This is a genomic window from Streptomyces sp. NPDC002324, assembly GCF_053593335.1.
Genome location: NZ_JBSFCF010000009.1, coordinates 8,659 through 66,329, shown reverse-complemented (window position 1 = coordinate 66,329; position 57,671 = coordinate 8,659). Strand labels below are relative to the sequence as shown.

The window sequence follows — 57,671 nt, the reverse complement described above, 5'->3', positions numbered from 1 at the left end:
ACCGGTCTGACCAAGGTGTTCCCGATTCACACCTCGGTCGACGAAGCGGTGGCGGCCACCGACTGATCGCGCCCGCCCGGGCCCAGTGCCCGGAACGGCAAGAGACAAGTGAGGGGGACCGGGCCCATGGGCCCGGCCCTCCGACCGCACGCCCGTAGTTCCGAGGGGGATGCATGGCCACCGTTGAACTCCGCTTCAGCGCGCTGCCCGAGCACGTCCGGACCGCCCGACTGGTGGCGGCAGCGGTGGCGCGCAGGGCCGGAGTGGACGAGGCCGTCCTCGACGAGGTCAGGCTGGCCGTCGGCGAGGCGTGCACCCGTGCCGTCGGACTGCATCAGAGCAGCGGTATCTCGGCGCCGGTGCAGGTGTCGCTGATCGAGGAGGAGAAGCAGTTCTCCATCGAGGTCGGCGACGAGGCGCCGCACGCCGTGCCCGGTGACAAGTCGTCGGGCGCCGGTGGTGACGTGGACGCCGACATCGAGGAGGACGACATGGGCCTCGCGGTGATCAGCGGCCTCGTCGACGACGTCGAGGTCTCGGCCGGGGAGCACGGCGGACTGATCCGCATGACCTGGCCGACGACACTGTCGGTCGCCGTCCTGCCCTGACAGTCCGGTCTTCTCAACTTCAAGTAGTACCGCGAAGGGCCCTGCTGAGCAGGGCCCTTCGCGTTTTTCCGGCATTTATTTCGATCACCTATTCCGATCAGCGCCCATCGGAACAGCGGAATTCGTGAAGGAATTCACGATCTATCACGTGATAATTGATCAAGTGTCAATGCCTTTGAGGCGTTACTTCTTTCGAGTAACGTGGTCGCGCGCGGATCATTTGCTGGTGGGCATGTGAAGGCCAATTCCGCTTGCCGCGCACTGTTTTGATCAGGATCTCCTCCCTACAATCCGTCCACATCTTGAGCTCAGCCCAAGCGTCAAGGAGGACGAATGGCGGGGCTTTCTACCCCTCAAAGGTTTGACCAGTCCACGGAGTTCGCAGCCGCGGTACTGACCGACGACAACCGGATCATCGTCATGGTGATCGGCTTCGTGGCGCTGGCCGCGCTCGCCGTCGCCGGGGTCCTGGTGCGCCAGGTGCTCGCGGCGGGCGAGGGCACCGACAGCATGAAGAAGATCGCGACGGCGATCCAGGAAGGCGCGAACGCCTATCTGGCGCGGCAGATGCGCACGCTCGGCGTATTCGCCGTCGTCGTGTTCTTCCTGCTCATGCTGCTGCCCGCGGACGACTGGAATCAGCGCGCCGGCCGATCGGTCTTCTTCTTGATCGGCGCGGCGTTCTCGGCGGCCACCGGCTATATCGGTATGTGGCTCGCCGTGCGCAGCAATGTGCGCGTCGCCGCGGCGGCCCGGGAAGCGACACCGGCGGAAGGTGAGCCGGAAAAGGATCTCACCGCCGTCTCGCACAAGGCGATGAAGATCGCATTTCGCACCGGCGGCGTCGTCGGCATGTTCACGGTGGGGCTCGGGCTCCTCGGTGCGTCCTGCGTGGTCCTCGTGTACGCGGCCGACGCGCCGAAGGTGCTGGAGGGCTTCGGCCTCGGGGCCGCGCTCATCGCCATGTTCATGCGGGTCGGCGGCGGCATCTTCACCAAGGCCGCCGACGTCGGCGCCGACCTGGTCGGCAAGGTCGAGCAGGGCATTCCGGAGGACGACCCGCGCAATGCCGCGACCATCGCCGACAACGTGGGCGACAACGTCGGCGACTGCGCGGGCATGGCGGCCGACCTCTTCGAGTCGTACGCCGTGACGCTCGTCGCCGCGCTGATCCTCGGCAAGGCCGCGTTCGGCGACTCCGGGCTCGCGTTCCCGCTGATCGTGCCCGCGATCGGCGTGCTCACCGCGATGATCGGCATCTTCGCGGTGGCACCCCGCCGCGCCGACCGCAGCGGAATGTCCGCCATCAACCGCGGCTTCTTCATCTCCGCGGTGATCTCGCTGGTGCTCGTCGCCGTGGCCGTCTACGCCTACCTGCCGTCGTCGTACGCCGACCTCGAAGGCGTCACGGACACGGCGATCGCGGGCCACGACGGCGACCCACGGGTCCTCGCGGTCCTCGCGGTGGCCATCGGCATCGTGCTGGCCGCGCTGATCCAGCAGCTGACCGGCTACTTCACCGAGACCACCCGGCGTCCCGTGAAGGACATCGGCAAGAGTTCGCTGACCGGCGCGGCCACCGTCGTCCTCGCCGGTATCTCCATCGGACTCGAATCGGCCGTCTACACCGCGCTGTTGATCGGACTCGGCGTCTACGGGGCGTTCCTGCTCGGCGGTACGTCGATCATGCTCGCGCTGTTCGCGGTGGCGCTGGCCGGCACCGGCCTGCTCACCACGGTCGGCGTCATCGTCGCCATGGACACCTTCGGGCCGGTCTCCGACAACGCGCAGGGCATCGCCGAGATGTCCGGCGACGTCGAGGGCGCGGGCGCGCAGGTGCTCACCGACCTGGACGCCGTCGGGAACACCACCAAGGCCATCACCAAGGGCATCGCCATCGCCACGGCCGTCCTCGCGGCCGCCGCGCTCTTCGGCTCGTACCGCGACGCGATCCTCACGGCCGCGAACGACGTCGGCGAGAAGGTCTCCGGCGAAGGCGCGCCCATGAACCTGATGATGGACATCTCGCAGCCCAACAACCTCGTCGGGCTCATCGCGGGCGCCGCGGTCGTCTTCCTCTTCTCGGGGCTGGCGATCAACGCGGTCTCGCGGTCGGCGGGCGCGGTGGTCTACGAGGTGCGGCGGCAGTTCCGCGAGCACCCCGGGATCATGGACTACAGCGAGAAGCCCGAGTACGGCCGGGTCGTCGACATCTGCACCAAGGACGCCCTGCGGGAGCTGGCCACGCCCGGTCTGCTCGCCGTGATGGCGCCGATCGCGATCGGGTTCACGCTCGGGGTCGGCGCGCTCGGCGCGTATCTCGCGGGCGCGATCGGTACGGGGACGCTGATGGCGGTGTTCCTCGCCAACTCCGGTGGCGCGTGGGACAACGCCAAGAAGCTCGTGGAGGACGGTCATCACGGCGGCAAGGGCAGCGAGGCCCATGCCGCGACCGTCATCGGTGACACGGTGGGCGACCCGTTCAAGGACACGGCGGGACCGGCCATCAACCCGCTGCTGAAGGTGATGAACCTCGTCGCGCTGCTCATCGCGCCCGCGGTCGTCCAGTTCAGCTATGGCGAGGACAAGAGCGTCGCGCTGCGCGTCGCCATCGCGGTGGCCTCGATCGCCGTGATCGTCGGGGCGGTGTACGTGTCCAAGCGGCGCGGCATCGCCGTGGGTGACGAAGGCAACGCCGATCGGGTGGCCAAGTCGGCGGATCCAGCGGTGGTTTCGTAGACGGCCTTAGACCGGGTTCGGGCCGGGTCCTGGACCGGGCCCGCGAGAGCCCAGCTCAAGGGGCGGGCGGACGGCGCGTGTTGACGCGCCGTCCGCCCGCTTCCGTGTGGGCCGGCCGTTCTCCGTGAGCCTTCTCTCTCTTGGTGCAAATGGTTGGAAAAGGGTGCACCGGGGGTGCTCGGCACACAGGTGCCGCCCATACGGCGTGTATGTTCCGGGGCCGAGAGCCATGGAAGGGACCAATCCGGTGAACAAGAAGCTCGCTGCCGCACTGTCCGGCGGTGCGGTACTGGTACTGGCGCTGTCCGGCTGCAGCAGCGACGACAAGACGAACGACAAGCTGAACTCCTGGGCCAAGCAGGTCTGTGACTCCGTGCAGCCGCAGATCAAGAAGATCGCGGCGGCCAACGCCTCGATCCAGAAGGAGACCTCGGACGACAGCGCTCCGGCGGACGTGCAGAAGGCCGACTCGCAGGGCTTCCAGGACATCTCCGACGCGTACAAGGCGATGGCCACGGCCATTCAGCGGGCCGGGGCGCCCGGTGTGGAGGAAGGCGAGAAGAAGCAGAAGGCCGCGGTCGCCGAGCTGAACCAGTTGTCGACGGCCTACGGCGAGCTGAAGAAGAAGTCGGACGCGCTGAACACGAAGGACCAGGCGAAGTTCGCGGACGGCCTCGAAGGTGTCGCCACCGAGCTGGAGAAGCTGAGCAAGACCGGGAGCGACGCCCTGAAGGAGCTGGAGAAGGGCGAGGTGGGTCAGGCGATGGCCGACCAGCAGAGCTGCAAGTCCGCCACCGCCTCCGGGGTGGTGTCCGCGCCCGCTTCCGGGAGCTGAGGCCGAGCGGGGTTCCGCACCGCCGCGGGTGGCCGGGCCCGGGCCGAAGGGACGCCCGGGGCGGCACGGTCGTCCGCGGCCGGGCGGGGGCGCGGTGCGCGACTACGCTGGGCGGTGTGAGTGACTCCAGGCTGTCTTCGCTGCCCTCCGCCGACCGGTCCGATGTCGCTGTGCGGCTTCGTCAGGCGCTGATCGGTGCCGACTTCACCGCCGACGGGCTTCTCGAACTGCTCGGTGCGTCCGCGTACGCGGCCCTGGCGCGCAGCGAGGTCGTGCCGGCGCTCAGGGCGACGCGGGGGGACACGGCGCTGGAGGCGCTCGTACGGCTGTTCCTGTTGCAACAGGCGGTCCCCCGCGCGCGCGTGGACGGTGTGCTGCCCGTCGACGCGTGCGTCGAGAGCGGCTGGCTCGTCCGCGCCGGCGAGGACGAGGACGAGATCGCGGCCGCCGTCGACGTACGGCCGTACGGCGGGCCCGACGGCGAGGACTGGTTCATCGTGTCCGACCTGGGGTGCGCGGTCGGCGGGGCCGGCGGGATCGGAAGCCGGGACGAGGGTGTGGTGCTGGGGGTCGGCGGTGCGTCCACGACCCTGGCCGGGATCACCGTGCGGACGGCCGTCGGCTCCGCGCTCGACCTCGGGACCGGCTCCGGCATCCAGGCACTGCATGCCGCGCGGCACGCCACGCGCGTGACCGCGACCGACCTCAACCCGCGCGCGCTGCACATCACGGCGCTCACGCTGGCGCTCTCCGGGGCCCCGGAAGCCGATCTGCGCCAGGGCTCGCTCTTCGAACCGGTCCGGGCCGACGAGACGTACGACCTCATCGTGTCCAATCCGCCGTTCGTGATCTCGCCCGGCGCCCGGCTGACCTACCGCGACGGCGGGATGGGCGGGGACGATCTGTGCCGCACGCTCGTTTCGCAGGCGGGGGAGCGGCTCAACGAGGGCGGGTACGCACAGTTCCTCGCCAACTGGCAGCACGTGGAGGGGGAGGACTGGCAGGAGCGGCTGAGGTCGTGGGTGCCGCGCGGGTGCGACGCGTGGATCGTGCAGCGGGAGGTCCAGGACGTCACGCAGTACGCGGAGCTGTGGCTGCGGGACGCGGGTGACCACCGCGCTGACGCGGCCGAGTACCGGGCGCGGTACGACGCCTGGCTCGACGAGTTCGAGTCGCGCAAGGTCAAGGGCGTCGGCTTCGGATGGATCTCTCTGCGGAAGACGGCGGCTGCGGACCCGGAGCCCTCGATCACCGTCGAGGAGTGGCCGCATCCGGTCGAACAGCCGCTCGGCGAGACCGTGCGGCAGCACTTCGCGCGCGTCGACTACCTGCGGTCCAACGACGACGCGGCACTCCTCGCCGCACACTTCCGGCTGACCGCCGAGATCGTCCAGGAGCAGGTCGGGCTGCCCGGCGCCGAGGATCCCGAGCATGTGGTGCTGCGTCAGAACCGGGGTATGCGCCGGGCCACGAAGGTGGACACGGTCGGCGCGGGATTCGCCGGTGTGTGCGACGGGACGCTCAGCGCGGGACGGATCCTGGACGCCATCGCCCAGCTCGTCGGCGAGGAGGCGGTGGCGCTGCGCGACCGGACGCCGGGCCAGATCCGGCTGCTCGTCGAACAGGGGTTCCTCGAACCGGTCCGGTGAGGGTCGAGGAGCCTTCACACGGCTGTCGCACCGCCCTCGCGCGCCCGGTGACCATTTCCGGACCGTCCGGTGACCGTACTGGCGCCCCGCGCGATGCCACTTCCCGTGACGCGTGAGGCGTATGGGAACGCCTGGGCCCCGTGTGCTGCTTGTGCCTGGATTGATACGTAAAAGGGCTCCTGTCAGTGGTGCGTGCGAAGCTATTTTCAAGAGACGGATTCGACGTGTCCTCGGGGGAGGCACGCACTGTCTCTGGGGGATCGGGGGGTCGCGATGGCGCGGGACACGCCGGAGCAGGGCCAGGGCAGGATCATCAACAACCGGTACCGGCTGCTGCGCACCCTGGGCGCGGGCGGCATGGGCCGGGTCTGGCTCGCGTACGACGAGGAGTTGGCCTGCGAGGTCTCCATGAAGGAGATCTCCCTGCCCGACGTCCCGCGCGACGCGACCGAGTCCGCCCAGCGCATCGCCCGGGCCCGCAGCGAGGCCCGGCACGCCGCGCGGCTGCGCGGACACCCGCATGTGGCGACGGTCCACGACGTGGTGCTGCACGAGGGCCTGCCGTGGATCGTCATGGAGTACGTGCCGGACGCGATCGACCTCCAGGCCGTCGTACGGCAGCGGGGGCCGCTCTCGCCCGCGCAGGTCGCCCGGATCGGGCTCGCCGTTCTCGACGCCCTCACGGCGGGGCACCGGATCGGCATCCTGCACCGCGATGTGAAACCGGCCAACATCCTGTTGGCCGCCGACGCCTCGGGCGACCTCTACGCACGCGTGCTGCTCACCGACTACGGCATCGCCCTCCAGCCGGAGTCCCACGAACCCCGGCTCACCGCGACCGCCGGCATCCTCGGCACCCCCGGCTACCTGGCGCCGGAGCGCGCGCGGGGCGAGCCGCCCACGCCGGCCGCCGACCTGTTCTCGCTCGGCGCCACGCTGTACGCGGCGGTCGAGGGCCGCGGCCCCTTCGACCGGCACGGCGAGTACGCGACGCTCACTGCCCTGCTCGGGGAGGAGCCGACGCCGCCCGTCCGCGCCGGTGAACTGGCCTCCGTCCTGCACGGACTGCTCATCAAGGACCCGGTGCGCCGGCTCTCGCCGGAGGCGGCGGCACGCGGACTGGAGCGGGTGACCTCCGGAGCGGGCGGCGGACCGACTCCGCCGGGCTGGGGAGCCGCCCCCGCGCCGGCGCCCGGTTCCTTCGGACCGGCTCCCGGCACTCCCGGCACACCGGGTACGCCCGGCGGTCCCGGAACCGCCGGAGCGCCCCCGGGGTACGTGGCGAGCGCGCCGCCCGGGTACGTGGCCGCCGGGCAGCACGGCCTCGGCGGCACCCCGAACACACCGGGCGCGCCTCACACGCCGTACACCCCGCACACGCCCGGCGCGCCTCACACGCCGTACGCACCGCACACCCCCGGCGCGTCACCCGCCGCGCCGAACACCCCGAACACCCCGGCGGGCGGCCCGGCACCGTACGACCCCTGGCAGCGGGGCCAGCAGCCGCGGAGTCCCTACGACAGCTACAACCCGTACGGGGGCGGCCGACCCGCCCCGTACGGCGGCGGGGCGCCGCCGCCGGGAAGCGCGGGATTCCCGACCATGACGGCCGGGGGGCCACCGCCCGGTGGGCCGCGACGGAAGACACCCGCGGCGGCGATCGTCGGGATCGTGGTCGCCGTGCTGCTGGTGGCGGGCGGCGGAACCTGGGCCGCGGTGACCTTCCAGGGCGACCCGGACCCCAAGCCGTCCGACACCTCGCAGGCGGGCGGGCCGCAGCCCGGCTCGGAGTACCCCTACGGGGAGCGGGCGGCCCTCAAGAAGCCGCTGGAGGTGGGGGACTGCGTCAAGGCGGTCTGGACGGGCGCGGCGTTCACGTCGGTGCCCGACCTCGGCGTGGTCGACTGCGGCGAGGACTGGCCGGACGGCCAGGTCGTGGCGGTGGAACGGGCGTCGGACCACGCCGACGCGAAGGCCGACGGCGCGCGGCGCTGCGCAGTCCAGGCGGACGCGATCGCCGAGGCGCTGCCTGACGCGGGGGTCTACGCGCTCGTCCCCACGAAGGAGGGCTTCACCACGGCCAAGGGCGGTACGGCATGCCTCGTCCTCGGCAAGCACGTCCCGATAGGCGGCGAAGTGGGCCGGCTTCGTGACGTGGGCATGAACCTGTGGCCCACGCAGATGGCCGTCGGGGACTGCTGGGACTACACCACCCGGGAGGACAAGGGCTACGACGCCCCGCTGACCGACTGTGCCGAAGCGCACACCGACCAGGTCGTCGGATCGGTCCAGGCGCCCGCCAACATGACCTTCGACGGCGCCCTCGCCGAGGGCGGAAAGCTCTGCACCAACAGGTTCGAGTCGAGTTGGGCGCCCGGCGCTGACCTGATCGTGTCGGGATGGGTCTCCGACAAGGACGAATGGAAGAAGGGCTTCAGCAAGGTGGTGTGCACGGTGCGCAACGCCGACGTGTCGAGGACGACCGGGAAGATACGCACGCCCGGCTCGGTCTGAGGGCACGGTACGCCTCGCGTTCACCTCGGGTTCGCGCGCCCGCCGCCCGTCCGTGCCAGCCTCCCCTCCCGGGGCGGTCGAGGGGTGGGAGGACGGGACATGGAGAGCGGACCGGCGATCTTCGTGGGGGTGGTGTTCGCCCTGTTCGGAGGCGGGCTGCTGGTGTGGACCGTGACGCGGCTGCGCCGGGGCGAGCCGGTCGCCCAAGGGGTGCGTCCCGCGCTGTCGGCGTCGCTCGCGAGCGTGGCGGCGGTCACCGCTCTCGCCCTCGGCGCGTGGTGCCTCACCCGCGTCTGAGCGGGCTCGGGGAGCCGGGGCCGACGGGTGTGCCGGGTAACCGCGATGTGACGCTCCGCATAGGCCCCGAACATGTCGCCGCACACACCGGGCGGCAGGAATGGCGGTAGTCGGGTTACCGTTCGAGTGGCCGTTGCGGGCTTTTCCCGTTTGACACGGGGGCGGGATGTACCGTCACACTCCGCAGCGTCAGCATGACCCGACCCCCGGGCCGCCCGCCGAGCCCCGTGCGAGGCAACGGCCTCCGGGGGCCCCGCCCCGGGACGCCAGCCTGGGGGGACCCAGCGTCGACCGGAGAGAAGAGCGAAGTTGTCCCCGACCAGCGAGACCGCGAAGGGCGGCCGCCGACTCGTCATCGTCGAGTCGCCTGCCAAGGCGAAGACGATCAAGGGCTATCTCGGCCCCGGCTACATCGTCGAGGCGAGCGTGGGGCACATCCGCGACCTTCCCAACGGCGCCGCGGAGGTGCCCGAGCAGTACACCGGCGAGGTGCGCCGCCTCGGCGTGGACGTCGAGCATGACTTCGCGCCGATCTACGTGGTCAACGCGGACAAGAAGGCACAGGTCAGGAAGCTCAAGGACCTCCTGAAGGAGTCCGACGAACTCTTCCTCGCCACCGATGAGGACCGCGAGGGCGAGGCCATCGCCTGGCACCTCCAGGAGGTCCTCAAGCCCAAGGTCCCGGTCAAGCGGATGGTCTTCCACGAGATCACCAAGGCCGCGATCCAGGCCGCCGTCGCCAACCCGCGCGAGCTGAACCAGCGCCTCGTCGACGCCCAGGAGACCCGCCGCATCCTCGACCGCCTCTACGGCTACGAGGTCTCGCCGGTCCTGTGGAAGAAGGTCATGCCGCGGCTTTCGGCGGGCCGGGTCCAGTCCGTCGCGACCCGGCTCGTCGTGGAGCGGGAGCGCGAGCGCATCGCGTTCCGCTCGGCCGAGTACTGGGACCTGACCGGCACCTTCGCGACCGGCCGCGCCGGTGACGCCTCCGACCCGTCGTCCCTGGTCGCCCGCCTGCAGTCCGTCGACGGCCGTCGTGTCGCGCAGGGCCGCGACTTCGACTCGGTCGGGCAGCTCAAGGGCGCGAACGTCCTCCACCTCGACGAGGGAGCCGCCCGCGCGCTGGCCGCCGCCCTGGAGAACACCCGGTTCGCGGTCCGGTCCGTCGAGTCCAAGCCGTACCGCCGCTCGCCGTACGCCCCCTTCCGTACGACGACGCTCCAGCAGGAGGCCTCGCGCAAGCTGGGCTTCGGGGCCAAGGCGACCATGCAGGTGGCGCAGAAGCTGTACGAGAACGGCTTCATCACCTATATGCGTACCGACTCCACGACGCTCAGCGACACCGCGATCAAGGCCGCCCGCGCCCAGGTCACGCAGCTGTACGGCGCCGACTACCTCCCGGCCCAGCCGCGCACGTACGCCGGGAAGGTCAAGAACGCGCAGGAGGCGCACGAGGCGATCCGGCCCTCGGGCGACCGTTTCCGCACGCCCGCCGAGACCGGTCTGACCGGCGACCAGTTCAAGCTCTACGAGCTGATCTGGAAGCGCACGGTCGCCTCCCAGATGAAGGACGCGACGGGCAACAGCGTCACCGTCAAGATCGGTGGCACCACCTCCGACGGCCGGGACGCCGAGTTCAGCGCCTCCGGCAAGACGATCACCTTCCACGGCTTCCTCAAGGCCTACGTCGAGGGCGCCGACGACCCGAACGCCGAGCTGGACGACCGCGAGCGCAGGCTGCCGCAGGTCAGCGAGGGTGACGCGCTCTCCGCAGAGGAGATCACGGTCGACGGGCACGCCACCAAGCCCCCGGCCCGCTACACCGAGGCGTCGCTGGTCAAGGAACTCGAGGAGCGCGAGATCGGCCGCCCGTCGACGTACGCGTCGATCATCGGCACGATCCTGGACCGCGGGTACGTGTTCAAGAAGGGCACGGCCCTCGTGCCGTCCTTCCTGAGCTTCGCCGTGGTCAACCTCCTGGAGAAGCACTTCGGCCGGCTCGTCGACTACGACTTCACCGCCAAGATGGAGGACGACCTCGACCGCATCGCACGCGGTGAGGCCCAGGCGGTGCCGTGGCTCAAGCGCTTCTACTTCGGCGAGGGCCCGGGCTCGAACGGCACGGCGGCGGCCGAGGCGGGCAACGGCGACGGCGACCACCTCGGCGGGCTGAAGGAACTCGTCACCGACCTGGGCGCGATCGACGCCCGCGAGGTGTCGTCGTTCCCCGTCGGCGAAGGCATCGTGCTGCGCGTCGGACGCTACGGCCCGTACATCGAGCGTGGCGAGAAGGACGCGGAAGGGCACCAGCGGGCGGACGTGCCCGAGGACATGGCCCCCGACGAGCTGAGCGTCGAACTCGCCGAGGAACTGCTCGCCAAGCCCAGCGGTGACTTCGAGCTGGGCGCCGACCCGGCGACGGGCCATCAGATCATCGCCCGCGACGGGCGCTACGGCCCGTACGTCACCGAGGTGCTCCCCGAGGGCACCCCGAAGACCGGCAAGAACGCGGTCAAGCCGCGCACGGCCTCGCTGTTCAAGTCGATGTCGCTGGACACGGTGACCCTGGCCGACGCGCTGAAGCTGATGTCGCTGCCGCGCGTGGTCGGCGCCGATGCCGAGGGCCAGGAGATCACCGCGCAGAACGGCCGGTACGGGCCCTATCTGAAGAAGGGCACGGACTCGCGCTCGCTGCAGACCGAGGACCAGCTCTTCACGATCACCCTCGACGAGGCGCTGGCGATCTACGCCCAGCCCAAGCAGCGTGGGCGGGCCGCCGCCAAGCCGCCGCTGAAGGAACTGGGCGAGGACCCGGTCAGCGCGAAGCCGGTCGTGGTGAAGGACGGCCGCTTCGGGCCGTACGTCACCGACGGCGAGACCAACGCGACGCTGCGGTCCGGGGACAGCGTGGAGACGATCACCCCCGAGCGCGGGTACGAACTGCTGGCGGAGAAGCGGGCCAAGGCTCCCGCCAAGAAGACGGCGAAGAAGGCGCCGGCGAAGAAGACGGCGACCAAGACCGCCGCGAAGAAGGCCGCGCCGGCGAAGAAGACCGCCACCGCGAAGAAGACGGCAGCTTCGAAGACGGCCGCGGCCAAGAAGGCGGCTCCGGCGAAGAAGGTGGCCGAGAAGAAGGCTGCGGCTTCCGGGGGCGGCGCCCAGTAGCTCGGGGGGTGCGGGTGGGTGCGGGTGCGTTCGCGGCTGCGGGCTGTTGGTGGCTTGTCGCGCAGTCCCCGCGCCCCTGACGGGGCGCCCGTGCTCGGCGGTGGCCGGAACTGCCCGCCTTCCCCTCGTCGGATGTGTGCGTTTCGTGTGACTTGGTCATGCGCCGTGCGTGCGTTCGGGCGCTGCTTCTGCGTGTCGGTGGGTGCCGATAGGCTGAAAGCATGATGCGAGCCGAGCAGCCTACGGCCCACGACCCGGCCTTCGATGACGCCCTGGCAGCCGACTCCCGGGAGCGCGCCGTGCGGGCGCTGCTGCGCCGGCCGCAGCTGAAACGGTTGTGGGGCGCACAGCTCGTGGGCGGCGTGGGCGATGTCCTCGCCCTGTTCGTGCTGGTGCTCCTCGCCTTCCAGGCGGCGATCGCCGAGGGCTCCTTCGGCGGTGGATACCGGGGCGTCGCGCTCACGGTGGCAGCCGTCTTCGGTACGCGCGCCCTCGCGACCCTGCTCTTCGGAGCCGTGCTCCTCGGCCCGCTCACCTCGCTGACCGCGCAGGAGGGGCCCCTCGACCGCCGCTGGACCATGGTCGGCGCGGACGGGGTACGGGTCCTGCTGCTGATCGTCGCGCCCCTGTGGATCGACTGGACGCCGGACAACGCGCTCGCGGTGCTGCTGGTCACCGCGTTCGTGGCCGGAGTCGCCGAGCGGTTCTGGACGGTCTGCAGGGAGAGCGCGGCGCCCGCGCTGCTGCCCGCGCCGCCGCCGGAGGGCGCGACCGTGCGGCCGCTGCCCGACCACATGGACGCGCTGCGGCGCCTGGCGCTGCGTACGACCTTCGTCGCGGTGCCTCTCGCGGCCGTCGTCCTCGTCGTCGCGGCGCTGCTCAACAACCTGCTGGGTGCGGGCCTCGACTGGTTCGGACAGCACCAGGCCGCGCTCGCCTCGTACGTCGCCGCCGGGCTGTTCGCCGCCTCGCTGTCCCTGGTGACCTTCCTCGAACTGCCCAGGACGCGCACCCCGCGCGCGCGGTCGCCGCTGGAGGGGCTGCGCCGGCCCAAGACGGGCACCGGTGTGGACAAGGGCCGTACGGGTGCGATCCCGCTGCTGGTGCCGGCGTGCGGTGCGGTCGCCGGTGCGGTCGCCGCCGTCGTCGCCGTCGCCGTGCTGCACGCCAAGGACCTGGGCGGCGGGCCGGTGCTGTACGGGCTGTTCGTCGCCGCGGTGACCGGCGGGGTGGGCGTCGGGATCCGGCGGGCACCGGCCGTGCTGCCCTCGTTGTCCCGGCGTCGGCTGCTCGCTCTCGCGATCGCCTTCACCGGTGTCGCCCTGCTCGCCGCCGGACTGACACCGGATGTCACGAGCGTGGTGCTGATCCTGGGGCTGGCCGGCGTCGGCGCGGGCATCGCCGCGAACACCGGGCACACGCTGCTGGACCAGGAGGCCGAGGACTTCCGGCGTGCGCGGACCACCGAGCATCTGCACGCTGTCGTACGGGTGTTTGTGGCGGTGGCGGCGCTCGTCGCTCCGCTGGTCGCCGCCGCCATCGGGCCGCACCGGCTGGAAAGCGGCAAGTTCGTGTTCGCGCACGGGGGCGCGGCGTTCACGCTGATGCTGGTGGGGGCGCTGCTGCTGCCGGTGGCCGCGCTGGTGCTGGCGAAGGTCGACGACCGGTCAGGGGTGCCGCTCCGGCAGGACCTGCGGGACGCGTTGCTCAAGGGCGACGATCCGGCGCAGGCGCCCGCGTCCTCGGGGTTCTTCATCGCCCTGGAGGGTGGCGACGGGGCCGGGAAGTCCACCCAGGTCGAGGCGCTCGCCGAGTGGGTCCGGGCCAAGGGTCACGAGGTCGTGGTGACGCGGGAGCCGGGGGCCACTCCGGTGGGCAAGCGGCTGCGGTCGATCCTGCTGGACGTGTCGAGTGCCGGGCTGTCGCACCGGGCCGAGGCGCTCCTCTACGCGGCCGATCGTGCCGAGCACGTGGACACCGTGGTGCGGCCCGCGCTGGAGCGGGGTGCCGTCGTCATCTCCGACCGCTACATCGACTCGTCCGTGGCGTACCAGGGGGCCGGGCGAGACCTCTCGCCGACCGAGATCGCCCGGATCTCGCGGTGGGCGACCGATGGGCTCGTGCCCCATCTGACCGTGCTGCTGGATGTGTCGCCCGAGGCGGCGCGCGAGCGGTTCACCGAGGCGCCGGACCGGCTGGAGTCGGAGCCGGCGGAGTTCCACGAGCGGGTGCGGGCGGGGTTCCTGACGCTGGCCGCCGCGGACGCCGGACGGTACCTGGTCGTGGATGCCGCGCAGGACCCGGAAGCTGTGACGACCGTGGTTCGGGCCCGGCTCGATGTGATGCTGCCGCTGTCCGAGGCCGAGGTGAAGGCGCAGGAGGAGGCCCGGCGCAAGGCCGAGGAGGAAGCGCGGCGCAAGGCCGAGGAGGAGGCCGCGCGCAAGGCCGAGGAGGAGCGGCTGGAGCGGGAGCGCCAGGAGGAGCTGGCGCGGCTGCGGGCCGAGGAGGAGGAGCGCAAGCGACGCGAGCTGGAGGAGGCTCAGCGGCGCGAGGCGGAGCGGCAGGCGGAGGAGGCCCGGCAGCGGGCCGAGGAAGCGCGTCGCCGTGCCGAGGAGGAGCAGGCGCGGCTCCTCGCGGAGGAGAAGGCCCGTGCCGCGGAGGAGGAGCGGCGTCGGGTCGAGGAGGAACGGCGCCGTAAGCAGGCCGCGGAGGAGCAGCGGTTGCGGGCGGAGGCGGAGGCGCTCCGCCTGGAGAAGCAGCGGAAGGCCGAGGAGGCGCTGCTCCGGGCCGAGGAGGCGCGACGGGTGGCCGCGGCGGCTGAGGCCGAGCGTGCGGCTCGCGCCGAGGCGGATCGGGTCGCGGCGGAGCGGGCCGAGGCGGAGCGTGCGGCTGAGGCCGAGCGGGGGGCTCGGGCGGAGGCGGAGAGGGCCGCGGCGGCTCGTCGGGCCGCGGAGGCTCACCGGAACGCGGAGGCTGAGCGGGGTGCTGGGCGTGGCGCCGGTGGTGGCGCCGGTGGGGCTTCCGGTGGCGACGACGCGATCACGGTGGCCACGCCGGTCGTGACGCCGACGAACGCGTCGGGTGGGCCGGTGGACGAGACGGCCGTGTTGCCTCCGGTGCGGGGGGACGGGCCGGCGGGTTCGGGGCGTTCGCCCGGTGGGGCGGACTCCGAGACGACGGCGAAGCTGCCCAAGCCGCCGGTGCCGGGTTCGGGGGCGGCGGAGGACGAGACCGCGGTGCTGCCGCCGGTGCCTTCGGGAGCCGCAGATGAGACGGCGGTGCTGCCGCCGGTGCGGGAGGACCGGGTGCCGCCGGGGTACTTCCGGGACGAGCGGCCCGGGCCTGACGGGGCGGAGGGACGCACGCGCGAGCTTCCGCAGGTCGACGAGGAGGGGACGCCGCGGCGGCGGCCCCGGTCGGACTGGGCCGAGGAGACTCCGCTGGACGACCTGCCCACGCTCGCGGACGAACTGCTGGGCTCGCAGGACGGGGACGACCCCGATGAGGGGCGGGGCTGGCGGCGGCGACGCCGGTGAGGTGACACGCGCCCGGACCCCGAGCCGGAGGTGAGGCGTGGTCGTCCGCGGGCCGGGTCGGATGCGGGCCGGCGGGGATCGGGCCGACCGGGCCCGGCTGTCAGTGGGGTCGCGCACAATGGGGCGCGGAGAGGTGTCGTGGACGGAGGGCGGTGGGTCATGGCCGTGTGGGACGACCTGGTGGGGCAGGAGCGACTGAGTGCGCAGCTCGATGCCGCCGCTCGGGACGCGGACGCGATCGTCACGGCGGCGACGACGGGGACCGCACCTCCGGAGGCGTCGAGGATGACGCACGCGTGGCTGTTCACGGGGCCGCCGGGTTCGGGACGGACGACCGCGGCGCGGGCGTTCGCGGCGGCACTGCAGTGTGTGAGTCCGGACCGGGCGCTCGGGGGGAGTCCCGGCTGCGGGTTCTGCGACGGATGCCATACGGCGCTGGTGGGGACGCACGCCGATGTCAGCACCGTGGCGGCGGTGGGTGCGCAGATCCTGGTCGACGACATGCGGGACACCGTGCGCAAGTCGTACACCTCACCGGCGAACGGGCGCTGGCAGGTGATCCTCGTCGAGGACGCCGAGCGGTTGAACGAGAAGTCGGCGAACGCGGTGCTCAAGGCCGTCGAGGAACCCGCCCCGCGGACGGTGTGGATGCTGTGCGCGCCGTCGCTGGAGGACGTGCTGCCGACCATTCGCTCGCGGTGCCGGCACGTCGGACTGCTCACACCGTCGGTGGACGCGGTGGCGGACATGCTCGTACGACGCGAGGGCATCGAGCCGGAGGCGGCCGCGGTGGCCGCTCGGGCCACCCAGGGACACATCGAGTGGGCCCGGCGGCTGGCCACGGACCCGCGGGCTCGCGAGCGGCGGGCAGCGGTGCTGAAGCTGCCGCTGCGGGTCGAGGACATCGGGGGGTGCCTCAAGGCCGCGCAGGAGCTGGTGGACGCCGCGTCGGAGGAGTCGAAGCAGCTGGCCGAAGAGGTCGACACCAAGGAGACCGAGGAGCTGAAGGCGGCGCTCGGCGCGGCGCAGGGCGGGCGCATGCCGCGCGGTACGGCGGGGGTGATGAAGGACCTGGAGGACAAGCAGAAGCGGCGGCGCACGCGGGCGCAGCGGGACAGCCTGGATCTCGCGCTGACGGAGCTGACCGGGTTCTACCGGGATGTGCTGGCCCTGCAGATGGGGGCGCGGGTCGCGCTCGCCAACGTCGAGGTGCGGGAGAGCCTGGAGCGGATGGCGCGGGGTGGCACGCCGGAGTCGACCCTGCGGCGGATCGACGCGATCGCGGGCTGCCGGGAGGCGCTGGAGAGGAATGTGTCGCCGCTGCTGGCCGTGGAGGCGATGACGATGGCGCTGCGGGCCGGGTGACGTCGGGGCGGCTGGGGACGTCGGACGTCACGGGGGCGGCAGGGGACGTCGGACGTCACGGGGGCGGCAGGGGACATCGGACGTCACGGGGACGGCGGGGGACATCGGACGTCACGGGGACGGCGGAGCTGCGGCGTCCTCCTCGACGTGGCGGGCGGCCGGTGTGGCGCGTTCGGTTGACTGCGTCACTCGTACGAGCAGCATTCGTTCCCATTCGTGATCATTTGAGTGGTTCTGGTTACGCTCGCGAGATGCACACCAGGCGTACTTCCCGGCCGAACCGGTCCCTGCGGGCCGGCGGCGCGTTGCTCGCTGCCGCCGCGCTGCTCGTCGCGGGCTGCTCCTCCGGCGGCTCCCGTACGGCGGCCACCGTGGCGGACGGGGGGCCCGGCCTGGGCGCGCTGCCCCGGGCGACACCGTCGGTGCCGGCCGCGTACTACGGGCAGAAGCTGCGCTGGCGCGACTGCCAGGTCGCCGGTTTCCAGTGCGCCACGATGAAGGCGCCCCTCGACTACGCGAAGCCGAGCGAAGGCGACATCAGGCTGGCCGTCTCGCGCCGCAAGGCCACGGGCCCAGGGAAACGGCTCGGCTCGCTGCTGGTCAATCCCGGCGGGCCGGGCGGGTCGGCGGTCGGGTACGTGCAGGGGTACGCGGGCATCGGCTACCCGGCCGAGGTACGGGCGCGGTACGACATGGTGGCGGTGGACCCGCGGGGCGTGGCCGGCAGCGAGCCGGTCGAATGCCTCACCGGGCGACAGATGGACACGTACACGCAGACGGACCTCACACCGGACGACACGGGGGAGACGGCGAAGCTGGTCGCCGCGTACAAGCGGTTCGCTGAGGGGTGCGGGCAGCGGGCACCGCGGCTGCTGCGGCACGTCTCCACCGTCGAGGCGGCCCGGGACATGGACATCCTGCGGGGCGCGCTGGGCGACGAGAAGCTGACCTATGTGGGTGCCTCGTACGGGACGTTCCTCGGGGCGACCTACGCCGAGCTGTTCCCGAAGCGCGTCGGCCGGCTGGTGCTGGACGGCGCGCTGGACCCCTCGCTGCCCGCCCGCCGACTCAACCAGGAGCAGACGGCCGGCTTCGAGACGGCCTTCCAGGCTTTCGCGAAGGACTGCGTGGGGCGGAAGGACTGTGTGCTGGGGCGCACGCCCGCGCAGGTCGGCGACCGTCTGCGCGCGTTCTTCCAGCGGCTGGACGCGCGGCCTCTCCGGACCGGTGACGCCGACGGACGGCGGCTCGGCGAGGCCCTGGCCACGACCGGGGTGATCGCGGCGATGTACGACGAGGGGGCGTGGCCGCGGCTGCGCCAGGCGCTGACCGAGGCGGTCGGGAAGGGCGACGGCGCCGGCCTGCTCGCCCTCTCGGACAGCTACTTCGAACGCGGCCCCGGCGGCACCTACTCCAACCTGATGTACGCCAACGCGGCCGTGAACTGCCTCGACCTCCCGGCCGCCTACGACAGCCCCGAGGAGGTCGAACGGGCCCTGCCCGAGTTCGAGAGGGCGTCCCCGGTGTTCGGCCGGGCCCTCGCGTGGGCCTCCCTGAACTGTGCGTACTGGCCGGTGCGGGCGACGGGCGGACCGCACCGCATCGAGGCGAAGGGTGCCGCCCCGATCGTCGTGGTCGGCACCACACGCGACCCCGCGACCCCCTACCGCTGGGCCCGGGCGCTCGCCTCCCAGCTCTCCTCCGCCCGCCTCCTCACCTACGACGGCGACGGCCACACCGCCTACGGCCGCGGCAGCGCCTGCATCGACTCCACGATCAACGCCTACCTGCTCCGCGGCACGCCCCCCACGGACGGAAAGCGCTGCTCAGCGCCCTGAACCTGGCCCTCCGCGACGGCCCGTCCGGGCCTGTACGGGGCCCGTCGCCGGGTGCTCCGATCCCTGGTTCGGAGCAGCCGGGAAACTGTGTAGACTTACCGACGTTGCTGATCGCACCATAGTGCGGACAGCGCGCCGCCTTAGCTCAGATGGCCAGAGCAACGCACTCGTAATGCGTAGGTCTCGGGTTCGAATCCCGAAGGCGGCTCCATTGAACCCCCAGGTCGAATCGGACCTGGGGGTTTTGTTGTCTGTGCTGGTCGGCGCCTGGACGTGTGCGACGTCGCGACGGGGCCCGGGAGGCGCATTTCTGGCTCGCTGTGGCGGCTCCGTTTTTTTGGACCCCTGGCAGTCATGTTGCTGCTCGTTCAGGAACAACTCATGCGCTTGTGGTGCGTCTTGCCCAGAGATGCGGGATAAGGCCGTGATCTTCCTGTCGCCGCCTCGGGTGATGGGCGTGACCATGCGGCCCGTTGGCGCCTTCACCGAGGTGGCGGCCGTGCTGTGCTCGAAGGTGTGTACGGGAGTTGACGTCAACGCAGGTCCGCCCGGACGAGTGCTCGTCGAGGCCTGGATTTGCTCCGCCACAGCTTCCGTCCGGCCGGTCGGTGGTGGTGCGTGGTGTCGTTCTCGTGGCTGTCTGTCCGTGTGTTCGCGCCGGGGGCGTGGGCGGTCGTGAATGTCAGGAATGTGGAGGCTTCGGTCAAGTGCGCGGACCGGGCTGGGGGTTCGGGTGGGTGGGGGGTTGGGGCGAGGGGGTGTTCGCCGTCGGTCGGTGGGCTCGGGCGGCGTGGTGTTGCCCAGTTGTCGTACGGGGCGCTGGTGTCTCAGGTGACGAACAGGTGAGGTGGGTGTGGCGTGTGTTCGCTGGAGCTATTATGGTGCGGGTGATGTGTGTCACATTCGCTTTGTTTGTGCGAAGGATTTCGGGGGCGGGAGGCACAGTGTCCTGACTAGGTCGGTTTCTGATCGGGGATGTCCTCAAGTGCTTTGCTGATGAAGAGACTTGGCGAGGCGTGAGGGCAGTCGGGCCGGCCTGGTGCGGGGGTAGGGCAGCGTGTGCTGTTCGCTGATGCGGATTCACTCTGTGGAGCTTTCGTGACTTCGACAGGTGAACTCTGTGTTTCTCGTGTGTCGAGAGGGGCCGATTCGGCCCTAGATTTCCCCGCGTAGACCGCGAACGTCGCACATTTCGTCCACGTGTTTGGGCAAGGCTCCGGCTGGGGGTTCTGGGTTCGTGTCGGATTTCTTCGACGATGTCTGGTCATGGATAGTCATGGCGACCGCCGAGACATCGTGGCGTGAGTTGATGCCGTTGGGCATCGCCGGCGCCTTCGTCTGGGGCCTGTGGCTCTATCGGGCCGTGCTCTCGCGGTTCGCCAAGCCGGTGGTGAACAACTACCGGACCACGGTCTCCGTGGTGGTGCCGGCCTACCGGGAGGACGCGAGCATCCTGCTGGACTGCCTCGACACCTGGCTGGAGCAGGGCCCCACCGAGGTCATCATCGTGCCGGACGTGGAGGACACCGAGGTCCTGCGCAGGCTGTCGCAGGTGAAGGACCCGCGGGTCCGGGTGCTGGCGTTCGAGCACCGCGGCAAGCGGTCGGCGCTCGGGGTGGGGATCCGGGCCGCGACGAGTGAGCTCGTCGTACTCGTGGACTCGGACACCCGTTGGGAGCCGGGGCTGCTGGCCGCCGTCCAGATGCCCTTCGTCGACCCCGAGGTCGGCGGTGTGGGCACCCAGCAGAACGTCTACCAGCGCCGGACCAGCGTCTGGCGGCGTATCGCCGACTGGCTGGTCAACCTCCGCTACTACGACTACGTGCCGGCCATGGGCCGCGCCGGCGCCGTGGCCTGCCTGTCCGGTCGTACGGCGGCCTATCGGCGAGCCGCGATCGAGCCCGTGCTGGAGAACCTGGAGAACGAGTTCTTCCTGGGCCGGCGCTGCGTCGCCGGTGACGACGGGCGGCTGACCTGGCTGGTGCTGGCCTCCGGCTACAAGACCGTGCACCAGTCCTCGGCGCGGGCGATATCGATGTTCCCCTCCTCGTTCCGCGCCTTCGTCAAGCAGCGCGTGCGCTGGAGCCGGAACTCCTACCGCTGCTATCTGACCGCTCTCTACAAGGGCTGGCTCTGGCGCGTCCCCCTGGTCACCAAGATCACCGTGCTGCAGATCCTGCTGACGCCGGTGACGATGGGCATGGCGCTCGGGTACCTGCTGTTCAGCCGTCTGGAGCTGACCGGCCGGGGCGTGTTCCTCGTCCTGGTCTGGCTGCTCGTCGGTCGGGGCATCCGCGGCTACTCGCATCTGCGCAAGCACCCGCAGGAGTTGCTCCTGCTGCCGCTGCTCGCCCTCGTGGTCATCATGATCTCGCTGCCGATCAAGCTGTACGCCTTCATCACCATGAACAAGCAGGGCTGGCTGACCCGTACCAGCGACCGTATCGGTGGAGAGGGACAGGACTCCGCCTCCCTGGGGAGCACGACGCGGGTCACCGCGTCCACGTGGCCGGAGGTTCAGCAGTCATGACGCGTCACCGACTTTCCACCGTCCGGCGGACACTCAGGGGCGCGGTCGTGCTGCCCCTGGCCGCCGGTCTGGTCCTCGCCTCCGCGGCTCTCTCGCCGGCCGCCGACGGGGACGACAAGCCACAGGTCAACGCCGCCGACGCGGAGAACGAGACCGCGCTCGTGGCCGCCGAGGACCACCGTCTCGACCAGGTCCGCGCGGTCGCCGCCGTCGCCCCCCTCAAGGGCGGTGAGTGGAAGGCGCCGTACCGGCTGGACACCGGCGACGGCTACACGCTGGTCCTCACCGAGCGCAGCAACGCCTACACCGTCTCGGACCTGCTGGAACTGGCCCCGCAGACTTTCGTCCGCCAGCCGGACGGCGCCTACCTGCTGACCGAGAACATCTATCTGAACGCCGGCGCCAAGCTGAAGCTGTCCAACCCGGGCGGACTGACGCTGCGGATGGCCAGCAGCAACAAGGGCTTCGTCAGCATCGTCTCCTTCGGCGGCCGGCTGACCCTGGAGGGCACCCCGCAGGCGCCCCTGCGGATCACGAGCTGGAACGACAAGAAGAACAAGCCGGACACCGACGTACGGGACGGCCGGGCCTACATCCGCGCCATCGGCGGCCAGTTCTCCATGAAGTACGCCAAGGTCGGCGATCTCGGCTTCTGGAGCGGGCGCACCGGCGGACTGAGCCTCACCGGGACCGACCGCCCCGACACCGGCAACATCGAGGATTCGACGGTGTCGCCGGGGACGAAGGCCGGCAGCGGCGGCGTCGTGGCGCAGCCCTCGGGCTCGCTGGCCACGCCGGACACCCGGTTCTCCGTGCCCAGCCTCTCCTACGTCTCCGCGGAGATCGGCCACTCCACCCTCACGGGCAACGCCTACGGGCTGTTCCTCTCCGGCGCCAACGGCGTCAGCATCAGCGACAGCACGGTGCAGAAGAGCCTGGAACACGGCGTGGTCCTGCACCGGTTCGTCACCAACGCCGTCGTCGAGCGGACCGTCTCCAAGGAGAACGGCGGCGACGGGTTCGTGCTGGCCCGTGCCACCGAGCAGGTCCGGGTCAGCGGTTCCACCGCCGAGGGCAACGGCGGGAACGGGTTCACCCTCAGCGGCCGGCCGCTCGCCAGCGGACCCTCGGCGTCCGGCGAGTCCATCAGCAGCTACGGCTCCAACTCCGTGTCCGACAGCATCGCCACGGACAACGGCCACTACGGCATCGAGATCTTCGGCGGCAAGGACGTCGGGGTGCAGAACAACCGGGTCGAGGGCGGCGACATGGGCATCGTGGCCCGCAAGGACGCCACCAAGGTCGCCATCACCGGCAACCGGCTGACCGGTCAGTCACGGCAGGGCATCTCGGTGCGCGACGGAGTGACCGCCGCGACGATCACCGGCAACATCGTCGAAGGCACCGAGACCGGTATCTACATACGGGACTCGGTCGGCGAGATCCGCGGCAACACGATCCAGGACGGCACCAACCACGGGATCACCATGGTCGGCGGTGTCTCGGAGTCGATCATCACGTACAACGTCATCTCCGGGGTCGGCCCGAGCGCCGTGGACACCACCCGGGCCCACGGTGACATCGCCGTCAAGCAGAACCAGACGTTCGCCTGGCACGACACCAGCTCCTTCTGGGTCAAGTTCCGGCACTACGCGAGCCCGATGACGCTGCTCTGGGCGTTCATCCTGCTGCTCATCCTGGTCTCGGCCGTGCTGGGCCGCCGCCAGAGCCGCAGAGGAAGCCGTCGCGGCGGCGGGCGCCTCGGTGTGCACCCGTACGAGGACAAGAAGTCGGTGAGCAACAGCGCGTCCGTCGTCGAGGTGCCCCTGCGGCAGAACCCCGACCGCAGCTGGTTCTCCAAGGACGAAGAGACCGCCGCCCTGCGGGTTCTGGCTCCCCAGTCCGTCCCAGCCGCCCGTCCGCCCCGCTGACGACGCGTTCCCGCCCACCGGAGTTGCCGTTCATGTCTTCCGAACCGCCCACGCCGAACGAACCGCCCACGCCGAACGAACCGAGTACGCCCGGCGAACCGAGGACGCCGAGCGAACCGCCCATGCCGGGCGAGTCCCCCAGCCCGGGTGAGGCGTCCGCGCCCGGTGAACCGCCCATGCCGAGCGAGCCGCCCAGGCCGAGCGAGGCGCCCGCGCCCACCGGGCCGCCCATGCCGGACGCGCCGCACACGTCCGTCCAGCCGCTCGCGGCGAGCCAACCGCCCGCGCCCGAGCGCGGTTCCGCCCGGCAGCCGGCTCTCTGGCTGGCGGGGGGCGCGTTCCTGCTCGCCCTGGCGGCGCTCGTCGTGGCGGTGACGCGGGACGGCGGATCGGAGCCCGCCGAGGTCACGGCCGGGGCGACCACCGCCGGGCCCAGGGAGTCCGTGCTCTCACCGACCCCGGACGAGCCGTCCGTCCTGCCGACCCGCACGGCCGCCCCCGAGGCGGCCCCGACCGAACACGCCACCAGCGGCTCGGTGCCGGACGCCGCGGTGACCTGCCCGCCCGCCTCCGTCAAGGTCAGCGACGCCACCACGCTCGAACAGGCCCTCGCCCAGGCGCGACCGGGAGACAGCATCGCCCTGGCCAACGGCGTCTACGCGGGCAACTTCACCGCCGAGGCCTCCGGCACCGCCGAGAAGCCGATCTTCCTGTGCGGCAGCGCCGGCGCGGTCGTCGACGGTGGTGACACGGACGACGGGTACGCCTTCCACCTGGACCGGGTCAGCAACTGGCGGCTGGTGGGCTTCACCGTCCGCAACGCCCAGAAGGGCGTGATGGCGGACGGCACGGTGGGCACCGTCATCCAGGGCCTCACCGTCGAACAGATCGGCGACGAGGCCATCCACCTGCGCAACTTCAGCTCGGACAACATGGTCCGGGACAACACCATCCGCAACACCGGCCTGCGCCGCGAGAAGTACGGCGAGGGCGTCTACATCGGCACGGCCAAGTCCAACTGGTGCACCGTCAGCGACTGCAAGACGGACGCCAGCGACCGCAACGTGGTGCTCGGCAACGACATCCGGGACACGACCGCCGAGTCCATCGACATCAAGGAAGGCACCAGCGACGGCAAGGTCATCGACAACACCTTCGACGGATCGAAGCTGAGCGGCTCCCACAACAACGACTCCTGGGTCGATGTGAAGGGCAACGGCTGGCTGCTGCAGGGCAACACCGGCAGCAACTCCCCGGAGGACGGCTTCCAGACCCACAAGCTCGTCAACGGCTGGGGCACCGGCAACATCTTCAAGGACAACACCGCGAACGTGGACGGGCCCGGTTACGGCTTCCACCTCACGTCCGACGGCAACAAGGTCACCTGCGACAACAAGGCGAAGGACGCGGCCGAGGGGCTCGCCAACGTCGACTGTTCCTCCTGACCGCGCCTCCTTCGCCTCTGCCGTACCTTCCGCCCTCCCGTGCCTTCGCCTCTGCCGTACCTTCCGCCTCTCCCGTGCCCTCCGCTCCTCCCGAGCCCGCCGCCTTTCCCGCGCCGTCGCTGCCGCGGGCCGTCACGCACACCGGCTCGTGCGGCGGGCCGATCCGCCCCGCAACACCTCTGGAGACCACCATGACCTGGTCGGACGACACCGACAGAACCGCGCCCCGCCTCACCGTCATAGGCACCGGCTACCTCGGCGCCACCCACGCCATCTGCATGGCCGTCCTGGGCTTCGACGTGCTCGGCGTGGACGTCGACCCCGTCAAGATCGAGCGGCTGAACTCGGGCGAGGTGCCGTTCTTCGAGCCCGGACTGCCCGAACTGCTCGCCAAGGCCCTCGACAGCGGCCGTCTGCGGTTCACCACGAGCTTCGCCGAGGCCGGCGAGTTCGGCGACGTCCACTTCGTCTGCGTGGGCACGCCCCAGCAGCGGGACTCGTACGCGGCGGACCTGACCTACGTCGACAGCGCGGTCGAGGAACTGGCCCGGCACCTGCGCAGGCGCACCCTCGTGGTCGGCAAGTCCACGGTCCCGGTGGGCACCGCCGCCCGGCTCACGGAGATCGTCCGGCGGACGGCCCCGGCCGGGGCGGACGTCGAACTCGCCTGGAACCCGGAGTTCCTGCGCGAGGGCTACGCCGTCGACGACACCATGCGGCCCGACCGGCTGGTCTTCGGCACCGAGTCGGCGTGGGCCGAGGAGCAGCTGCGCGCCGCGTTCGCCCCGGTGATCGCCCAGGGCACCCCGGTGGTCGTCACCGACCTGCCCACCGCCGAACTGGTCAAGGTCGCCGCCAACTCCTTCCTCGCCACGAAGATCTCGTACATCAACGCCATGGCGGAGGTCTGCGAGGCGACCGGCGCCGATGTGACGGGTCTCGCGGAGGCGCTGGCCTACGACGACCGGATCGGCGGCCGGTTCCTCAAGCCTGGCCTCGGCTTCGGCGGCGGCTGCCTGCCCAAGGACATCCGGGCCTTCAGCCACCGGGCCGAGGAGCTGGGCGTCGGTCAGGCCGTCTCGTTCCTGCGCGAGGTCGACGCCATCAACCAGCGCCGCCGGGCCCGCACGGTCGACCTGGTCCGCGAGCTGGCCGGCGGGGAGCTGGCCGGCGCCAAGGTGACCGCGCTCGGGGCGGCGTTCAAGCCCAACTCCGACGACATCCGCGACGCCCCCGCCCTGGACGTGGCGAGGACCCTGCACCAGGCGGGCGCCCAGGTGACCGTCATCGACCCGGCGGCCCTGGAGAACGCCCGCCGCGCCTACCCGGACCTGCACTACGGCACGGACGTGCTCACCGCGGCCACCGGGGCCGATGTGGTCGTCCTGCTCACGGAGTGGGCGGAGTTCCGGGAGATCGACCCGGACGCCCTGGGCGCGGTCGTGGCCCGGCGCCGGATCGTCGACGGACGGCACGCCCTCGACCCGGCGCAGTGGCGGGCCGCGGGGTGGGACTACCGGGCGCTCGGCCGACCCTGACCTCGGGGGCCGGCGGCCACACCCGTGGCCGTCGGCCGGGTCGTCATCCCCGCTTCTGGTGCTGCTCGGGCAGACGGCTCTCGGGGTGCACCCACAGCACGACGTTGTCGAGGTAGCCGGCCGCGCCGCCCTCCCGTTCGCGCCGGAAGAACTCGATGACCTCCTGGTCGGAATGGCGCAGGCTGAAGTGGGTCAGCACGAACAGGGTCTCCGGGTGCGCCTCGACCACCGGACGCAGCTCGCTCCACACGGTGTGCCCGACCTGCCGGGCCCGGGTGAGCTGCCCGTCGTCGAGGTAGGTGCACTCGGTGATGACGACCGGGTAGTCGAACAGCCAGGGGTTGCGCGCGAACACGCTCGCGTGGGTGTCGCCGAGGAAGGCGAAGGCCGGGCGGCGGATCTCCTCATCGACCGTGCCGGGGCCCTCCTTGCGCCGCTCGGCGATGATCCGGCCGAACTCACCGGCCCGCCCGGCCGCGACCATCGACGCCTTCAGCTCCTCGTACTCGGGCTTCAGGACCGTCTTCTTCTCCGCGAAGCAGTAGCCCACGCACGGCACCTTGTGCAGGCACTCGACGACCCGGACCGCGTACTCCCCGCGGCGGCCCACGGAGAACTCCGCGCCCGCGCGCACGCCGTGCAGACGGCACTCCGGGGCGCGGGACGGATCGAAGCCGGCCCCGTGGTTCAGCTCGCTCGAAGCACGCAGGTAGGCCGCCGCGTACGGTTCGGCGGCGGCCGGCAGGTAGATGTCCACCCCCGCGTCCCTGGCGGCCAGATAGTCGAGGTCCTTGGAGTGGTCGAGGTGGGTGTGGGTCAGGAGCACCGTCTCCACCTGCCGGCCCTCGGCCAGCCCGGCGTCGAGGGAGCAGCGCAGCTCGGGGAGGTGGAAGAAGGTCTTGTCGTTCGCGCGGGAGTAACCGGTGAGGGTCAGTCCGGTCCCGGGGACGCGCCAGGTCTTCCACTGGCGGAACGGGTGGCCCTGGTCGAGGCGTCGGGGGTGGGCGGGGCGGAGGTCAGGTGGGTGGGTCATGCCGGTTCGCTCCCTGGCCTCGTCGTCACCGACCCGCGGGTGCACGGGATTTCGGCTGATCGTACGGGGCGTCGCCGGACCGGTTGCGGTATTTTCCGTGCCCACTCCGGTGGACCGCTCGGCCGTACGACCACCCGTGCGACGAGGTGCTCCACGGAACGGGACGTCCGCGCCGCGCTGTCCCGCGCCGCCGGTGACGAGGTGTCCGCCGAGGTGCTGCCGGCCCTCGTGAAACGGGATGCGGTCGGCTGAACGACGCTATGGCGAAGGTGATTTGGCGGCGCTCGTGAACGCGGTCGACGACGCTCTCGATGACGCCTTCGCCCTCGACGTCACCGGTGAGGGTCTACGGCCGTCACCGGTGAGGGCCTGAGGGTCTACGGCCGTCACCGGTGAGGGTCTACGGGGACGCCGGTGAGGGCCTACGGGGACGCCGGGCGCCGCGTCCTCCTGCCGGGCGGACCCGTCGTCGCCCGGCGGGTCGGCCACCTCGCCGGGGCGGACACCAGCGGGCCGGTGAGGGAAGCCTCGTCAGGCACCTCCCGTGCGGTGCGGCCGGTCCGGCCCCCGGGCACCGTCGCCGGGCGGGACGTCCCTCTCCCGGCCTTCGCCGGCAGGCCCGGGTCCGCGACTGCGTGAGCGGGCGCCTTGTGCCGCGGGCCGACCCGCCGGGGCCGCGGTGACCTGTCTCTCGCCTGTACGTCTTCGCCCAGTCGCCGGGCGGACGTTTAACCGCCTGCCGGCTGCGACCGCGCATCCACCGGGCGGGGCCGGGGGTTCGGCGTGCCGGGCGGGTCAGTCGCGGGCGAGGGAGCCGCCGGACGGCTCCGGGCCCGGGTGCTCGCGGGTGCCGGGCTCGTCGCGGCTCACCTCGTGGTGGTGGCCGCCGGGGCCGGGGAGGGGCTTGAGGTCCACTTGGACGCGGTGGGTGGAGTCATGGCTCACCGAGCCGCCGAGGCGGGCCTCGACCACGCCGAGACGCAGGCCCGCGCCGCCCTCGCCGCCCCGGTGGAACTGGACCGAGAACTCCAGGCTGACCTGCTCCACACTGAACCGCCAGTCGCTCGCCGCGCCTTCGGCCTGTGCCCTGGCCAGCTCCGCGCGGACCGTGCCTATGGCCTCCGCGAGACCGACCGGTTCGGGTTCGCCCATGTCACCATCCCGTCGTCTTCCCCTGATCGGCCGATCCGAGTTGGTTACAGAGTCTAGGGACGCACCATGCCTCGCGCGTAGTGTGAGGCGGCATGGGGGAATTGCGTGCGGACTGGAGGCTCAGGCTGCGGCGCGGGGACGCGCACGGACCCATCTGCGGCGCCGGTGTGCTCGTCGATCAGCGGACGGCGCTGAACTGCGCACACGTGGTGCGCGATCCGGACGCCGTGATGTGGCTGGAGTTCGCCGAGAACGCCGACCTCGCACCGGTGTCCGCGCGTGTCGCGCCCGGTGGGTGGCTGCCCGACGCCCCCGGGGGCGGTGAGGACGTCGCCGTGCTCCGGCTGGACAGCCCGCGGCCCCGGGCGCGACCCGCCCGGCTGGAGCCCGCGCTGTGGGGCGGGGCGGAGGTGTCCGCCACCGGCTACGCGGAGGGCTTCGACGACGGCATGTCCCTGTGGGGCCGGATCGGCGGGGTCAGCGGTGAGCGGGTGCAACTGGACGCCGTCACCAAGGCCGAGGTGGTGCGCAAGGGTTTCAGCGGCGCCGCCGTGTGCACCCGCCCCGGTGAGGGGCGCCCGGTGCGCGTGGTCGGACTGATCGTCAGCTGGCGGGGTGACATGGGGGAGTTGCTGCCCGAGAACAACCGGCTCGCCTTCTCGTATCTGATCCCCGTCGAGCGCATCGCCGAACTCTCGTCCCTGATAAAGGAGTTGAGCAGCCCGCACGCCTGGGACCACGACTTCGAGGAGCGGCTGGCCCGCTGGTTCGACGACCCCGACGAGGATCCGGTGAAGATCACCGTGGTGCCTGCGGGCAGCGGCAAGGAACGTTCCCTGGGGCATCTGGCGCACCGGGCCTCCCTCGTCCACCGCGGCGGTGTGTCCGGCAGACCGGACCTCGCCGATCACGCCCTGGGCCACATCGCGTTCCCGCCCGGCCAGTACCTGGCGTACTGGGATTGGCTGCTCGGCACCCGGTCCCGGCCCGCGCGGACTGCCGCCCCCGCGCCCGGCACCCCCCTGCCCGGTGGCCCGGTGCCCGGTGGCCCGGTCACCGTCCTCGTCGACGGCCTCGACGAGGAGCCGGAACCGGGGCCGCTGATCGAACTCCTCATCCGATTACGGTCGTTCGGCTTCCGGCTGCTGCTGGTCTTCCGGCACGAGGGCGGCACCGGTTGGACCGCCGCCCGCGACCGGCTCCTCGCCCCCGCGCTCCTCGCCCACGCGGACACGCTCCTCACCCGGCTGGAGGGGGCGGAGTTCAGCCGCGCGGTCCGGCACGGCGTCGTCGACAGCGCCTCCCTCGGCTCGATGACCGAGACGGCCGACCGGCGCCGCGCCGAGCGCCGCCTGATCGACGAGACCACGGGCCAGGACCCGCAGTGGCGGCTCGCCCGGCTGCGCGAACTGATCAGAACCCTGCGTGCGGACCTGCGGCGCTGCGGGGACGCGACATGAGGCCCGGGACGGGAGCGGGCACGGGGCCCGAGCCGGGGGCGGGGACGGGGCCCGAGCCGGGGGCGGACACAGGTCTTGAGCCGGGGGCGGGTACGGGGCCCGCTTCCGGCCCCGGTACGGGTTCCGCCCCGCCGTCCCCGCCGCCCGTCCCGTCCGCGCCCCCCGCCTCGACCACCCCACCAACCCCACCAACCCCACCAACCCCACCCACCCCACCCACCTCACCAACCCCACCAACCCCGTCCGCCCCCACGCCGGACGGCGAGCGCGGGACGCCCTGTCCGCACCGCCGCTTCACCGGCGCGCCCTGCGGCGGCACCGTGCTGCCCACCGGGTATTGCGCCGTGTGCGGGCGGGCACAGGACGGCCCCCGGCTGCCCGCCCTGCCCGAGGACCCGCGCGAGTTCGGCCCCGCCGAGCTGCTCGCGCTGCCCGAGCGGGCGCCGCGCCCCGCGCGGGAACGCCTCATCCACCCCGAGGCACCGCTCCGGGTCCGGATGGGGTGCTCGTCCCCCGAGTGCGGCATCACCTTCGCGCCGCCCTACACCGTGGGCCGGGTGCCGGTCGAGGGGTACTGCCCGGCCTGCGGCATGCCCTACTCGTACCGGCCCGAACTCGCCGAGGGCGACATGCTGCGCGACCAGTACCGGATCATGGGGCCCATCGCGCACGGCGGCCAGGGCTGGGTCTATCTCGCCGAGGACACCCACCTCGGTGACGTGGTCGCCGTCAAGGGCATGCTCAACCGCTACGAGCAGGACGGGGCCCGGCTCGCCGACGTCGAGCGCCGCAACCTCGTCGCCATCCGCCACCCCCGCATCGTCCAGATCCGCGACTTCGTCGCCCGGCGCGACGGCACCGGGCAGGTCACCGGCGGCCACATCGTCATGGACGACGTCGGCGACGGCACCCTGGAGAAGGTCGTCAAGGAGACCCGGCGCGGGGAGTCCGTCCTCGACATCGAGCACGTCGCCGCGTACGGCTGCCAGATCCTCGAAGCCTTCGTCCATCTGCACGCCGGCGGCGAACGGGTCTTCGTGTACGGGGACATGAAGCCCTCGAACGTCGTGCACCACGGAGACGGTGTCAAGGTCATCGACCTCGGCGGGATGCGGGAACAGGGCCAGAGCCAGCCGCCCGCCCATGTCACGCCCGACTACATGGCGCCCGAGACGGCGTTCGCGCCCATGCCCACCACCGCCCACGACCTGCACACGGTCGGCGTCACCCTGCGGGAACTCGCCGGCTGGGCCGTCGACGAGGTGCCCGGTCTCGGCACCGCCTCCTTCCGGGGCGTCGTCGACCGCGCCACCCGCGCCGACCCCGGCCTGCGCTTCGCCGACGCCCGGGAGATGGCGGGCCAACTGCGGGGCGCCCTGCGGGAGATCCGCGCCCTGCGCGGCAAGAGCGACCCGCCCGAACCCTCCGACTACTTCTGGCCGTCCCCGCAGTTGCTCGGCGCCCGCCTCGGTACGGTCCCCGGCATCGAGCACTGGCTGGAGCGCCCCCGGCGCGACCGCTACGATCCGCCGCTCGCCCCCGCCCTCGACCTCGGCACGCCCACCCCCACCGAGATCGCCCGCCGGCTGCCGGTGCCCAGGCGCTACCCGGGCGACCCGCAGACCACCCGGTTCGAGGTGAGCAGTGGCTACGACCCGGGCCGCCTCCTCGACCAGGAGGACGGCAAGCCGCCCTCGGTGGAGATCCGCCTGCACAACGTGCGGGTCCTGTTGGCACGGGACTCGCGGGACGACCTGGAGCGGGCCCAGGAGGAACTCGACACCGCCGACTCCCTGCCGGGCCCGTCCGCCGTGCGCCGGTGGCGGCTGGAGTGGCACCGCGCCCTGGTCGCGCTGCGCCGCGCCGACCTCGACGGCGACCCGCGGCGGATCGCCGAGGCCAAGCGCCACTTCACGAAGGTCCGCCTCGAACTGCCCGGCGAGTACGCCCCCAAGCTGGCCCTCGCCTACTGCGGCGAACGGCTCGGCGAAGACACGGCCGGGCCCACCGCCAAGGAGCTGTACGAGGCCGTGTTCGCCCGCAACCCCGCGCACGGCGGCGCCGCCCTGGGCCTCGCCCGGCTCGCCCTGCGCGCGGGCGACCGGCGGGCCGCACTCGACGTCCTCGGCCGGGTCCGCCCCGGCACCCTGGACCACACCGTCACCCGGATCGCCTCCTTACGGATCCGCGCGGCCCGGCTGCCCCGGGACACCGCGCCGCTGCCCGAGCCCAGCGAGGTCGATGCGGCGCTGGCCGAACTGCGCGACCTCGTACGCCGGGAGCCCGGGGCCGGCGTGCCGGGGCTGTCCGAGGACGAGGCGCTGCGCCTGAGCACCGAACTGCACGAGTGGCAACTGGACGCCCTCTACAGCCGCGACGACCGCCCCGGCCCCCGGGGCGGCGGCCGTCTCGACCCCCGGGGCCTGCGGCGCCTGAGCGCGCAGGAGCGCCGGCTGCGCGAACGGATCGAGTCCCACTACCGCCAACTGGCCGCCCGGCACGCCGGATCGGCCGCCACCCACGAGCATCTCGTGGACCTTCTGCAGGCGGTCCGGCCACAGACGGTGGTGTGAGTACCGGCGGGTATCGGCGAACGGGGAAGGGAACGGTGACGCACGACATGAGCAGGCATCCGGGCCGGCGCGCGGGCCGGCACCTGAACGGGCGGACGGGCGGTGGGGGCCGGCCGGCGCAGCCGGACATCCGGTTGCGGGTCGACCTCGGCGGTGATCTGCGACCGCACCGCAGCGCGAAGATCGAGGCGCATCTGCGGGTCGACGTGAGCGCCGGCGGGGCGCCCACCGAGCTGCCCGCGATCGAACTCGCCGTGATCATCGCGGTCGACGTGGCCGAGCCGCTCCGGGCGGCCGTCCGGCACGCCCTGCCGGCCGCGCTGCGCGCCCTGCCCGACGGCATCTCCTTCACCGTGCTCGGGGCCGGCCCCGAGCCCGTCCGGTGCCATCCCGGGGGTGACACCGAGTGGGCCGTCGCTGACGAGAACGACAAACGCCGGGCCGCCTTCGCCACGGGCGCGATCCCGCTGCACCGGGACGGCCCGCGCCCCGCCGGATACGCGGCCTGGGCGGCCCGAGCACGCGCCCTGCTCGCCGCCCGCCCCCTGTCCGTACGCCATCTGCTGCTGATCACCGACGGCAGCAGCGCCCCCGGCGAGACCCGGCTGGAGGAGGAACTCGACGCCTGCGCGGGCCACTTCACCTGCGACGTCCTCGCCGTGGGCGTGGACTGGACCCCCGAACCGCTGCTGACACTGGCCGAACGGCTGCACGGCACCGCCGAGTTCGTGGACGACGGCCTCGGCACGGCGATCACCGCCGCGATCCGGCGGCTGCGCCGGGTGCACGCCCCCCAGTTGCCGATCGAGGTGACCGTACGGCCCACGGTGCGCCAGGTCGCGCTGAACGAGAAGGCACCCCGGCCGCACCGCCTCGGCGGGCTGCCCCAGCCCGGCCTGCCGCACCGGTGGAGCTTTCCGACGTACCAGTGGGAGGAGGGCGGCCGCGACTACCTCCTCACCCTCGTCGCCGACGCCGACAACGACCCGCTGGAGACGTATCTGCAGTTCGCCATGGTCTCCGTCGGTGACGTCCACGCGGCCGTCACCGCCCGCTGGCACCGCCCCGAACTGCCGCCGCCCGACCTGCCGGCGGGCGCCGCCAGTGTGCGCGACCAGAAGTCCACCACCGTGATGCGGGAGGCCCTGCGCCGGGGACTCGTCGCCCTCGGGGAGCAGCGACGCAAGGCCGCCGAGGGGCATCTGGGGCGTGCGGCGCGGCTGGCGGACCGGTTGGGCACGGACTGGGTGCTGGACGAGATCCGCGCGGTCGCCGACATCGAGGACGCGCCCGCGGGCCTGGTCCGGCTGCGGCACGCCGTGCACGCCGACACGCTCGGGCCGATGATCCTGCGCGCCGGATCCCGTCCCGTCCCCGTGACCGCCACCGCCGGTCCACTGCCGGGCCCGCGCTGCGTCCGGTGCGCCACCCGGGCCGGGGCCGAGGCCCGCCACTGCATCGTCTGCGGGGAGGAGCTGCTGTGACCACCGGACACCCCCGCCACGCCCCGCGCTCCTCGTACGCCCCGCCCCTGCGCTTCGCGCCGTACTCCCTCGGTGCCTTCTGGCGTGCGCGGTTGCGCGGGCGGCGCACGCGCTGGCTGCTGGAGGCGCATCTGCTGGTCCTGACGGTGTGCGCGCTCGTGGCGGCCGGCGCCCTGTTCGTGTCCTGCCGACAGGTCCAGGGCGGCGCGCAGACGCTCGCCGGCGAGGAGGCGCCGGCCGTGCAGGGGCTCGCCGCCACCCGGCTCGCGGTCCTGCGCGCCGACCACGAGGCCCGGAAGCTGGTCGAGTCGAAGCTCGTCGACGTCGCGGGCACGGGCGAGGCCTACCGGACCCAGCTCTCCGCCGCCGACCAGGGACTGTCCCGGATCGCGGACCGCACGGACCAGGATCTCGGTACCGTCAACGGTCTGCTCGCCACCTACGGCAACTCCCTCAACCTCGGTACGGCCATGTACCGCGACCAGCCCCTCATGAGTAGGCAGAAGCTCGCCGAGGCGCACTCGCTGCTCGTCCGGCAGGGCGTGGGACTCGTACCCCGCCTCGACGCGATCCAGCGGATCCAGACGCGGCACGCCGAGGTCACCGCCACCGAGGGGTGGCTGCAGCGCAGTGGCTGGTGGCTCGCCGAACTCGCCCTGCTGGCTCTGGCGCTGTCCCTGCTGTCCGCGCTGTTCGTGCTGCGCGACCGCTGCGGCCGCGACTGGAACCCGTACCTGCTCGCGGCCTTCGCCCTGACCGTGCTGCTCGGGATCGTGCCGCTGCTGACGATGTCGTCCGCGCAGGCCGACCTCGACCGGGTGGCCGGGGACCTGCGGGAGATCACCGAGGTCTCCCGGCAGCAGGAGCAGGGAGCGAGGTTGGAGGGGTACCAGCAGACCGTCGCGGAGCGGTCCGAGGACGTCCGGGACGTCCTGGCCGACGACACCTGGACCGAGCGCGTGCACCAGGGCACCCTGACCGGCGGCCTGCTGCTCGTCGTCCTGCCCGTGGTGGGGCTCGGACTCCGGCTCGACAGCGACTACTGGAGGCGGCGGTGACCCGGCGGTTCAAGGTGCTGGTGCTGCTGGTGGCGCTGCTGCTGGTCTCCGCCGGCAGCATGGTGGCGGTCTGGTCGCAGCGGGAGGACGAGCCGGTCACCGTCCTGGGGCCGTGGACCGGCGAGCAGGGCGAGCAGTTCGAGGTGCTGCTGCGGGGCTTCGGCATCCGCTTCGAGTACCAGGGCACCGCCGCCCAGCGCGAGGTGCTGCTGTCCAAGGTGCAGTCGGGGGAGCCCCCCGACATCGCGATCATGCCGGGCGTCGGCGAACTCGCCGAGTACGCCGCCCAGGACCGCCTCAAGCCGTTGAACGGCCTCTACGCCGAGGAGGAGTACGGGGCCCCGTGGCAGCCGGTGAACAAGCCCTCGCAGCGCGCGTACTGGGTGCCGGTCAAGGCGGACCTCAAGAGCATCGTCTGGTACCGCGAGGGCGAGCGCCCGGCCGGTTCCCCCGCCCCGCTGACCAGTTGGTGCGTCGGGATGGGGGACGACGGGGCGTCCGGCTGGCCCGGCAGCGACTGGATCGAGGACCTCGTGCTGCAACGCCAGGGCCCGGACGTCTACGGCAGGTGGGCGCTCGGCGACCCCACCGTGCCCTGGACCGGGGCGGCGGTGCGGGACGCGTGGGACGCGTGGGCCGGGCTGCTCCAGCAGGACGAGAAAGCGGCCGAGCGGGCCCTGCTCACCGACCACCGGGGCGAACCCGACGGGTACGGCCTGCTCTTCGACGGCCCGAAGGGGTGCGCGCTGGAGCACCAGGGCTCCTTCGCCCGCTCCTTCTACCGGGAGAAGCGGCTGCAGGCGCGCCTGATGGATTCCGCTCCCCTGCTGCCCGGTGGCGGCTACCGGGTCCGGGCCCACGAGGTGACCGGTGACTTCGCCGCGCTGTTCAGCGACCGCGCCGAGGCACGGGACCTGATCGAACGGCTGGCCTCGCGGGAAGGTCAGCAGGAGTGGGCCGACTCCGCGAACGTCTTCTCGGCGAACCGCCGGGTGCGACAGCGCGACCGCCGTGTCGAGCGGGAGATCGCCGACCGCCTCACCGGCCCGGGCCCCCGCTGCCTCGACGCCTCCGACGTCATGCCCCCCGCCGTCCGCGACGCCTTCTACGAGGCCGTCCTGCTGACCATCGCCCGCGCGGCGGCCGGCGAGGACATCGACGTACCGGGCCTGTTGCGCGACGTACAGAGCGTGGCGGACAGCCGGACCGACCGGCGGCCGGCTCTGCGGGGGGTGTGCAGCAGGTAGTCGGCCGGCGTCGGGGGAGGGCGGGCGGCAGCGGGACGCGGCTATCCCTCCGGAGCGGCCGGCGGCCCCTCCGCCGCGCCCGGCACGATCAGGCCCGTCTCGTACGCCACCACCACGGCCTGGGCGCGGTCGCGCAGGCGGAGTTTGGCGAGGATGCGGGCGACGTGTGTCTTGACGGTGGCCTCGCTGAGGCGGAAGTGGGCGGCCAGTTCGGTGTTGCTGAGGCCGGTGGCGAGGGACCGGAGGACCTGGAGTTCGCGGGGGGTCAGGGGGGCCAGATCGCGGTGCAGGGCCGGGGTGTCGGGGGCGGGCGAGACGAACCGCTCGATCAGGCGGCGGGTGATGGCGGGGGAGAGGAGCGCGTCGCCGGTGCGGGCCAGACGGACGGCGGCCACCAGGTGCTCGGGGGTGACGTCCTTGAGCAGGAAGCCCGTGGCGCCGGCGGTGAGGGCGGCGTAGACGTAACGGTCCAGGTCGAAGGTGGTCAGCATGACGACGCGGGGCGGGTCCGGGACCGCGCCGGACAGGATGCGGCGGGTGGCCTCCAGACCGTCGGTGCCGGGCATGCGGATGTCCATCAGGACGAGGTCCGGGCGCGTGCGGTGGACCACGTCGACGGCCTGCTCGCCGTCGGCCGCCTCGCCCACCACGTCGATGCCGTCGGCCGAGAGGATCATGTGGAAGCCGGTGCGGACCAGGGCCTGGTCGTCGGCGATGACCACGCGGGGGCGGTCCGGGGCGGCGGGGTGCGTCGCGCCGGGGTGAGCGGCCGTCATGAGGAGCGCCCCGGGGCCGGGGTGCCGGTCGTCGGGGGTGGGCCGGGCGGGTTCGGGGCGGGGTGGTCCCCGGGGGGCGCGTTCCGCCCGGGTGGGTTCACGACCGGTGGGCCAACCGTCCTCGGGGCCGCGGTCCCGGGGTTCCCGTCGGACCGGTCGTGGGTGCGGGTGCCGTCGAGCGGTATCAGTGCCTGTACGCGGAAACCGCCGGTCGGCCGGGGTCCCGTGCGCAGGGTGCCGCCGAGCACGGTGAGGCGTTCGCGCAGGCCCAGGAGGCCGCGGCCCGTACCGGCCGCCGCCGCGGGGGCGGGAGCGCCGCCGGTGTCCGTGATCTCCAGGCGGACCTCGGTGGGCGTGTGCTCGACGGTGACCCGTGTCCGGGCGCCGACGGCGTGCTTGACGGTGTTCGTCAGAGCCTCCTGGACGACGCGGTACGCGGCCAGGTCGGCGCCCGGAGACAGCGGGGACGGCGTGCCGGTGACGGTCAGCTCGACGGGGACGCCGGAGGCGCGGACACGGGAGGTGAGGGCCGGGAGCTGATCCAGTCCCGGCTGCGGCGCCAGCTCCGCGTCGACGGCCGGTCCCGGCCAGGAACCGGCCGTCCCCTCCCAGGCACCCGCCGGCCCGGCGACAGAACCCATGGCTCCCACCCCCGCCCCCACCCCCGGATCCATGTCGGGCATGGTCAACAGGCCCATCACATGCCGTAGTTCCGTCATCGCCGTGCGACCGCCCGCCTCGACGGCGAGGAGGGCCTCGCGCGCCCGGTCGGGGGCGAGGCCCATCACCTTGCGTGCCGCGCCCGCCTGGATCACCATCACGCTCACATGATGGGTGACGACGTCGTGCAACTCCCGTGCGATGCGCGCCCGTTCGTGCTCGACCGCGAGCCGTGTCGCCGCTTGCTGCTGTTCCTGGAGGGCGTGCGCGCGCTGCTTCCAGAGGTGGATCGCGTTGGCGCCGAGCCCCACGCCGAGCAGCAGGAGGAACGGGATCACGCCCGGGGTGACGGACGGCAGGTTCTCCTCGGCGAGGACCGCGACGAGGGCGGCGCCCGCGACCAGGCTGGTGAGCGCGGGAAACCGGTACGGGCTGTGGACGGCGGCGCTGTAGGCGGCCACCAGGCACGTCAGGAACGTGTACCCGGTCGTGCCGCCCGACCCCAGGCGCTGGTTGAACAGCAGCGTCGTGACGATCACCGCCCAGAACGCGGTCAGCGGGTAGCGGCGCCGTACCAGCAGGGGCAGTGCGGTCAGGGCGGCCAGGAGCAGCTGCCAGGTGTGGGGGGCGCCGAGGTCCTGCGTCAGGTACGGAGGGGCGGGCAGGGGCGGAGGCGGCGGCACCTCCGGACCGCCCCCCTGCACCGGCGCCACCCCCTCGTACGGCGGCCGCGTCACCGCGCTCACCCCCTGCGACACTGTGGCCCCCACCGTGCAGGCGGCCAGGAGGAGCGCCAGCGACGCGTCGGCCGTCCACATCCAGCGGGACGGGCGGGGCAGCGGGCCCGCGCTCCGCGACAGGGACGACAGGCCGCCCCGCCAGGGCCCCGAGAGGGCCGCCCACGCCCGCGCCGCCGCCCGTACGGCCACCGCCCCTACCGCCTTCGTCCGTGCCTCCCCGCCACCCATGCGGTCAGTGTGGCAAGCGGCGACGGCCGTCACATCCGTCGTGGTGGGGACGGGCCGTACATCGTCCGCGTACATCTCCGGGATGACGTGTGCCCGGGGTCCGTCCGGTACGGCAGAGGGGTCCGCCTTCGCGGGTGACGACCCGGCGCGGAGCCGTCCCTAGCGTCGGGGGCCACACGTCGACCACTCAGCTGGGGAGGCTCCGTGGCCATGACCACGAACCCGTCCGCCGCCGCGCCCACCACCGCCGCGCCCGTCATCGACCTCCGTGAGGTGAGCAGGGCGTACGGCGGTGAGGGGCCGCCGGCGCTCGACGGCGTCTCGCTGAGGGTGCGGGCCGGGGAGGCGGTCAGCGTCGTCGGGCCGTCCGGGAGCGGCAAGTCGACGCTGCTCAATCTGATCGCCGGGCTGGACCGGCCCGGCGCGGGGACGGTCACCGTCGACGGAGTGCGGGTGGACCGGCTGAGCGAGACCGCGTCGGCGCGGTACCGGCGGGCCAAGGTCGGCATGGTCTTCCAGTTCTTCCATCTGCTGGACGACCTGACCGTCGCCGACAACGTGCTGCTCCCGGCCCAGCTGGCCGGCCTGGCCAAGGCCGAGGCGCGCCGCCGTGCCGCGGGCCTGCTGGAGTACCTCGGCATCGACCGGCACGCCGACGCGTATCCCGGCAGGCTGTCCGGTGGCGAACGGCAACGGGTCGCCGTGGCCCGCGCGTTGATGAACCGCCCGGCCCTCCTCCTCGCCGACGAGCCCACCGGCGCGCTCGACTCCGCGTCCGGCGACGACGTCCGTGCCCTCCTCACCGAACTCAACGCGGACGGCCAGACGATCGTCCTCGTCACCCACGACCTGCGCCTGGCCGCATCCTGCGCCGGCCGGACGGTGGAGCTGGTCGACGGGAGGGTCGTACGCGACACGGCGAACGCGGGCGGCCGACCCGGCGGCTCCGGCGCTCCCGGCGCCACGGCGGTGCGGCCGTGAGCGCCCTCGGCCGGGTCGTGCGGGCCGGGGTGGGCCGACGGCGGGTGCAGACCGTGGTGATGGTGCTGACCACGCTGATGGCCGTCACCGCGTCGGTCCTCGCGGCCGGGCTCCTCGCTGCCGCGCGGGCCCCCTTCGACCATGCCTTCGCGGAGCGGAGCGGCGCCCATCTGGCCGCGCAGTTCGACGGCACGAAGGTGACGGCCGCACGGCTCGCGGCGACCGCCGGCGCGCCCGGTGTGACCGCCGCGGCCGGGCCCTTCCTGACCCTCTCGGTACGGCCCCGCACGGTCACGGGGTCCGACTTCGTGCCGGCCGGAGTGGATCTGCCGCCGCTGACCGTCGCCGGGCGAAAGACCGCGGGCGGAGCCGTCGACGAGGTCGACGTGATCGAAGGCTCCTGGGCCACCCGCCCGGGCCAGATCGTGCTGGCCGCCGACGAGAGCCCCCTGCGGCCGGGCGCCCGTCTGGCCTTCCCCGACGCCCCGGGCGGCCCGACGCTGACCGTCGTCGGTATCGCCCGCTCGGTGACCGCCACGGCCGACGCCTGGGTGAGCCCGGCACAGGCCGAGGCGCTGGCGGGGGCGTCGGCGGGAGCGCCGGCGGGAGCGCCGGCGGGCAGGGGGACGACGGAGCGCGGCAACGGCGCCGGCGGTGAGATCCGGGAGCCCGCTTCGGCCTCGTACGCCATGCTCTACCGCTTTCGGCACGCCGCCACCGGCGCCGAAGTGGCCGAAGGGCGGGCCGCGATCGTGGCGGCCGTGCCGGAGGGGGCGATGAGCGGGGCGCGGTCGTATCTGACGGTGAAGCAGGAGGAGACGGCGAACGCGATGGCGTTCGTGCCGTTCCTGGCGGCCTTCGGGGTGCTCGGACTGTGTCTGTCGGTGCTGGTGATCGGGATCGTGGTCGGCGGGGCCGTGGGGGCGGCCACCCGGCGGATCGGCGTCCTCAAGGCGCTCGGGTTCACGCCCGCGCAGGTCGTCCGGGCGTATGTGGCCCAGGCGTTGGTACCGGCGGTGGTCGGCTGTGTCCTCGGGGTGGCGCTCGGCAACGCGCTGGCGGTGCCGCTGCTTGCCGAGGCGGGGGAGGCGTTCGGGGCGCCGGCCGGGGGAGTCCCGCTGTGGGTGGACGTCGTGGTGCCCGGCGCCGCGCTCGCCCTGGTCGCGGGTGCCGCCGTGGTGCCCGCGCTGCGTGCCGGGCGGCTGCGGACCGTGGAGGCGATCGCGGTCGGGGGCGGGTCCCGGGGCGCCGGGCGCGGGGGGCCCGGACGCGTGCGGCCGGTACGGCGGTTCACGGCGGCCCGGGTGATGGCGCGGCTGCCGGTGCCGAGGGCGGTCGGGCTCGGGCTGGCGCACCCCTTCGCCCGGCCGGCGCGGTCGGCGACGGTGGCCGCGGCGGTCGCCTTCGGCGCCGTCTCCGTCACCTTCGCCGTCGGGCTCGCGCTGACGCTGGGCGCGGTCCAGGAGGGCCGCAGACTCGACTCCGCCGGATCGGTCGTGGTCGCGGCCGGCGGCGAGCAGGGGCCGCCCGGTGCCGAGGTGGTACGGGCGGACGGCGGCGCCCCGGCCGAGAAGGCCGATCCACGGGCCGTGGCCGCCGTGCTGCGCGCACAGCAGGGCACCGGCCGGTTCTACGGCACCGCCCAGGCCCAGGTGAGCGCGTCCGGGATCACCGGTGCGACGACCGTCGTGGCGTACGCGGGCGACTCGGCGTGGGGCGCGCCCGGACTGGTCGCGGGGCACTGGCTCGACGGGCCGGGCCAGGCGGTGGTGACCTCGCGGTTCCTGGCGGCCGCCGGGATCGGGGTCGGGGACACGGTGACCCTCACCGAGGGGGGCCGCCGGGCCACCGTACGGATCGTCGGCGCGGCCTTCTTCACCGAGGGCCGGGGCATGCCCCTGCTCACCTCGACCGAGACCCTCACCGAACTCGGGCTCGGTACAAGGGCGGTGCCGGGGCGGTACCACGTGCGGACCGAGGGAGGCACCGATCAGGCGGCCTACCTGGACGCGCTGAACCGCGCGTTCGACGAGGCCGGCGTGGGTGCCGTCGCCCGTGCCGAGACGGCCGGCTCCTCCAGCGTGATCGTGGCCATGGACGCGCTGATCGGGATGCTCACGCTGATGCTGGTCGTGGTCGCCGGGCTCGGTGTGCTCAACACGGTCGTCCTCGACACCCGCGACCGCGTCCACGACCTCGGGGTCCTCAAGTCCCTGGGCATGACGCCCCGCCAGACCGTCGCCATGGTCGTCACCTCCGTCGCCGGGGTCGGCCTGCCGGCCGGGCTGGTCGCGGTGCCGGCGGGGATCGCGCTGCACCGGGCCGTGGTCCCGCTGATGGGCGACGCCATCGGCATGACCCTCCCGGCCACGAACCTCGCCGTGTACGACGGCCCCGTACTCCTGTCCCTCGCGCTGGGCGGGCTGGTCATCGCGGTGGCGGGGGCGCTGCTGCCGGCGAGCTGGGCGGCACGGGCGGGCACGGCCACGGCGCTGCGGACGGAGTGAAGCGAAGGGCCCGGGGCCCGCCCTGGCCTGCCCTGCCCGGCCCCGGTCGCGCTCCCGCCTGGCCTCGGCCTTGGCTCCGCTCCGGCCCTGGCGTTGGCTCCGCTCCGGCCTGGCCTGGCCCTGGCTCCGCTCCGGCCTGGCCTGGGCCCCGCTCCGGCCTGGCCCCGCTCCGGCCCCCTCCGGGCCCGCCCTGCCCCGCCGCGGGGCCGTGCACGGGCGGGCACGGCCACGGCTGCGGGACGGAGTGATGTAAAGGGGCCGGGGCCCGGCCCGGCCCAGGCCCAGGCCCAGCCCAGGGCCCAGCCCAGGGCCCGGCCCAGGCCCAGGCCCAGGCCAGGCCAACCCAGGCCAGGCCCAGCCAGGCCCGGGCCCGGCCCTGCTACGGCCGGGCCCTGGCCCTCGGCCTCGCTCCAACCCGGCCCCGGTCCGCCCCGGCCCCGCCGCCGGGCCACCCGAGAGAGAGCGCCTGCGTGGGCCGTCCGACGGGACGTCCGAGGGGACGCGAACCGAATGTTGTCCGCACTCTTACCTTGCCTGGTTCCCCCCTGTCCCTCGCCTGTACCCGCGCTGTCCGGCCGGACCGGACAGTGGTGTCCGGCACCCGTCGGAGCACCTGTCGGAGCACTCGGCGGCCCGCGACCGCGAGGTGACCGTCGTGGAGGAGTGACCTCGCGGTTCCGGGATCCGGGGCCAGGGGTCCGCGTCGCGGAGTCCGCGCACCGGGCCCGGGATCACGGAAGACGCCCCGCGCACCCACGAAGTGCGCGGGGCGTCCGCGCCCCGCCCGCCCTCACCGGCCGTCCGCTCACCCGCCCACCAGGTCAGCGCCTCGCCCTCCCCGCCCGCTCCCCCCACCACCCCGACCGCTTCAATCGGCGTAGGGGGCAAGGGCGTTGACCCGCCCCGAGAGCACCAGCAGAATGACCCCGCACGCGCTTGAGAGCGCTCTCAGAACGCGGCTCCGGGCGCGCCCTCAGGCCCGCACTTCCAAGGGAGACCCATGACCGGCAGCATCGACAGCACCGGCATGACCGGCGCGACCGGCAGACCAGACCCGGCACCGGCGTTCGGCCGCCGGGCGCTCCTCGGCACCGGCCTCGGGGCCGCCGCGGCGCTCGTCGCCGCCGGCTCCGGCCCGGCCCAGGCGGCGCCGAACGCGGCGCCCCACACGGTGTCCGAGGCGGCACCACGGACGTCCGGGACCTCGGCCCGGCGGCGCGGCCAGGCTTTCCTCGCCGCCGCCATGGACGCCTACCCCGACCACGGCGCCGTCCGGCTGACCCAGAGCTACACCGACCAGGCGGGCCTGTTCAGCACGGCGTTCACGTACGACAACGCGCTCGCGATCCTCGCCCACCTCGCCGTGCGCACGGCGGACGGCCGGGCCAGGGCCGTGGCGCTCGGGGACGCCCTGATCTACGCCCAGGAGCACGACCCGGCGTACGACGACGGCCGACTGCGCCAGGCGTACAACGTCGGGCCGTACGTCTACTACGACGGCGTACCGCAGCCGGACGGCTTCGTGCGGGCGGACGGCACGGCCAACGTCGGCACCCAGTTCGGCTTCACGGGGACGGCCGTGGGGGACATGGCCTGGGCGGGCATCGCGCTGAGCGCGCTGGCCCGGCGCACCGGGGCCCGCCGGTTCCTCGCCGCCGCGGTCCGGATCGGGCAGTGGATCGAGCGGACCGGCCGTACCGACGAGCCCCTCGGCGGGTACAAGTTCGGTGTGAACGGGGCGAACGAGAAACTGCCGTTCACCTCTACCGAGCACAACACCGACCTGGTCTGCCTGTTCGGACGCCTCGCCCGGCTCACCGGCGACCGGGTGTGGGGCGAGCGGCGCGCGCGGGCCGAGGCCTTCGTGCGGCGGATGTGGGAACCGTCCCGGGGCTCGACGGGAGGGTATTTCTACACCGGCACCAACGACGGGGTGAGCGTCAACAAGTCCCCGATCCCCGAGGACACCCAGACCTGGACCCACCTCGCGCTCGACTCCCGCCGGTACGCCCGCTCCCTCGACTGGGCCGCCCGGGAACTGGCCGTCCTCGACCACGCCGAGCGCCGCAACAGCACCGTGCCGGCCGGGCAGTCGTACGAGGGCGTCACCTTCAGCTCCGCCAGTCTCCTCGCGAACGAGGACGCGCCCATCGCCGAGTTCCAGCCCCGGCCGAACCGCAACGGGGTCTGGTTCGAGGGCACCGCCCACCTCGCCCTCGCCCTGCGCGACCGGGGCGCGCGCGGCGACGAGGCCCGCGCCCGGCGCCTCCTGGCCTCCCTCGAAAGCGCCCAGGACCACCTCGGCGCCGCCCAGACCGTCGGCGGCCGCGCCCTCCCGGCCCGCTCCGGCATCGTCTCCGCCAGCAGCCCCCTCGACACGGGCTTCGGCTTCGGCTACTACCCGTACCGGCACACGGGCGCCACGGCCTGGTACCTGATGGCGGCGGCGCGCTCGAACCCGCTGGGGGTCTGACACCCACGCGCGGTCGGCGGCGGGGGAGGGAGCGGAGGCCGGTCGCCGCCCCCCTTTTCGCGGAGTTGGTGCGAAGGCCCCTACGTGAACGGCTAGCATCCCGGCCGTAAACATGCGGTGGAAAACGGCATGGGGCCGACGGCCCTCGGTGGTCGGCCTTCGGTGGTCGGCCGTCGGCCGTCGGTCGTCCGTGGTCGTGGACAGGATGGGGTGGGTGTCGTGGTGGAGGCCGGGCCGCGGGTCGCTGTGGCCGTGGTGACGATGGGCAATCGGCCCGCCGAGGTGGACGCGCTGCTCGCCTCCGTGGCCAAGCAGGACGTCGCGCCCGCACGGATCGTCGTCGTCGGGAACGGCTGTCCCCTCCCCGAGTTCGCCGAACGGCTCGGCCTGCCCGGCGAGGTCACGCTCATCGAGGTGGACGAGAACCTCGGCTGCCCCGGCGGCCGGAACGTGGCCCTGGAACGGCTGCGGGAGTTCGGTGACGTCGACGTGGTCGTCGAGCTGGACGACGACGGCCTGCTCGTCGACGCCGATGTGCTGCGCCGCGTACGGGACCTGTACGCCGCCGACCCGCGCCTCGGCATCGTCGGCTTCCGCATCGCCGACGAGCACGGCGAGACCCAGCGGCGGCACGTCCCGAGGGTCGGCGCCAAGGACCCGATGCGCGGCGGCCCGGTCACCGGATTCCTCGGCGGCGGACACGCCCTGTCCATGGCCATGCTCGGCGAGACGGGCGACTGGGCCGCCGAGTTCTTCTTCGCGCACGAGGAGACCGACCTGGCCTGGCGGGCGCTCGACGCCGGCTGGACCGTGCTGTACGCCCCCGAGCTGCTGCTCCAGCACCCGAAGACCTCACCCGCCCGGCACGCCATCTACTACCGCGTCAACGCCCGCAACCGCGTCTGGCTCGCCCGCCGCCGCCTCCCGCTGCCGCTCATCCCCGTCCACCTGGGCGTGTGGGTGCTCATCACCCTGCTGCGGACACGCTCGGCGGGCGGCCTGAAGGCGTGGTTCGGCGGCTTCGTGGAGGGCTGGCGCGAGTCGGGCGGCGCACGCCGGCCCATGAGCTGGCGGACGGTCTGGCACCTCACGCGGCTGGGACGACCGCCGGTCCTCTAGGGCCCCGGAGCAACGGGCCCGCCCGGCCACCGTGTTCGGCCCGGCCCGCCCCGCGACACACGAATGCCCCGGTCGTTCACCTCCACCGACCGGGGCACAGCGCTTTGTGCGGTTCCCGGATCCGGCAGCGGCGGCGGCACTCCCCCGAGCTACGCGTCTACGCGTGCGCCGTCGCCGCCGGATCCGATGAAGTGATCACATCAGGTCCCGCCAACGGATCGCTAACATGAGCCCAACGGTTCCACGAGGAGCCGTACGGGAGCGGCGGCGGGTCGCCGCGGGGCGGACCCGGAACGACGGTGCGGAAAGGCAGCGGCGGTTCTATGCGGGACGGGCTGCGGTTCGGACTGCTCGGTCCGCCGGTCCTGTACGGGGCCGGGGCAACCGGCGGCGCCGTACCCGCCGGTGACGGCCGCCCCGGTGGCCCGACCGCCGGCGACGCCGGCCCCGCACACGGCGGCGTACGGTCCGTCGGCAGCGCAAAGATGCGGGCCCTGTTCGTGGCGCTGCTGCTCGAACCCGGGCGGATCGTCTCCGTCGACACCCTCAAGGACGTGCTCTGGGACGCGGCGCCGCCCCCCTCCGCGCAGGCGTCCCTGCACAACCATGTGACGCGCCTGCGGCGGCTGTTGGACGATCCTGAGCGGCTGCGCGCGATTCCGCCGGGCTATCTGCTGCGGGTCGACGACGGCGAGCTGGACGTCCGTGTCTTCGAGGCCCACGCCCGCGCCGCGCGCGCCGCCCACGCCGAGCGGGACTGGGCCCGGACGGTTCGCGAGTGCGCCGCCGCCCTGGCCCTCTGGCGTGGAACCCCGCTCGGCGGACTGCCGGTCGAGGAACCGCGCGCCCAGGCCTTCGTCCAACGTCTGCAGGAGGCACGGCTGTTGCTGCTGGAGCGACGGTACGAGGCCGAACTCCACCTCGCGGCCCGTACGGCGGGCCAGGACGCCACCGGGGCGCACGCGCTCGGCGCACTCGCCCCCGAACTCACCGCCCTCGTCGCCGAGCACCCCCTGCGCGAGGCCTTCCACCGCCTCCTCATGCTCGTCCTGCACCGCACGGGCCGTCAGGCCGAGGCGCTGGCCGTCCACCGGGACCTCCGGGCCCGCCTCCTGGACGAACTCGGCGTGGAACCGGGCCCGGCGGTACGCGACGCCCACGTGGAGATCCTGCGCGACCACACCGAGGAGGCCCCGGGGACCCCGACCGAGGACGCCCCCGCCGACACCCCGCCCCGCCCCGCCCAACTCCCGCCGCCGCCCGCGCACTTCACAGGCCGGGAGGAGGCGCTGGCGGAGCTGCGGCAGGCACTGGGGAGGGGCCCGTACGAAGCCTCGGGGACCGTCGTCATCAGCGGCATGGCGGGCGTCGGCAAGAGCGCCCTCGCCCTCCACCTCGCCCACGAACTCGCCGACCGCTTCCCCGACGGCCAGCTCTACATCAACCTCCACGGCGCCACCCCGGGCATGACCCCCCTCACCCCCGCCCAGGCCCTCGCCGCCCTGCTCCGCGACCTCGGCACCGCCCCGCGCCGCATCCCCGAACACCCGGACGCCGCAGCCGCGTCACTCCGTTCGACGCTCGCCCCGACCCGCACCCTGCTGGTGCTGGACGACGCCGCGAACGCCGCCCAGGTGCGCCCCCTGCTCCCGGCAGGCGCCGGCTGCGCGGTCATCGTGACGAGCCGTTCCCCGCTCACCGCCCTGGACGGCGCCCACCGCCTCCCGCTCGCCCCGCTGTCGGACGACGAGAGCGCGGCCCTGCTGCGCGCCGCCTCCGGCCGGGCGGCGGGCCTGGACGCCACGCACCCCCTCGTCGCACTCACCGGCCGCCTCCCGCTCGCCCTCCGCGTCGTCGCGGCCCGTCTCGCCGCCCGCCGCGCGCTCACCCCGGACGCCCTGGCCGGCCAACTGACCGCCACGGAAGGGCGGCTGCACCACCTCGAATACGACGACCTGAGCGTCCGCCGCTCCCTCGCCGTCGCCCACGAGGCCCTGCGCGCCTCCGAGCGCGAGGCCGACCGCGACGCCGCCCACGCCCTGCGCCGCATCGGCGCCCTCGACCTGCCCGCGTACGGCGCACCGCTCCTCGCCCGCCTCACCGGCACGGACGAGTTCCGCGCCGAGACCGCCCTCGACCGCCTCGTCGACGTGGCCCTCCTCGACGAGACGAGCTACGGCCGGTACGTCCCCCACGACCTCGTACGCCACTTCGCCCGCGAACTCGCCGGCACGGCCGACACCACCGAGGCCGTCGGGCAGGCCCTGCGCTGGTACGCGGCGCGCGCCCGCCAGAGCCTGCTGGTGCTGCTCCCACCCGGCTACGAACGCGACGAACGCCTGCGGACGACGGCGCCCACGGCCGAGCCGGAGCCCACGGAACCGCCCTTCGCCTCCGCGGAGGAGGCCTTCGCCTGGGGCGACCGCGAACTCCCCAACATCGTCGCCCTGGTGGAACGCGGCGGCGGACCGGCGGCGGCACTCGTGCCCGGCCTCGTCCGCCATCTCTTCCCCTATCTGCACCGGGGCGGCCGGCTCGCCGAACTGGACGTGCTCGGACGACTGGCCCTGCACGCGGCGCGCTCGCTCGGGGACGCCGAGGCCGAGGCGTTCGCCCTGACCGACCGGGCGGGCCTGCACTTCATGTCCGGCCGGGCCTCGGAGGCGCTCGCCCTCAACGACGAGGGGCTCAGGCTGTGGCGGCGGCTCGGGGTCGTGTCGTGCGTACGGCGCTGCCTGAACAACCGGGGGCTCGTCCTGGAGAGCCTCGGCCGGTACGAGGAGAGCGAGGAGACGCTGCGGCAGAGCCTGGAGCTGTCCCGGCAGCTCGGCGACCCGTACGGCGAGGCGGTGACCTTCAGCCACCTCGGCAACCTCTACAAGCACACCGACGCACGGGCCGCCATCGCCCACCACGAACGGAGCCTGGCGCTGGGCGAGATCGCCGACAGCCTCGTCGTCCGGCACACCGCGCACTGCAACATCGGCTACGCCCACCTCCGGCTCGGCGAACCGGCCGCCGCCGTACAGCACTTCGAGCAGAGTCTGCGCATCCTCGGCGACGACGAGGACTGGCAGGGCGAGTCGAAGTCCCGGCTCGGCCTGGTACGGGCCCTGCGCGAGCTGGGCCGGCCGGAACGCGCGTCCCACGAGTGCGCCCTCCTCCTCGACCTCGCCGAACGCCGCGCCGACCAGTACGCCGTCGGTCTCGCCCGCCACCAGCGCGGGCTGCTCCTGCGGGCGCGGGGGCGCGTGGAGGAGGCGTACCGCGAGTGGGAGCGGGCCCGGGCGATCCTGGACGGGACGGACTCGCCGGTGGCGGTGGAGCTGCGGGAACTGCTGAAGGACCGCGCCCGGTGAGGGGCGCCGCCGGCCCCGCTCACGTCCTCACTTCGCGTCCGCGTAGCACTCCACCACCGCCGTGGTGAACGGGAACCGCACCGGCGTCTCCCCGAACGTCAGACGTCCCGACAGCTCCGACGCCTCACGGATCGCCGCCACGACGGCGTCCGCCTCGTCGGCCGGACAGTGCACGATCACCTCGTCGTGCTGGAAGAAGACCAGCTCGGCGGCCATCCCGTCGAGGGCGCGGCGGAGTGCGGCGAGGAGGAGCAGGGTCCAGTCGGCGGCGCTGCCCTGGACGACGAAGTTGCGGGCGAACCGGCCCCGGGCGCGGGAGTTGGTGGAGGCGTACCCGGGCACCCACTCGCCGCCCTCCTGCCCCTGGCCCTGTTCCGCCGATTCGAGGTCGGTCTCGGCCTGGGGGATGCCCGCCTCCTCGCCCGCCGCGTCGGAGGCGCCGGCCGCCGGCGGGCACGTACGCCCGAGCCAGGTCCGTACGAGGCGTCCCTCCTCGCCCGCGCGGGCCGCGTCGTCGACGTACCGCACCGCGCGGGGGAACCGGCGGCGGAGCGCGGCGAGGTTCTTGAGGCCGTCCCCGGACGTCTGCCCGTACACGGCGCCCAGCACGGCGAGCTTGGCCTGCGCGCGGTCACCGGAGAAGGCGCGGTCGGAGACGGCCTGGTAGAGGTCGCCGGGGCGCCCGGCGACCTCCATGAGCCCGGGGTCGCGGGAGACGGCGGCCAGCACCCGGGGTTCCATCTGGTCGGCGTCGGCGACGACGAGCCGCCAGCCGGGGTCGGCGACACAGGCGCGGCGGATCACCTTCGGGATCTGGAGGGCGCCCCCGCCGTTGGTGACCCAGCGCCCGGTGACGGTGCCGTGCGCGAGGAACTCGGGCCGGAACCGCCCGTCCCGGACCCAGTCCTGCAGCCAGGACCAGCCGTGGGCGACCCAGATGCGGTAGAGCTTCTTGTACTCCAGCAGTGGCTTCACCGCCGGATGGTCGACGCTCTCGATCTCCCAGCGGCGGGTGGACTTCACCCGTAGTCCCGCCTGGGCGAAGGCCTTGACGACGTCGGCGGGCAGATCGGGCCGCACGCGCCGCCCGAAGGCCTGCGACACCTCCTCGGCGAGTTCGGCGAGCCGGCGGGGTTCGCCCCCGCCCGCGTACCGCTCGCCGAGCAGCTCGCGCAACACCTCCCGGTGCACGTCGGCCCGCCACGGCAGCCCCGCCCGGTTCATCTCGGCGGCGACGAGCATCCCGGCCGACTCGGCGGCGGTCAGCAGCCGCATCCGCTCCGGGTGCGCGGTGGCGTCGTGCCGGCGCTGCTGGTCCGCGTACACCTCGACGAGGTCGGCGAGCGGGACGTGGACCGGCCGGGGCTCGAAGAGGGACGGCTGGGCGCCGGGATCGGCCGAGCGCAGGGGCGGGTCCGGCGGAACGGGGCCGTGCCGGAGGCGGGCGAGCGCGGCGGCGGCGGAGCGGGGCTCCCCGAGCCGCCCCTCGTGCCCCAGCAGCAGACTCTCGGCGTCCTCCACGTCGTAACACCGCTCCACGCGGACGCCGTCGGCCAGCAGCCGGGGATAGATCTCGGCGGTGGACCGCCACACCCACCGCCCGACGTCCGCCCGCCGCCGCACGGCCCCCGCCAGGTCGGACTCCCGTGTCACCGGGCCCGCGAGCAGCCCGTCGACCCCGAGGGGGGCGACCTCCACGCCACCGTCCTCGGCCGGAGCGAGCGCCCACCGGTCGGTCATGGGTGCGAGTGTGACAGGGGGGTCTGACAATGGGGCCGAGCCGAGGGCGGGGCGGCTCTGTCGGCGACCCCTACGCGTCCCCCGGGCCCTCGCCCGGGCCCTCGCCCGGGCCCTCGCCCTGCCCCTGTCCCTGCACGATCGAGCGCAGTGCCTCGGACACGTCCGCCTCCGTGGCCTCCTTGGTCACGCCGAGGCCGCTCAGCACGCCCTGTCCGTTCTCGAACTCCAGCAGGGCGAGCAGGATGTGCTCCGTGCCGATGTAGTTGTGGCCGAGGCGGAGGGCCTCGCGGAACGTGAGTTCCAGGACCTTCTTGGCGTCGGGGCCGTAGGGGATGAGTTCGGGCACCTCGGGGGAGGCCGGCGGCAGGGTGGCCGTGGCGGCCCGCCGTACGGCCTCGGGGGAGGCGCCCTGGGCGACGAGCGCCTTGGCGGCGAGTCCCTCCGGCTCCGCGAGGAGGCCGAGGACGAGGTGGGCCGGCAGCCCCTCGACGGCACCGGCGGCCTTGCCCTCGTTGTGCGCGGCGGCGACCACGTTCCGGGCGCGCGGGGTGAAGCGGCTGAACCCCTGGCTGGCGTCGAGGTCGTTCTCGGCCTTGGGCACGAACCGCTTCTGCGCGGCCTGCCGGGTCACCCCCATGCTCTTGCCGATCTCCGTCCAGGACGCGCCCGAACGCCGGGCCTGGTCCACGAAGTGGCCGATGAGGTGGTCGGCCACCTCGCCGAGGTGGTCCGCGGCGATCACCGCGTCCTGGAGCTGGTCGAGGGGTTCCGGGTGCACCTTCTTGATGGCGTCGATGAGTTCGTCGAGACGGATGGACGCGGTGGCTCGCGGGTTCGTCGTCATGTGTCAACCCTAGGTTGACACCGCGCCACTGTCAACCTTCGGTTGACAGTGGTCGCGCACCGCAGGTGATCGTCAACTCCGTTCCCCCGCTCGGCTGTTGACGCCCCCTCACCGCCCCGCCCGGCCGACCGCCCCGCCGGCCGCCACCACCGCCACGACCCCGCACGCCCCCACGCACGCCCCGACCACCTCCCAGGGCACGCTCACCCCCACCGGCGCCGACAGCACCCCCAGCGCAGCCGCCACCCCCGCCAGGTTCACCACCGTGACCGCCGCTCCGAGCGCCACCCCCACCAGGACCGCGACCAGCGCCTCGCCCACCACGACCACCCGCACCTGCCCCCGGGTGGCCCCGGCCAGTCGCAGCGACCGCAGCTCCGCGCCCCGCGCCGACGTGGCCATCACCAGCGTCCCCGCCAGCGAGATCGCCGCGTACACGAGCGCGATCCCCAGCACCACGAGAAACCCGAGCCGGGTGTGTGCCCTGGTGCCGGGACGGTTCGCCGCGAGCCACTCCTCGGCCGGCCGCACGGTCGCACCGGTCCCGGCCGCCGCCCTCTCCAGCGCCGCCGCGACCCCCGCCCGGTCCGCCCCGCCGTCCACCCGCACCTCGGCCCGGTCCACCACCGCGCCGCCGGCGTTCGCGGACGTCACATACGCCCCGTTGTCCCCGGTCCCCCGCGCGAGCACCGCCGCGATCCGCAGCCGCACGGGACGCCCGTCCCCGAGCCACACCCGCACGCGGTCCCCCACCTCGTGCCGCTCCCACTCCTCGTTCACGACGATCGACCGGTCGTCGAGATCGCGCACGTCTCCGGCGACCACCGGCAGTCGCGACACCGCCGCGAAGGCCGGCACGTCCGTCACCGCCCGCGCCTCGGAACGCACCAGCGCGCTCCCCTCCTCCACCACGTACACGGCGGTGGAGGCCGACCCGGCCACGGTCGTCCCGCGCACCCTCCCGCCGCCGGCCGACCGTCCCTCACCCGTCACCACGACGTCCGCCCGCGCACCCGTCACGACGAAGTCCGCCCGCGTGCGCGCCTCCGCCTCCGCCCCCTTCGCCCGCGCCACCGTGCCCGCGGCCCCCAGCAGCGACCCGGCCAGCGCGACGGTCACCAGCACCGGCGCGGCGACGGCGGCGGTACGGCGTACCGACGTGGCCGCGTTCTCCCGGATCAGCAGCCCGGTGGCCCCGGGCAGCGCCGCGCCCAGCAGCCGTACGACGGGCCGGACGAGCAGCGGCGCGAGCGCGGCCGCCGCCGTGACGAGGAGCATCGGCTGCGTGGTGTACGTCTTCCGTTTCAGCAGGTCGGCGGGGTCGGTCCCGACCTTCCAGGCCAGCAGCCCCAGTCCGCCCGCCAGTAGGGCGGCACCGAGCACCCGGCGCGTCAGCGGCAGCACCCCCGTGTCCACGGACGCCTCGCGCAACGCCTCCGCCGGCCCGATCCGCCCCGCCCGCCGCGCGGCCGCCCAGGCCCCCGCGAGCGCCACCGACACGCCCGTCCAGAAGGCCACGTGGTACGGCCACACCACCGCGTCCGGCACCGCGAACCACGTCGGCGCGACCCCGCCGTCCACCAGCTCCCGTACCAGCACGGGCGCCCCCCACGCCCCCAGCGCGCACCCCGCGCCGGACGCCACGACCCCGACCGCCAGGGACTCCCCGAGCAGCAGCCGCCGCACCTGACCCGGTGTCGCGCCCGCCATCCGCAACAGCCCGAACTCCCGCCTGCGCAGGGCGACCACGAAGGCGAACGTCGAGGCCGTCACGAACACCGACACGAAGGTGGTGACCCCGCCGGCCGTGCCGAGCAGCGAGTTCACGGCGACCAACGCCTCCGCGTCCCGCTCGTGGTCGGGATCCACCTGCCGCCGCGCGTCCCCCGTCAGCACCCGCGCCCGGTCCCCGACCACCGCCCGTACGTCGGCGGCGGGCGCGTCCACCCCGACCGCGTCGGGGCCCGCCGAGCCCCGCCCGCCCCCGTCCGTCGTCACCGGCCCCAGCGCGCGCAGCTCCGCCACGAGCCGTTCGTCCACAGGGTGTGGATACGCCAGCCGCTGCGCCACCCGGGCCGTCCCCGGACCGCGCCGCACCTCGACCGTCAGCCTGTCCTGGCCCGCCACCACGACGGGGGAGGAACCGAAACGCTCCGGCGCACGCGCGGGCGGATCGAGCGTCGCCGCGAGTCCCAGCCCCATGGCGGTCATCACCCCGACCCCCAACGCCACGGCGACGAACGATCCGAGCAACGCGGCCCACCGCGTACGCAACGACGACAGGGTCAGCACGTCACACCCCCGACAGCGGCCTCGGCCGTGCCGCGCGCGGCCTGCTTCTCCAGCCCCGCCATACGGGCCGCCACCGCCTCCACCGAGGGCCGGGCCAGCTCTCCGCTCACCCGCCCGTCCACCAGGAACACCACCCGGTCCGCGTACGAGGCGGCCACCGGATCGTGCGTGACCATGACCGTGGTCTGGCCCTCCCGGTCCACCAACTCCCGCAACAGGCACAGCACTTCACGGCTGGTCGTGGTGTCGAGCGCCCCGGTGGGCTCGTCGCCGAACAGGACCGCCGGGCGGGTGATCAGGGCCCGGGCCAGGGCGACCCGCTGCTGCTGGCCGCCGGACAGCTGGGCCGGCCGGTGCCCGGCCCGCTCGGCCAGCCCCACCCGGGCCAGCGCCTCGCGCACCGCCCCGCGCGCGGGCCGCCGTCCGGCGAGCCGCAGCGGCAGGGCGACGTTCTGCGCGGCGGTGAGCGAGGGGAGCAGGTTGAACGCCTGGAACACGAACCCGATCCGCTCCCGGCGCAGCAGTGTCAGCCGCCGCTCGCCCAGCCCGGCCAGCTCCACCCCGTCGACCCGCACCGTCCCGCCCGAGGGCCGGTCCAGCCCCGCCGCGCAACTCAGCAGCGTCGACTTCCCCGACCCCGAGGGCCCCATCACCGCCGTGAAGGTCCCGGCCCCGAAGTCGAGATCCACCCCGTCCAGGGCGACGACCTCCCCGTACGACCGCCGCAGGCCCCGTACGCGCACGGCGGCGCCCCCCGCCGCTTCCTCCGGTGCCGCTGCTTCCGCTCTATCTGTCGTGGTCATGCCTCCAGCGAACCGTCCGCGCCCCGCCCGCACACGACCACTGGAGGGTGTCCTCGGGGTAGGGCCCGCCCTACCCCCGGGGTGCCTCGTGACACGATCGAACACGTGAGTACGACCAGCACGGTGGAGCGCGCCTTCGAGGCGGCCCTCTACGCCGACACCGACGCCGCCCTCGACACCGGCGCCTCCCTGCTCGCCGCCGACCCCGCGGCCGACGGGGAACTGGCCCGGCGCGGACGGGAGTTCGTGGCCGGCGCCTGGCGGCGCGGCTGGCAGCCCGCCGACGTCGTACGGTTCGCGCGGCGCGAGCTGGAGGACGAGCACGTCACGCTCCTCGCACGGCTCGTCGTCGAGGAACACGAGGATGCATACGGCCGGGGGCGAACGGCCGGGCAGCGGCGGTCACCCGGCCCCCGCTGGGCCGCCCAGCTCGACGAGATCAGGGAGCTGACCACCCGCCCCACCCGCGCCGACCGCTTCTCGTACGCCACCACGGCCCTGGAGCTGTACCGCCTTCTCCTGCGGCTGCCCACCCTCGAACCCCTGGACCGCCCGCAGGAGACCGGCGGCGCGCAGAACTCGCCCCACCCGGAGTCCCGCATGCTCGGCCGGATCCGCGCGCTCCTCGCCAAGGCGGAGGCGACCGGGTTCCCGGAGGAGGCGGAGGCGCTCAGCGCGAAGGCGCAGGAGCTGATGGCGCGGCACAGCATCGACGAGGCGCTGCTGGCCGCCCGCGCGCACGGCGCGAACACGCCCGGCGCGTGCCGGATCGGCGTCGAGCCCCCGTACGAGACGGCCAAGGCGGTGCTCCTCGACGCGGTGGCGCGCGCCAACCGCTGCGAGGCCGTCTGGAACGCGGACCTCGGCTTCTCCACGGTCGTCGGGTTCGAGGCGGACCTGGAGGCGGTCGAACTGCTCCACACCTCGCTCCTCGTCCAGGCCACCACCGCGATGACGAAGGCGGAGGCGGCCCAGCGCAAATCCGGCCGCAAGCGGACCAAGACCTTCCGGCAGTCGTTCCTGGCCGCCTACGCCCACCGCATAGGGGACCGGCTCGCGGAGGTCGCCGAGGCCCAGGTCGCGGAGGCGCAGGCCGAGGGCGTGGGGGCGCACGGGGCGGGCGGCCCGCGGCCGGACCTGCTGCCCGTGCTCGCCGCACGCGACGTCGCCGTCCGCGAGCAGGTCGGCCGGATGTTCCCGGACACGGTCACCACCCGCGTGCGGGGCGTCAGCGACCTGGCCGGCTGGCAGCAGGGGGCGGCGGCCGCCGACCGCGCCCAGGTCGGGGCGCGGCCCCGGCTGCCGTCCTGAGCCGGAGCCGGAGCAGGAGCCGGGCGGGGCGGGGCGGCTCAGTCGCCGGCCGGCAGGAACGGTCCCACCGTCGCCTCCAGCGTGCTCTCGGACTCGACCGCGACCTCGGGGTCCGGCCACTTGAAGCTGCTGACCTTGGTGTCTCCGGGCAGGGTGAGCTTCACCGTGTCCACCGCGGCGCTCTTCTCCGCGTCACCGGCGACCCCGCGCACGTAGGCGATGGTGAAGGTCATCGACTGACCGCCCTCCAGCGTCACCTCGGTGTCCTGGGACGCGCCCTCCTGCGCCTTGAGCGCCCAGGACTTGTCGCCGGCGAACAGGTCGACCCCGGCGAGGCCCTTCAGCGTGCAGGCGGCGTCGCCCTTGTTGGTGACGGTGACCGGCACGGCGCCCTCGTCACCGGCGGCCGGCGCGGCACTGCTGGGCCCGATCTCGAAACCGGCCTGCGCGGCCGTGCAGGCGCCGCCCTTCGTGCTCTCGGGGGTGGCGGCACCGGTCTTGCCGTCCTCCCCGCCGTCACCTCCGTCACTCCCGCCACAGGCGGTCAGCGTGAGGGCGGCGAGGAGGGCGGCGGCGATGGCGGTCGGAGCGGTGCGCATGGAGTTCCCGGGGTGGTCGTGGCCGTGACTGTCACAGCACAGCCGGTGCAGAGTGAAGGGACGAACGGGCCGGGGAACTCGGAGGCTCCGCGGCCCGCCCTCCCTCACATGATCTACGATCCCCGCCCCACCGCAGGCCCGATCCGCAACCTGATCTACGACCCGGCGCTCGCGGTCGGCAGATCGGTGGGCAGGTCCGTCGGCAGCCCCGAGGGCAGGGACCCCCCGGCCTTCTGGAACGTCTCCTGCCCGACGTCGCCCTCCCAGGTGATCGTCAGCGCCTTGGAGCCGACCTTGTCCACCATGCCCTCGGTACGGGCGTCGCTGCCGTCCTGGCACTTGAGGCTGATCATCTGCATGTCCGCCTCGTCGGCGACCTTGCCGCTGCACACCGAGGTGCCCACGAAGACGGCGACCTCGTCGCCGTTGACGAACAGGGCGACCGCCTTGCCGTCGGTCGTGGCCAGCCAGTTGCCCTGCAGCTCGGTCGCGACGCCGGAGGAGCCCCGGGAACCGCCGCTGTCCGCGCTGTCGCTCGCCTTCGGTGCGGCCGACGACTCCTTGGCCTCGGGGTCGTCGCCGCCACCGCTGCATCCGGTCAGGACGAGCGCGGCCGCGAGCCCGGCCGCCGCGGCCGCGACGCGCACACCCCGCCGGGCGGAGGACGCCCTGGTCGTGGGCCTTGCCGTAGTCGCCGTAGTCACTGGAGATCTCCCAAAGCCGTGGCCGATTCCGGTCGCCGCAGCGACAGCGGCAAGCTACCAGCAGCGGCTGGGCACCGGACGGCCGGGAACTGTGAGAACCCCGAGAACGAGGGAGCACCAAGCACCGACGGCACCCCACCGCCACCGCGACGCCCCGGCACGGACCGAACCCGACGCCGCCCGCCTCGGCCCTTCAGGCCACCCCGGCGGGCGACCTGGCCGAATCCGCACCCCCGGAAAGGCGGCGGCCACGTGAGGCCGAGACGGAGCAGCCGCGCGACGCCGGTCGGCGCGAACGCCCGCCCCCCTGGCCGGCGACCGGCAGAGTTGATCCCGGCACCTGGCAGGACCCATGCCCTTGCGGCACCTGGCGGGACCCATGCGCTTGCGGCACCCGGCGAGACCCGCGCTCTTGCGGCACCCGGCAGGACCCGCGCCCCCGCGGCACCTGGCAGGACCCATGCCCTTGCGGCACCTGGCGGGACCCATGCGCTTGCGGCACCCGGCGAGACCCGCGCTCTTGCGGCACCCGGCAGGC

Annotated in this window: 36 protein-coding genes and 1 tRNA gene (1 of these 37 running past the window's edge); 27 read left to right on the top strand and 10 right to left on the bottom strand. The window is 73.5% G+C overall.

All coding sequences use genetic code 11. The features are described from left to right. From bldG to ACWCRJ_RS14705, 16 genes are all read left to right on the top strand, one after another. Positions 1–66 carry the 3' end of an anti-sigma factor antagonist BldG gene (bldG, locus tag ACWCRJ_RS14780; protein ID WP_005475923.1) on the top strand. It extends 276 nt beyond the left edge of the window, so only the last 66 of its 342 coding nucleotides appear in the window; its start codon lies off the left edge, out of view; the stop codon is at positions 64–66. A 107-nt stretch (positions 67–173) separates the two neighbouring features. Beyond that, a complete protein-coding gene (locus tag ACWCRJ_RS14775; protein WP_046916533.1) occupies positions 174–608 on the top strand; it encodes an ATP-binding protein in 435 nt (144 codons plus the stop codon). Positions 609–941: 333 nt separating this feature from the next. After that, positions 942–3,347: a sodium-translocating pyrophosphatase gene (locus ACWCRJ_RS14770; RefSeq protein WP_450939644.1), complete on the top strand. Its 2,406-nt coding sequence runs from the start codon at positions 942–944 to the stop codon at positions 3,345–3,347. Between the two features lie 229 nt (positions 3,348–3,576). Then, positions 3,577–4,182, top strand: a complete 606-nt coding sequence (locus tag ACWCRJ_RS14765; protein ID WP_450939643.1) for a small secreted protein — start codon at positions 3,577–3,579, stop codon at positions 4,180–4,182. A 116-nt stretch (positions 4,183–4,298) separates the two neighbouring features. Beyond that, positions 4,299–5,831, top strand: a complete 1,533-nt coding sequence (locus tag ACWCRJ_RS14760; RefSeq protein WP_450939642.1) for a DUF7059 domain-containing protein — start codon at positions 4,299–4,301, stop codon at positions 5,829–5,831. Positions 5,832–6,104: 273 nt separating this feature from the next. Next, positions 6,105–8,345: a protein kinase domain-containing protein gene (locus tag ACWCRJ_RS14755; protein ID WP_450939641.1), complete on the top strand. Its 2,241-nt coding sequence runs from the start codon at positions 6,105–6,107 to the stop codon at positions 8,343–8,345. 99 nt (positions 8,346–8,444) lie between these two features. Beyond that, positions 8,445–8,642, top strand: a complete 198-nt coding sequence (locus ACWCRJ_RS14750; protein ID WP_450939640.1) for a hypothetical protein — start codon at positions 8,445–8,447, stop codon at positions 8,640–8,642. Positions 8,643–8,951: 309 nt separating this feature from the next. Then, positions 8,952–11,807, top strand: coding sequence for a type I DNA topoisomerase (topA, locus tag ACWCRJ_RS14745; protein ID WP_450939639.1), 2,856 nt, complete (start codon positions 8,952–8,954; stop codon positions 11,805–11,807). A 221-nt stretch (positions 11,808–12,028) separates the two neighbouring features. Next, positions 12,029–15,343 (top strand): dTMP kinase, encoded by a 3,315-nt coding sequence (gene tmk / locus ACWCRJ_RS14740; protein WP_450939638.1) that lies wholly within the window; start codon positions 12,029–12,031, stop codon positions 15,341–15,343. A gap of 159 nt (positions 15,344–15,502) precedes the next feature. Then, positions 15,503–16,708 (top strand): DNA polymerase III subunit delta', encoded by a 1,206-nt coding sequence (locus ACWCRJ_RS14735; RefSeq protein ID WP_046916526.1) that lies wholly within the window; start codon positions 15,503–15,505, stop codon positions 16,706–16,708. A 251-nt stretch (positions 16,709–16,959) separates the two neighbouring features. Next, positions 16,960–18,546 carry an alpha/beta hydrolase gene (locus ACWCRJ_RS14730; RefSeq protein WP_450939637.1) on the top strand — a complete coding sequence of 529 codons (1,587 nt, stop codon included), beginning with the start codon at positions 16,960–16,962 and terminating at the stop codon, positions 18,544–18,546. 134 nt (positions 18,547–18,680) lie between these two features. After that, positions 18,681–18,757: transfer RNA gene (locus tag ACWCRJ_RS14725), tRNA-Thr, on the top strand. A gap of 1,065 nt (positions 18,758–19,822) precedes the next feature. Continuing rightward, positions 19,823–21,076 carry a glycosyltransferase family 2 protein gene (locus tag ACWCRJ_RS14720; RefSeq protein ID WP_450939636.1) on the top strand — a complete coding sequence of 418 codons (1,254 nt, stop codon included), beginning with the start codon at positions 19,823–19,825 and terminating at the stop codon, positions 21,074–21,076. Continuing rightward, on the top strand, positions 21,073–23,007 hold the full coding sequence (locus ACWCRJ_RS14715) for a right-handed parallel beta-helix repeat-containing protein (protein ID WP_450939635.1): 1,935 nt from the start codon (positions 21,073–21,075) through the stop codon (positions 23,005–23,007). Before ACWCRJ_RS14720 ends, ACWCRJ_RS14715 begins: the two co-directional genes overlap by 4 nt. A gap of 122 nt (positions 23,008–23,129) precedes the next feature. Then, a complete protein-coding gene (locus ACWCRJ_RS14710) occupies positions 23,130–24,452 on the top strand; it encodes a right-handed parallel beta-helix repeat-containing protein (RefSeq protein WP_450939634.1) in 1,323 nt (440 codons plus the stop codon). A 191-nt stretch (positions 24,453–24,643) separates the two neighbouring features. Further along, positions 24,644–25,990 (top strand): UDP-glucose dehydrogenase family protein, encoded by a 1,347-nt coding sequence (locus ACWCRJ_RS14705; protein WP_450939633.1) that lies wholly within the window; start codon positions 24,644–24,646, stop codon positions 25,988–25,990. 43 nt (positions 25,991–26,033) lie between these two features. On the opposite strand, the gene ACWCRJ_RS14700 is transcribed toward ACWCRJ_RS14705, so the two are convergent. Further along, the gene (locus ACWCRJ_RS14700) at positions 26,034–27,023 is read right to left on the bottom strand and encodes an MBL fold metallo-hydrolase (RefSeq protein WP_450939632.1); all 990 of its coding nucleotides are present in this window, start codon (positions 27,021–27,023) and stop codon (positions 26,034–26,036) included. 795 nt (positions 27,024–27,818) lie between these two features. Next, positions 27,819–28,175 carry a trypco2 family protein gene (locus ACWCRJ_RS14695; RefSeq protein WP_450939631.1) on the bottom strand — a complete coding sequence of 119 codons (357 nt, stop codon included), beginning with the start codon at positions 28,173–28,175 and terminating at the stop codon, positions 27,819–27,821. Between the two features lie 92 nt (positions 28,176–28,267). Between ACWCRJ_RS14695 and ACWCRJ_RS14690 the strand changes: the two genes are divergently transcribed. The 5 genes from ACWCRJ_RS14690 to ACWCRJ_RS14670 all read left to right on the top strand — a co-directional run bounded on the left by ACWCRJ_RS14690 (position 28,268) and on the right by ACWCRJ_RS14670 (position 35,997). Continuing rightward, positions 28,268–29,635: a S1 family peptidase gene (locus tag ACWCRJ_RS14690; protein ID WP_450939630.1), complete on the top strand. Its 1,368-nt coding sequence runs from the start codon at positions 28,268–28,270 to the stop codon at positions 29,633–29,635. Between the two features lie 497 nt (positions 29,636–30,132). Continuing rightward, a complete protein-coding gene (locus ACWCRJ_RS14685; RefSeq protein ID WP_450939784.1) occupies positions 30,133–32,208 on the top strand; it encodes a tetratricopeptide repeat protein in 2,076 nt (691 codons plus the stop codon). Between the two features lie 47 nt (positions 32,209–32,255). Beyond that, complete coding sequence (locus ACWCRJ_RS14680) at positions 32,256–33,692, top strand: hypothetical protein (RefSeq protein ID WP_450939629.1); 1,437 nt, start codon at positions 32,256–32,258, stop codon at positions 33,690–33,692. Then, positions 33,689–34,750, top strand: coding sequence for a hypothetical protein (locus ACWCRJ_RS14675; protein WP_450939628.1), 1,062 nt, complete (start codon positions 33,689–33,691; stop codon positions 34,748–34,750). The genes ACWCRJ_RS14680 and ACWCRJ_RS14675 overlap by 4 nt, the downstream gene beginning before the upstream one ends. After that, a complete protein-coding gene (locus ACWCRJ_RS14670; protein ID WP_450939627.1) occupies positions 34,747–35,997 on the top strand; it encodes an extracellular solute-binding protein in 1,251 nt (416 codons plus the stop codon). Before ACWCRJ_RS14675 ends, ACWCRJ_RS14670 begins: the two co-directional genes overlap by 4 nt. A 41-nt stretch (positions 35,998–36,038) precedes the next feature. Here ACWCRJ_RS14670 and ACWCRJ_RS14665 read toward each other — a convergent pair whose 3' ends face one another. Together ACWCRJ_RS14665 and ACWCRJ_RS14660 are read right to left on the bottom strand one after the other, a co-directional pair. After that, a complete protein-coding gene (locus ACWCRJ_RS14665) occupies positions 36,039–36,773 on the bottom strand; it encodes a response regulator (protein ID WP_450939626.1) in 735 nt (244 codons plus the stop codon). Beyond that, the gene (locus tag ACWCRJ_RS14660) at positions 36,770–38,401 is read right to left on the bottom strand and encodes a sensor histidine kinase (protein ID WP_450939625.1); all 1,632 of its coding nucleotides are present in this window, start codon (positions 38,399–38,401) and stop codon (positions 36,770–36,772) included. Before ACWCRJ_RS14660 ends, ACWCRJ_RS14665 begins: the two co-directional genes overlap by 4 nt. Before the next feature lie 210 nt (positions 38,402–38,611). On the opposite strand from ACWCRJ_RS14660, the gene ACWCRJ_RS14655 reads away from it, so the two are divergent. From ACWCRJ_RS14655 to ACWCRJ_RS14635, 5 genes are all read left to right on the top strand, one after another. Further along, complete coding sequence (locus ACWCRJ_RS14655; RefSeq protein WP_450939624.1) at positions 38,612–39,382, top strand: ABC transporter ATP-binding protein; 771 nt, start codon at positions 38,612–38,614, stop codon at positions 39,380–39,382. Beyond that, complete coding sequence (locus tag ACWCRJ_RS14650; RefSeq protein ID WP_450939623.1) at positions 39,379–41,889, top strand: FtsX-like permease family protein; 2,511 nt, start codon at positions 39,379–39,381, stop codon at positions 41,887–41,889. The genes ACWCRJ_RS14655 and ACWCRJ_RS14650 overlap by 4 nt, the downstream gene beginning before the upstream one ends. 1,000 nt (positions 41,890–42,889) lie before the next feature. Further along, positions 42,890–44,362 (top strand): Tat pathway signal sequence domain protein, encoded by a 1,473-nt coding sequence (locus ACWCRJ_RS14645; protein ID WP_450939622.1) that lies wholly within the window; start codon positions 42,890–42,892, stop codon positions 44,360–44,362. 210 nt (positions 44,363–44,572) lie between these two features. Beyond that, complete coding sequence (locus tag ACWCRJ_RS14640; RefSeq protein ID WP_450939621.1) at positions 44,573–45,481, top strand: glycosyltransferase family 2 protein; 909 nt, start codon at positions 44,573–44,575, stop codon at positions 45,479–45,481. A gap of 323 nt (positions 45,482–45,804) precedes the next feature. Beyond that, positions 45,805–48,840 carry a BTAD domain-containing putative transcriptional regulator gene (locus ACWCRJ_RS14635; RefSeq protein WP_450939620.1) on the top strand — a complete coding sequence of 1,012 codons (3,036 nt, stop codon included), beginning with the start codon at positions 45,805–45,807 and terminating at the stop codon, positions 48,838–48,840. A gap of 27 nt (positions 48,841–48,867) precedes the next feature. Here the strand turns inward: ACWCRJ_RS14635 and ACWCRJ_RS14630 are convergent, their stop codons facing one another. The 4 genes from ACWCRJ_RS14630 to ACWCRJ_RS14615 form a co-directional block, all read right to left on the bottom strand. Beyond that, a complete protein-coding gene (locus tag ACWCRJ_RS14630) occupies positions 48,868–50,580 on the bottom strand; it encodes a bifunctional 3'-5' exonuclease/DNA polymerase (protein WP_450939619.1) in 1,713 nt (570 codons plus the stop codon). Positions 50,581–50,650: 70 nt separating this feature from the next. After that, positions 50,651–51,424: a Clp protease N-terminal domain-containing protein gene (locus tag ACWCRJ_RS14625; RefSeq protein ID WP_450939618.1), complete on the bottom strand. Its 774-nt coding sequence runs from the start codon at positions 51,422–51,424 to the stop codon at positions 50,651–50,653. Positions 51,425–51,532: 108 nt separating this feature from the next. Continuing rightward, positions 51,533–53,716, bottom strand: coding sequence for an FtsX-like permease family protein (locus ACWCRJ_RS14620; protein ID WP_450939617.1), 2,184 nt, complete (start codon positions 53,714–53,716; stop codon positions 51,533–51,535). Continuing rightward, positions 53,710–54,519 (bottom strand): ABC transporter ATP-binding protein, encoded by an 810-nt coding sequence (locus ACWCRJ_RS14615; RefSeq protein ID WP_450939616.1) that lies wholly within the window; start codon positions 54,517–54,519, stop codon positions 53,710–53,712. The genes ACWCRJ_RS14620 and ACWCRJ_RS14615 overlap by 7 nt, the downstream gene beginning before the upstream one ends. Positions 54,520–54,624: 105 nt before the next feature. On the opposite strand from ACWCRJ_RS14615, the gene ACWCRJ_RS14610 reads away from it, so the two are divergent. Further along, positions 54,625–55,830 (top strand): DUF2786 domain-containing protein, encoded by a 1,206-nt coding sequence (locus ACWCRJ_RS14610; protein WP_450939615.1) that lies wholly within the window; start codon positions 54,625–54,627, stop codon positions 55,828–55,830. A gap of 38 nt (positions 55,831–55,868) precedes the next feature. Here ACWCRJ_RS14610 and ACWCRJ_RS14605 read toward each other — a convergent pair whose 3' ends face one another. Both ACWCRJ_RS14605 and ACWCRJ_RS14600 read right to left on the bottom strand, forming a co-directional pair. Next, positions 55,869–56,429: a DUF4232 domain-containing protein gene (locus ACWCRJ_RS14605; RefSeq protein WP_046917092.1), complete on the bottom strand. Its 561-nt coding sequence runs from the start codon at positions 56,427–56,429 to the stop codon at positions 55,869–55,871. Positions 56,430–56,584: 155 nt separating this feature from the next. Next, on the bottom strand, positions 56,585–57,133 hold the full coding sequence (locus ACWCRJ_RS14600; protein ID WP_450939614.1) for a hypothetical protein: 549 nt from the start codon (positions 57,131–57,133) through the stop codon (positions 56,585–56,587). Positions 57,134–57,671: the final 538 nt, after the last annotated feature.

Excerpts from the sequence above, each read along its gene's own strand:
- ACWCRJ_RS14775 (WP_046916533.1), top strand. The coding sequence starts at position 174 with ATGGCCACCGTTGAACTCCGCTTCAGCGCGCTGCCCGAGCACGTCCGG.
- ACWCRJ_RS14770 (WP_450939644.1), top strand. The coding sequence starts at position 942 with ATGGCGGGGCTTTCTACCCCTCAAAGGTTTGACCAGTCCACGGAGTTC.
- ACWCRJ_RS14765 (WP_450939643.1), top strand. The coding sequence starts at position 3,577 with ATGGAAGGGACCAATCCGGTGAACAAGAAGCTCGCTGCCGCACTGTCC.
- ACWCRJ_RS14755 (WP_450939641.1), top strand. The coding sequence starts at position 6,105 with ATGGCGCGGGACACGCCGGAGCAGGGCCAGGGCAGGATCATCAACAAC.
- ACWCRJ_RS14750 (WP_450939640.1), top strand. The coding sequence starts at position 8,445 with ATGGAGAGCGGACCGGCGATCTTCGTGGGGGTGGTGTTCGCCCTGTTC.
- tmk (WP_450939638.1), top strand. The coding sequence starts at position 12,029 with ATGATGCGAGCCGAGCAGCCTACGGCCCACGACCCGGCCTTCGATGAC.
- ACWCRJ_RS14735 (WP_046916526.1), top strand. The coding sequence starts at position 15,503 with ATGGCCGTGTGGGACGACCTGGTGGGGCAGGAGCGACTGAGTGCGCAG.
- ACWCRJ_RS14730 (WP_450939637.1), top strand. The coding sequence starts at position 16,960 with ATGCACACCAGGCGTACTTCCCGGCCGAACCGGTCCCTGCGGGCCGGC.
- ACWCRJ_RS14720 (WP_450939636.1), top strand. The coding sequence starts at position 19,823 with ATGGCGACCGCCGAGACATCGTGGCGTGAGTTGATGCCGTTGGGCATC.
- ACWCRJ_RS14715 (WP_450939635.1), top strand. The coding sequence starts at position 21,073 with ATGACGCGTCACCGACTTTCCACCGTCCGGCGGACACTCAGGGGCGCG.
- ACWCRJ_RS14710 (WP_450939634.1), top strand. The coding sequence starts at position 23,130 with ATGCCGGGCGAGTCCCCCAGCCCGGGTGAGGCGTCCGCGCCCGGTGAA.
- ACWCRJ_RS14705 (WP_450939633.1), top strand. The coding sequence starts at position 24,644 with ATGACCTGGTCGGACGACACCGACAGAACCGCGCCCCGCCTCACCGTC.
- ACWCRJ_RS14700 (WP_450939632.1), bottom strand. The coding sequence starts at position 27,023 with ATGACCCACCCACCTGACCTCCGCCCCGCCCACCCCCGACGCCTCGAC.
- ACWCRJ_RS14695 (WP_450939631.1), bottom strand. The coding sequence starts at position 28,175 with ATGGGCGAACCCGAACCGGTCGGTCTCGCGGAGGCCATAGGCACGGTC.
- ACWCRJ_RS14690 (WP_450939630.1), top strand. The coding sequence starts at position 28,268 with ATGGGGGAATTGCGTGCGGACTGGAGGCTCAGGCTGCGGCGCGGGGAC.
- ACWCRJ_RS14685 (WP_450939784.1), top strand. The coding sequence starts at position 30,133 with ATGGGGTGCTCGTCCCCCGAGTGCGGCATCACCTTCGCGCCGCCCTAC.
- ACWCRJ_RS14680 (WP_450939629.1), top strand. The coding sequence starts at position 32,256 with ATGAGCAGGCATCCGGGCCGGCGCGCGGGCCGGCACCTGAACGGGCGG.
- ACWCRJ_RS14665 (WP_450939626.1), bottom strand. The coding sequence starts at position 36,773 with ATGACGGCCGCTCACCCCGGCGCGACGCACCCCGCCGCCCCGGACCGC.
- ACWCRJ_RS14660 (WP_450939625.1), bottom strand. The coding sequence starts at position 38,401 with ATGGGTGGCGGGGAGGCACGGACGAAGGCGGTAGGGGCGGTGGCCGTA.
- ACWCRJ_RS14655 (WP_450939624.1), top strand. The coding sequence starts at position 38,612 with ATGACCACGAACCCGTCCGCCGCCGCGCCCACCACCGCCGCGCCCGTC.
- ACWCRJ_RS14645 (WP_450939622.1), top strand. The coding sequence starts at position 42,890 with ATGACCGGCAGCATCGACAGCACCGGCATGACCGGCGCGACCGGCAGA.
- ACWCRJ_RS14635 (WP_450939620.1), top strand. The coding sequence starts at position 45,805 with ATGCGGGACGGGCTGCGGTTCGGACTGCTCGGTCCGCCGGTCCTGTAC.
- ACWCRJ_RS14630 (WP_450939619.1), bottom strand. The coding sequence starts at position 50,580 with ATGACCGACCGGTGGGCGCTCGCTCCGGCCGAGGACGGTGGCGTGGAG.
- ACWCRJ_RS14625 (WP_450939618.1), bottom strand. The coding sequence starts at position 51,424 with ATGACGACGAACCCGCGAGCCACCGCGTCCATCCGTCTCGACGAACTC.
- ACWCRJ_RS14615 (WP_450939616.1), bottom strand. The coding sequence starts at position 54,519 with ATGACCACGACAGATAGAGCGGAAGCAGCGGCACCGGAGGAAGCGGCG.
- ACWCRJ_RS14605 (WP_046917092.1), bottom strand. The coding sequence starts at position 56,429 with ATGCGCACCGCTCCGACCGCCATCGCCGCCGCCCTCCTCGCCGCCCTC.